49 protein-coding genes and 2 pseudogenes (1 of these 51 running past the window's edge) are annotated in these 57671 nt (G+C 59.0%); 14 read left to right on the forward strand and 37 right to left on the reverse strand.

What is annotated here, in order from left to right; translation table 11 throughout:
• Positions 1–138: 138 nt before the first annotated feature.
• The 3 genes from IPM54_41030 to IPM54_41040 all read right to left on the reverse strand — a co-directional run bounded on the left by IPM54_41030 (position 139) and on the right by IPM54_41040 (position 3845).
• On the reverse strand, positions 139–480 hold the full coding sequence (locus tag IPM54_41030) for a hypothetical protein (GenBank protein ID MBK9266160.1): 342 nt from the start codon (positions 478–480) through the stop codon (positions 139–141).
• 1317 nt (positions 481–1797) lie between these two features.
• Positions 1798–2877: a tetratricopeptide repeat protein gene (locus IPM54_41035; protein ID MBK9266161.1), complete on the reverse strand. Its 1080-nt coding sequence runs from the start codon at positions 2875–2877 to the stop codon at positions 1798–1800.
• Positions 2877–3845 (reverse strand): hypothetical protein, encoded by a 969-nt coding sequence (locus IPM54_41040; protein ID MBK9266162.1) that lies wholly within the window; start codon positions 3843–3845, stop codon positions 2877–2879. The genes IPM54_41035 and IPM54_41040 overlap by 1 nt, the downstream gene beginning before the upstream one ends.
• A gap of 169 nt (positions 3846–4014) precedes the next feature.
• Here IPM54_41040 and IPM54_41045 point away from each other — a divergent pair, with 169 nt between their 5' ends.
• A complete protein-coding gene (locus IPM54_41045) occupies positions 4015–4806 on the forward strand; it encodes a phosphodiester glycosidase family protein (GenBank protein MBK9266163.1) in 792 nt (263 codons plus the stop codon).
• Positions 4807–5066: 260 nt separating this feature from the next.
• On the opposite strand, the gene IPM54_41050 is transcribed toward IPM54_41045, so the two are convergent.
• The 5 genes from IPM54_41050 to IPM54_41070 form a co-directional block, all read right to left on the reverse strand.
• Positions 5067–5471, reverse strand: coding sequence for a hypothetical protein (locus IPM54_41050; GenBank protein MBK9266164.1), 405 nt, complete (start codon positions 5469–5471; stop codon positions 5067–5069).
• 241 nt (positions 5472–5712) lie between these two features.
• Positions 5713–6786: a trypsin-like peptidase domain-containing protein gene (locus tag IPM54_41055; protein MBK9266165.1), complete on the reverse strand. Its 1074-nt coding sequence runs from the start codon at positions 6784–6786 to the stop codon at positions 5713–5715.
• A gap of 285 nt (positions 6787–7071) precedes the next feature.
• The gene (locus tag IPM54_41060) at positions 7072–7803 is read right to left on the reverse strand and encodes a suppressor of fused domain protein (GenBank protein MBK9266166.1); all 732 of its coding nucleotides are present in this window, start codon (positions 7801–7803) and stop codon (positions 7072–7074) included.
• Between the two features lie 355 nt (positions 7804–8158).
• Positions 8159–9940 (reverse strand): hypothetical protein, encoded by a 1782-nt coding sequence (locus IPM54_41065; protein MBK9266167.1) that lies wholly within the window; start codon positions 9938–9940, stop codon positions 8159–8161.
• A 168-nt stretch (positions 9941–10108) separates the two neighbouring features.
• On the reverse strand, positions 10109–10345 hold the full coding sequence (locus IPM54_41070; GenBank protein ID MBK9266168.1) for a response regulator transcription factor: 237 nt from the start codon (positions 10343–10345) through the stop codon (positions 10109–10111).
• A 323-nt stretch (positions 10346–10668) separates the two neighbouring features.
• Here IPM54_41070 and IPM54_41075 point away from each other — a divergent pair, with 323 nt between their 5' ends.
• Together IPM54_41075 and IPM54_41080 are read left to right on the forward strand one after the other, a co-directional pair.
• Positions 10669–11280: a sigma-70 family RNA polymerase sigma factor gene (locus IPM54_41075; GenBank protein MBK9266169.1), complete on the forward strand. Its 612-nt coding sequence runs from the start codon at positions 10669–10671 to the stop codon at positions 11278–11280.
• Positions 11268–13577, forward strand: a complete 2310-nt coding sequence (locus tag IPM54_41080; GenBank protein ID MBK9266170.1) for a protein kinase — start codon at positions 11268–11270, stop codon at positions 13575–13577. Before IPM54_41075 ends, IPM54_41080 begins: the two co-directional genes overlap by 13 nt.
• A 206-nt stretch (positions 13578–13783) precedes the next feature.
• Here the strand turns inward: IPM54_41080 and IPM54_41085 are convergent, their stop codons facing one another.
• From IPM54_41085 to IPM54_41095, 3 genes are all read right to left on the reverse strand, one after another.
• A complete protein-coding gene (locus tag IPM54_41085; protein ID MBK9266171.1) occupies positions 13784–14800 on the reverse strand; it encodes a tetratricopeptide repeat protein in 1017 nt (338 codons plus the stop codon).
• A gap of 29 nt (positions 14801–14829) precedes the next feature.
• Entirely contained in the window at positions 14830–16344 is a 1515-nt protein-coding gene (locus tag IPM54_41090; GenBank protein ID MBK9266172.1) for a protein kinase, read from the reverse strand.
• 182 nt (positions 16345–16526) lie between these two features.
• Positions 16527–17240: a hypothetical protein gene (locus IPM54_41095; GenBank protein MBK9266173.1), complete on the reverse strand. Its 714-nt coding sequence runs from the start codon at positions 17238–17240 to the stop codon at positions 16527–16529.
• 348 nt (positions 17241–17588) lie between these two features.
• On the opposite strand from IPM54_41095, the gene IPM54_41100 reads away from it, so the two are divergent.
• The gene (locus IPM54_41100) at positions 17589–18584 is read left to right on the forward strand and encodes a hypothetical protein (protein MBK9266174.1); all 996 of its coding nucleotides are present in this window, start codon (positions 17589–17591) and stop codon (positions 18582–18584) included.
• A gap of 17 nt (positions 18585–18601) precedes the next feature.
• Here the strand turns inward: IPM54_41100 and IPM54_41105 are convergent, their stop codons facing one another.
• The 10 genes from IPM54_41105 to IPM54_41150 form a co-directional block, all read right to left on the reverse strand.
• Positions 18602–19348, reverse strand: coding sequence for a hypothetical protein (locus IPM54_41105; GenBank protein MBK9266175.1), 747 nt, complete (start codon positions 19346–19348; stop codon positions 18602–18604).
• A complete protein-coding gene (locus IPM54_41110; protein ID MBK9266176.1) occupies positions 19348–20340 on the reverse strand; it encodes a hypothetical protein in 993 nt (330 codons plus the stop codon). The genes IPM54_41105 and IPM54_41110 overlap by 1 nt, the downstream gene beginning before the upstream one ends.
• Positions 20333–20719 (reverse strand): hypothetical protein, encoded by a 387-nt coding sequence (locus IPM54_41115; GenBank protein MBK9266177.1) that lies wholly within the window; start codon positions 20717–20719, stop codon positions 20333–20335. The genes IPM54_41110 and IPM54_41115 overlap by 8 nt, the downstream gene beginning before the upstream one ends.
• A gap of 16 nt (positions 20720–20735) precedes the next feature.
• Positions 20736–21914 (reverse strand): hypothetical protein, encoded by a 1179-nt coding sequence (locus tag IPM54_41120; GenBank protein MBK9266178.1) that lies wholly within the window; start codon positions 21912–21914, stop codon positions 20736–20738.
• A 39-nt stretch (positions 21915–21953) separates the two neighbouring features.
• A complete protein-coding gene (locus IPM54_41125; protein ID MBK9266179.1) occupies positions 21954–22496 on the reverse strand; it encodes a hypothetical protein in 543 nt (180 codons plus the stop codon).
• Positions 22497–22509: 13 nt separating this feature from the next.
• Positions 22510–23232 (reverse strand): hypothetical protein, encoded by a 723-nt coding sequence (locus IPM54_41130; GenBank protein MBK9266180.1) that lies wholly within the window; start codon positions 23230–23232, stop codon positions 22510–22512.
• 262 nt (positions 23233–23494) lie between these two features.
• Positions 23495–26632 carry a hypothetical protein gene (locus IPM54_41135; GenBank protein ID MBK9266181.1) on the reverse strand — a complete coding sequence of 1046 codons (3138 nt, stop codon included), beginning with the start codon at positions 26630–26632 and terminating at the stop codon, positions 23495–23497.
• On the reverse strand, positions 26610–27380 hold the full coding sequence (locus IPM54_41140) for an AAA family ATPase (GenBank protein MBK9266182.1): 771 nt from the start codon (positions 27378–27380) through the stop codon (positions 26610–26612). The genes IPM54_41135 and IPM54_41140 overlap by 23 nt, the downstream gene beginning before the upstream one ends.
• Positions 27381–27410: 30 nt before the next feature.
• Positions 27411–27875, reverse strand: coding sequence for a transglutaminase domain-containing protein (locus tag IPM54_41145; GenBank protein MBK9266183.1), 465 nt, complete (start codon positions 27873–27875; stop codon positions 27411–27413).
• Complete coding sequence (locus IPM54_41150) at positions 27872–29242, reverse strand: hypothetical protein (protein MBK9266184.1); 1371 nt, start codon at positions 29240–29242, stop codon at positions 27872–27874. Before IPM54_41150 ends, IPM54_41145 begins: the two co-directional genes overlap by 4 nt.
• Before the next feature lie 571 nt (positions 29243–29813).
• Here IPM54_41150 and IPM54_41155 point away from each other — a divergent pair.
• Positions 29814–30146, forward strand: a complete 333-nt coding sequence (locus IPM54_41155; protein MBK9266185.1) for a hypothetical protein — start codon at positions 29814–29816, stop codon at positions 30144–30146.
• A gap of 297 nt (positions 30147–30443) precedes the next feature.
• On the opposite strand, the gene IPM54_41160 is transcribed toward IPM54_41155, so the two are convergent.
• Entirely contained in the window at positions 30444–30809 is a 366-nt protein-coding gene (locus IPM54_41160; GenBank protein MBK9266186.1) for a hypothetical protein, read from the reverse strand.
• Between the two features lie 199 nt (positions 30810–31008).
• Here IPM54_41160 and IPM54_41165 point away from each other — a divergent pair, with 199 nt between their 5' ends.
• The gene (locus IPM54_41165) at positions 31009–31218 is read left to right on the forward strand and encodes a hypothetical protein (GenBank protein MBK9266187.1); all 210 of its coding nucleotides are present in this window, start codon (positions 31009–31011) and stop codon (positions 31216–31218) included.
• Here IPM54_41165 and IPM54_41170 read toward each other — a convergent pair.
• The 9 genes from IPM54_41170 to IPM54_41210 all read right to left on the reverse strand — a co-directional run bounded on the left by IPM54_41170 (position 31211) and on the right by IPM54_41210 (position 43224).
• Positions 31211–31834 (reverse strand): hypothetical protein, encoded by a 624-nt coding sequence (locus tag IPM54_41170; protein MBK9266188.1) that lies wholly within the window; start codon positions 31832–31834, stop codon positions 31211–31213. The two genes, IPM54_41165 and IPM54_41170, sit on opposite strands and share 8 nt — an antisense overlap.
• The gene (locus IPM54_41175; protein ID MBK9266189.1) at positions 31815–35996 is read right to left on the reverse strand and encodes a hypothetical protein; all 4182 of its coding nucleotides are present in this window, start codon (positions 35994–35996) and stop codon (positions 31815–31817) included. The genes IPM54_41170 and IPM54_41175 overlap by 20 nt, the downstream gene beginning before the upstream one ends.
• A gap of 154 nt (positions 35997–36150) precedes the next feature.
• Positions 36151–36579, reverse strand: coding sequence for an IS200/IS605 family transposase (gene tnpA, locus IPM54_41180; protein MBK9266190.1), 429 nt, complete (start codon positions 36577–36579; stop codon positions 36151–36153).
• A gap of 50 nt (positions 36580–36629) precedes the next feature.
• A complete protein-coding gene (locus tag IPM54_41185; protein ID MBK9266191.1) occupies positions 36630–38945 on the reverse strand; it encodes a VCBS repeat-containing protein in 2316 nt (771 codons plus the stop codon).
• A gap of 341 nt (positions 38946–39286) precedes the next feature.
• Entirely contained in the window at positions 39287–39655 is a 369-nt protein-coding gene (locus IPM54_41190; GenBank protein ID MBK9266192.1) for a hypothetical protein, read from the reverse strand.
• A gap of 37 nt (positions 39656–39692) precedes the next feature.
• A complete protein-coding gene (locus IPM54_41195) occupies positions 39693–41336 on the reverse strand; it encodes a helix-turn-helix domain-containing protein (GenBank protein MBK9266193.1) in 1644 nt (547 codons plus the stop codon).
• An 806-nt stretch (positions 41337–42142) separates the two neighbouring features.
• A complete protein-coding gene (locus IPM54_41200) occupies positions 42143–42322 on the reverse strand; it encodes a hypothetical protein (protein ID MBK9266194.1) in 180 nt (59 codons plus the stop codon).
• A gap of 64 nt (positions 42323–42386) precedes the next feature.
• Positions 42387–42734, reverse strand: a complete 348-nt coding sequence (locus IPM54_41205; GenBank protein MBK9266195.1) for a site-specific integrase — start codon at positions 42732–42734, stop codon at positions 42387–42389.
• Between the two features lie 67 nt (positions 42735–42801).
• A complete protein-coding gene (locus tag IPM54_41210; protein MBK9266196.1) occupies positions 42802–43224 on the reverse strand; it encodes a hypothetical protein in 423 nt (140 codons plus the stop codon).
• A gap of 97 nt (positions 43225–43321) precedes the next feature.
• On the opposite strand from IPM54_41210, the gene IPM54_41215 reads away from it, so the two are divergent.
• Together IPM54_41215 and IPM54_41220 are read left to right on the forward strand one after the other, a co-directional pair.
• Complete coding sequence (locus tag IPM54_41215) at positions 43322–43744, forward strand: tetratricopeptide repeat protein (protein MBK9266197.1); 423 nt, start codon at positions 43322–43324, stop codon at positions 43742–43744.
• A gap of 339 nt (positions 43745–44083) precedes the next feature.
• The gene (locus IPM54_41220) at positions 44084–45463 is read left to right on the forward strand and encodes a hypothetical protein (GenBank protein ID MBK9266198.1); all 1380 of its coding nucleotides are present in this window, start codon (positions 44084–44086) and stop codon (positions 45461–45463) included.
• Between the two features lie 387 nt (positions 45464–45850).
• Here the strand turns inward: IPM54_41220 and IPM54_41225 are convergent, their stop codons facing one another.
• Both IPM54_41225 and IPM54_41230 read right to left on the reverse strand, forming a co-directional pair.
• On the reverse strand, positions 45851–46876 hold the full coding sequence (locus IPM54_41225; GenBank protein ID MBK9266199.1) for a YncE family protein: 1026 nt from the start codon (positions 46874–46876) through the stop codon (positions 45851–45853).
• A 21-nt stretch (positions 46877–46897) separates the two neighbouring features.
• Positions 46898–47326 (reverse strand): VOC family protein, encoded by a 429-nt coding sequence (locus IPM54_41230; protein ID MBK9266200.1) that lies wholly within the window; start codon positions 47324–47326, stop codon positions 46898–46900.
• Positions 47327–47586: 260 nt separating this feature from the next.
• Between IPM54_41230 and IPM54_41235 the strand changes: the two genes are divergently transcribed.
• The 3 genes and pseudogenes from IPM54_41235 to IPM54_41245 all read left to right on the forward strand — a co-directional run bounded on the left by IPM54_41235 (position 47587) and on the right by IPM54_41245 (position 53128).
• A complete protein-coding gene (locus IPM54_41235) occupies positions 47587–51240 on the forward strand; it encodes a S8 family serine peptidase (protein MBK9266201.1) in 3654 nt (1217 codons plus the stop codon).
• A gap of 419 nt (positions 51241–51659) precedes the next feature.
• A pseudogene (locus IPM54_41240) lies at positions 51660–51719 on the forward strand (hypothetical protein).
• A 92-nt stretch (positions 51720–51811) separates the two neighbouring features.
• Positions 51812–53128 (forward strand): right-handed parallel beta-helix repeat-containing protein, encoded by a 1317-nt coding sequence (locus IPM54_41245; protein MBK9266202.1) that lies wholly within the window; start codon positions 51812–51814, stop codon positions 53126–53128.
• On the opposite strand, the gene IPM54_41250 is transcribed toward IPM54_41245, so the two are convergent.
• The 3 genes from IPM54_41250 to IPM54_41260 all read right to left on the reverse strand — a co-directional run bounded on the left by IPM54_41250 (position 53112) and on the right by IPM54_41260 (position 54591).
• Positions 53112–53441: a hypothetical protein gene (locus IPM54_41250; GenBank protein MBK9266203.1), complete on the reverse strand. Its 330-nt coding sequence runs from the start codon at positions 53439–53441 to the stop codon at positions 53112–53114. The two genes, IPM54_41245 and IPM54_41250, sit on opposite strands and share 17 nt — an antisense overlap.
• Positions 53438–54094, reverse strand: a complete 657-nt coding sequence (locus IPM54_41255) for a hypothetical protein (protein MBK9266204.1) — start codon at positions 54092–54094, stop codon at positions 53438–53440. Before IPM54_41255 ends, IPM54_41250 begins: the two co-directional genes overlap by 4 nt.
• Positions 54095–54435: 341 nt before the next feature.
• Positions 54436–54591 (reverse strand): hypothetical protein, encoded by a 156-nt coding sequence (locus IPM54_41260; protein MBK9266205.1) that lies wholly within the window; start codon positions 54589–54591, stop codon positions 54436–54438.
• A gap of 160 nt (positions 54592–54751) precedes the next feature.
• Between IPM54_41260 and IPM54_41265 the strand changes: the two genes are divergently transcribed.
• Positions 54752–55216 (forward strand): hypothetical protein, encoded by a 465-nt coding sequence (locus tag IPM54_41265; GenBank protein MBK9266206.1) that lies wholly within the window; start codon positions 54752–54754, stop codon positions 55214–55216.
• Between the two features lie 154 nt (positions 55217–55370).
• On the opposite strand, the gene IPM54_41270 is transcribed toward IPM54_41265, so the two are convergent.
• Positions 55371–56033, reverse strand: coding sequence for a hypothetical protein (locus tag IPM54_41270; GenBank protein MBK9266207.1), 663 nt, complete (start codon positions 56031–56033; stop codon positions 55371–55373).
• 537 nt (positions 56034–56570) lie between these two features.
• Here IPM54_41270 and IPM54_41275 point away from each other — a divergent pair.
• Together IPM54_41275 and IPM54_41280 are read left to right on the forward strand one after the other, a co-directional pair.
• Positions 56571–57353, forward strand: coding sequence for a hypothetical protein (locus IPM54_41275; GenBank protein ID MBK9266208.1), 783 nt, complete (start codon positions 56571–56573; stop codon positions 57351–57353).
• A gap of 30 nt (positions 57354–57383) precedes the next feature.
• Positions 57384–57671: pseudogene (locus IPM54_41280) on the forward strand (DUF2891 domain-containing protein); it runs 567 nt beyond the window's last position.

Genomic DNA, 57671 nt, shown 5'->3' on the forward strand with positions numbered 1-57671 from the left:
GCGATACGTCGGCGGGCGTGTGACCTCGACGCATCAGGGTAGCCAGCGCGAGATACTCCGCACCGACGCGTACTGCCAGAACCTCCGAGGCTCTTTCGACGGCTCCGAAGATCCCGCAGCCCGTGCGCTGTCCCAAACTTATCCCGATTCGGAAAAGACGAGACACTTTCTCGAGGTGGCGCCGATTTTCGCCATTCTCGCGAATGGGCTGTTGTGAAAGTACGGAAGCTGGTCGCGCATTTCCTGGAAGCAGTCCGGCCGGGGATGATCAGGCGCTTCCGAGCATGTTCCAGCCTTCGAGGTAGAGCATTGCGGCGGCGATACCGAGAGCATCATTAATGGATATGCCAGCGCAATCTCGCCGAATGCCATCGTGGCTTCAGGCCAGCGCTCCGCGTGCAACAGCTCGATATCTGCGAACGCGTGCCCCGCTGCGTCTTCCGGGTACCAGGCGCGCAGCCAGCATTTCTGGTTGGCCATGGCGAAAGACAGTTTTCTTTGACGAACTCGGCAGCATGTCCATGTCGGTCCCGTCGGGAAGCGGTTGATTGGTGCATTCCAGGGAATGCTGCAGGCGCAACAACGGAGAGGCGAAAGACGATGTCAGACGCGACAGGACCTCATCATGGACGGGCATGGGCGATGGAGGCGCGGACTTGCACGCCGGGCCGACGAGCCATGGAACGACGGCATGGTGAGGCGAACGCACGAAAACGTTCGTCACGCGTGTGCGGCCCTGCTGGAAAGCCGCCCGATCATATTGTTCAAGGGCGCTCAGCAGGGCAAAACCGCAAAGCAAAATGGAAGTGGGTAGAGATGGCATCATGTTTGATTACATGAGCACTACATCAGGGGCTTCGATTTGGCACGCGCCCGCGGAACGAACCGTGGCGCATCGTCAGGAACGGAATCGAACGACGCCAAATTTCTCATCGCTGCGCTCACGCGTGCCTCAGTTCGCTGGACGAGGGCATCGAAAGCAGAGCAAAACGCTGGATGCTCCATGCAGCCATTTGAGGCAAAAACTCGAACCGATGTTGCTCGCGGGCCAGGCCGCCTGAAAGCGTTTTCTCGATTAGCAGCGGCACGTCGCCAGGACAAAAAAAAAAATTGCAGTGACTCCTCGGATAGCCATCGCGGGTATCGCGGCAATTGGCATATTAGGGGCGGCATCCGTTCCCGCGATAAAGGTATTTCACTTGCTGCCTGATTGGCTATCGTGAATGCTGCGGCGTTCGACGGGCTCACCGTATTGCTCGATGGAAAACCGGTTGCCGAGCGCCTGCCGCAAACATTTCGAAAACGACGACGGGTTTGTCGTAGTGCGTGTCCCCTGGGGCGAACACGAGCTCGTTGCGCAAGATGGATCCGGGCGCGAGATCGACCGGCGGCGATTCGTCTTGAGCGCGGACCCTTACAAGGGCTGCTTTATTCGCCCGCCCGCCCGGAGTCGAACGTGTGTTTTCTACCACGAGCGTGTTACCTTTCGCCCTAAGACATCGCTGCAAGATTACGACCTCGTCGGGCTCGGCGGAACAAATCAGCTGCACCTTTTCGAGATGCAAATCGAACACTTTGGTTCCGCCCTGCTCGACGGAGTCGCTTCGCTCGAATGGGCAGCGGGTCACTGTCGGCATTTTCAATTAACGCGCATTGCCGTGCGATATGAAGCGAGGCGGTAGTGGTGGGGAGAACTACGACGTGATGGATGCAGCCAAACGACCGTCCTCCACCATACTTCTTGAATGTCCGCGCAGGCAGGCGTTTTTCCGGTATGGCGCAAGGCGCTCAAATCACTTACGAACATTTCGCTTTCGCCAATTCCTCGACATGAGCAACCTTGTCCCGGTGCAAGCCATGAATCTCGAGGTGTACGCGCAAAGCTTCACAAATGAGCAGCGGCTTCCTCGTGCGTTCGCCAATGAGCCGAGTCACGATGGCGCGGTTGATTTGTGTCAAAGCCCATTGCATCGGCACTCGTTCCCGAGTGTATTCAATGAGCGCGCGATCATAAGCGTCGGCTGCTTCGTCGAGGTATTTGGTGCCCTGCGCACGCGTCGCCAAACGGACGAGCCCATTGCCCAAATTGTTTTGCATCATCGCCCATTGGAGTGGCCCGTGCTCACGCTTGAATTCGGCGAGCGTTTCTCGATGAAGATCAACCGCTCGTTCAATGAGCTCGATATCATTCTCCCGCTCGCCCAAAGCCTGCAACGCGAGTCCCAGGCTATTCTGTAGGGTGGCCCATTGCCCCGGTGCACGCTCACGCGTCCTCACGAGCAACGCTTGCTCGAAAGCTTCCACAGCCTGCTTCAATCGCTCTGTACCCTTTTCCTGCTCACCAAGGCGGTAAAGCGCAATACCTAGATTGCCCTGCGCGCCGGACCATTCGAAAGGGTCGTCTTCACGGGTGAAAACGAGCAATGCGTCCTCCAAAGCTGCGACGGCATTTTCAAAATGCTTCGTGCCACCGGCTCGTTCGCCTAGCCGAAGGTGCGCAAGTCCCAGGTTGCTGTGCGTTTCAGCCCAGTCGCGGGGATTCCGCTCGCGGGTGCGCTCGAGCAATGCTTGCCCATAAGCTTCGACGGCCTCTTCCAATCGCTCGGGCCCCGCTTCTCGCTCACCCAGCAAAATCAAACCATTGCCAAGATTGTTCCAGGTCCGGGCCCAATCAAGCGGCGCTTGGTCACGGGTGTACACCAAGTGAGCCGCACGAAATGCCTGAATGGCTGCTTCGATTCGCGTCGTGCTGTTTTCACGCGTCCCGAGCATTTGCAAGGCGGTACCAAGATTGTGCTGCGTCTCGGCCCAGTATTGCGGTGTCCGTTCAGGCGCCCTTTCCAGAAGCGCCTGTTCGAACGCGGCAACCGATTGCATCAATCGTTCCGTCCCGCGTTCCCGCTCGCCGCGCCGGGCCAGTGCAATACCCAAGGTGCTCCACGTCGCAGCCCATTGCAATGGCGCCGCTTTGCGTGGCAACGCGTCGAGAATCGATCGCACACCGACGCCCGATTGAGGCGCAAGCGTGCACGAATAACTTCGTTCGATGAAGCAAACTCATTCTCGGCGCGCTCGAAACTGTCGAGCGCTCGTTCGATGATCGCCCGATTGCCCATTTGCTCCCCGGTCCCCCATTGCGCAAATCCCAATACCCAAAAGAGGTCGGCTTTCTTGGGCCACCGCGCGAGAAAGTCTTCCTTCGTCGACAACGCTTCGACCTTGAACAAATACGGCTTCAACGTCCAGGCAATGTAACGGTCGTGCCGAACCTCGTACGCGCCGTATTCGGTGCCCACGACGAGAGCGAGCACCGGTTGCAGCTCGGCTTCCGGCACGACCGGCAGCGTCGTTTCCGGCAATGTATAGCGACCTCCGTGATGATCGTCGATCGAGGTGACATGCAACGTCAATCGATGCTCGCCGCCGACGGACGTCACTTTGCCCCGGATGAGCATGTTTGCGTTGGTTTGTCGGAGCCATTGTCGGGCGTTCTCGTGACCGCGATGCACGTCTTTGTCGAACCATTCCGCAGATGTCTGCGATTTGTCCAGCCGGACGAGCTGCAGCCCGCGTCCTTGATGAGCGGCTTTCGACGGCTTGGTGAATTCCTGCAAGTCGAGCATCACGCGCTCGACGGCATCTCCCACACCGTTTCGATTGCGGTCTTCGTCGCCATCGAACGCCGCGACGACCACGGAGAATCGGCCAGGTTCGAGCAACGGAGGCGGCGGCGATGTCGTACGTTCCGCTCTCTGCGCGCCGCCACAGCCAGAAAGCGCAATGCCGAGAATCGCCAGTCCCCACGAGCGTAGGGTTTGTCCTAATGAACCAAGCGACCTATGCATGTTTCATCTCGCACCGACGTTCGTCACAATCTGGGCATGATGACCTGTTTGGACACCAACGTTCAAGAAGATTCGGCACGCCTCGTCACGTTTTCGCTGCGGTTTCGTGCTACCGTGGTCGTCCAGCCATGATCACGACTCGGCACAAGCGCGTGACGGACTTTTATTGATGCCCTCTGCTCGCACGTACTTTCTCCTCGCGGCATTGCTGATTGGTTGCGAAAGCCGCTCGGCACCCGTCCCACGTGCCACGAATGCCCCCGCTGCATCAGCAGCCCAGAAAGCTGGCGCGATTCGCACGGTGCGCCATGCTGCGTCGGAATGGGTGACCTTCGATCTCGACCTCGATGCCGTCGAGCTATCGCTCGTGGGTCAGCGCCCGAACGAGCCTTCGACGCTGCCCGCGCTCGGCCCGTATCTCGCCCAGCGCAAGCGTGAGCTTGTCGTCGCCACCAATGCCGGTATTTTCAGTCCCACACGCCGACCGATGGGCCTGCACATTCAGAATGGGCAGGAGCTCGCGCCAATCTCGACCGCCGATGGAGACGGAAACTTTTTCCTCAAACCCAACGGCGTGTTTTGGCTCGATGAACGTGGGCCGCACGTAGCATCCACCGAAAACTACGCGCCTCGAGGCAAGGTCGAGCTGGCAACGCAATCGGGCCCATTGCTCGTGGCGGGCGGGCGTATTCATCCCGCGTTCAAGGAGTCCTCGACCAGTTTGCGTATACGGAGCGGCGTGGGCGTCGACGGGCGCGGACACGTCTTCATTGTGCTTTCGCGCGAACGCGTGACGTTTCATGCCATGGCGACGCTTTTTCGAGACGTGCTCGGATGCCCCGATGCCCTGTACCTCGATGGCGAGATTTCTGCCATTGCCGCGCCCGGCTTTCCCACGCCGTCGATTCATGAATATGGGGGCTTGCTCGTTGCGACAAGGCGCGAGATGCCGGAACGCTAGAGAGGAAATGCTTACTCCTCCCAAGTCAGGACGTTGATCCATGATTGCGGTGAAGTCGACGCCCATGACGTCTATTCGGTCTCTTCTCTGCAAGGCATCGCTTCAAAGTCGAACCAGCGTGCTTCGTCTGCTTCTCGAATCGACGGCAAGGGGAACCACTACGGGGGCCATTCGCAGGGGCGGGTTCATGAGTCGCTCACGCAGCCACGCTCGTCGCGTGTTCTTGAAAAATGCACGCGCGGACCACGATCAATTCAGCGTCACTGCCACGGATGCGACAAGAGCACGACCACCAACGCAATCACCACCAAGATCGCATCGACGATAACTACGGGTAGCCACGCGTTGAAAGGACGGCTGGCCTGCTCTTCTTGGATTGCTGGCGCATTTTGCATCAGACGAAACGCTTTGCCGAGCGCGACGAAGGATGATGAAGGCATGAGCGCGATGGCTACGACGACGAGTGGTCCAAGCCACGGCAACGGTCCAGTCAAACGCGGAAAATAGGCCACCACGAGTAACGTACCGAGCGGAATGACGGTCAGGGCACGAAGTGCACCGGCGTATACACCGATACGAAATCGTTCGCGCTTGCTCGCGTGGAGCGCGCGTATGCTGAGGCTGGCGCTGCTTATGAGTAACCCGAGCCAAAAATATAAACCCACGCTGCGTTGCTCCGTGCCGCAAAGTATACCCCAATGCCACTTACAGCAACAAGGATTTGGCGCGGATGTGGTGGTCGGTGCCGTTGACGTGGCGAGAACTATAGATGCATCGTCGGGCGTAGAGGTCGACGACGCATTGTTGCAGTACCTGTCACGAACATCGAGCATCTCGATCGTAGATCGAGGGTGTTTCGCGCGCGGGCTCAGGGTGCTCGAATCGCATTCGGTCGCTTGGTACGGGTCAAGGTGTTTCCCTTGCACCTGCGCCGAGCGACTCCAATAACGTGCGCAACGCCTTTGCTTGCTCCTCCGGGTCTGCAAGTTTCAACGTCGTCGTGCGACCACCCAAGAGCATTCCGCGTGGACTGGCGCAAGCCTCGGAAAGTTTCCCCTCGAGCGCCATTGCGGCACCCAAATACAAATGCGCGCAAGGCGTGAAGTTCCCATCGACACATAGATATTTCGTCACATCGATCGTCTCGCGGCTGGTCGTATCGATGAAGGTTCGATCGGCTTTCGAGCAGCCCTTCAGGACTTCAGGAGGCACGGGGGGTGTTGGCGGCGAAACTGGTTCGTTGTCCAGCTCGGACAGCTCGATATCCGGCGTCGCGGTTTGTTTTGCAAATTCGGCAACGGGAATGGGTACAGGCGATGTCATCGCGTAATTCAGCACGAAGCGCAGATGTTCGATCGGAATCGCGAACGTGACGTGTGGCGCCTCGAGGATCATCGCCTGCATGATTCCGATGACGCGACCACGATTATCCATCAATGGCCCTCCGGACGCGCCGGAAGCCATGGGCACGGTGGTCTGCAATTGCAAAGATTGTCGTCGTTGATTCGACGGCCGCTGAGGATCCCCGTCGCCACGGTTGATGTAAATCCGAGCGGGTGGCCAATTGCGACGACGGAATCGCCCACGGCGGAAACATGCCCATTGGCCAGTGGCAATGCAGTCGTCAACCCAGAGACGCGCAAAATCGCCAGATCGAGCGCCTTGTGGTATGCAATGACGTGCGAAATCTGCTCCTTGTATCCATCGTTCAGTACGACCGAGATCTCGGATTGACCTTCGATGACATGGTAGTTGGTCACGATGAACCCACGGTTCGTCACTGCGAATCCCGTCCCGAAGCCGCGTCCCGTGAGTATCGTGACGATTGCGGGCATGCTTCGGTGCACGATGCTCGAAATGGACAGGGGTGCGAGCGACACGTCGAGGACTCGGACGTTGGGTGAATCGATCGTTGCGACTTTCCCCAGTTGTACGGGATAGTTGGGGCCGGTGACCTGCTCGCGCTGAAGCTGCTTGCAATATCGCCGCCTCAGCCGATCCCCATCATCATCAGCACAATACGAAATGCATTTCTCATTGCCGCGGCATTGATCGATCACCGATTGCGGTACGCCCAGATGTCGACAGCCGGTGAAAAGCAGGGCTGCCATGGCCAATCGAAGTTGCGACATAAACAATGGCAATAAAGCGTAGCAGGTGGGTGGGTGTCAAGTGGAATGCGTTGGCACCCAGATTTGCATAGATCCGTGCCTGAATGCCCGCATCGATGCATCCGGAGCATCGTCCCGAAACGTTGTCGTTCGCTCAGAACAAACCGAACAATTTCTTTCGTACCGCCGGTGGGCGATCAATTTGCAATACTTCGCTCACGCCAGCCGCATCCAACGCTTCGATCAGAGCTTCCCCGCCCTTGTTCAGCTTGAGGCTCACCTCTTCGCGGTGGAGGGCGAGCAAACAATAAATGTTCACGACGCGTCCGTCTTTCAGCGTGATTGTTTGATCAGCCTCGTCCACACCCACGGGTGGCAGCAAAAGCCAGCAGCAAAGGTTGGTTTCGGGCGAAAAAGGTTTCGGCGGATCGCCATTGGGGATCGTATGCAACGCTCCGAGCCACGTGTTGTACTCGTGCGGCAGTCTTGCGAGCTGCTTGAGCCATCGAAGGGGCCAATACCAGCGCTCTACGTCGCTCCCGACCTCCCAAGACGCCGGGAGCATCAACATCAGCTCGGCAAAGGCGAATTGCTCGGCACCTTCGATGTGCTTGGGCACGTTCATCGGCAAATCGCTCATGCCCGTCGTGAAAAGTGTCCAATGGTCACGCACGGGACGCGGCGGGATGATGTGCACGTCGATATGCACGATGTCCGACACGATCTCGTGAAAGACGCTCTGGGGTTCCCCGAACACGCGGGCGAAGTGCTGTTCGATCTCTTCGGTGCCGGTGGACGCCGCGGGCGGCTCGAATTCACGCGCCCGTGCTTCGTGGCGCAAGATGTCGCTGCCCCCGGGCGATCGGCTGGGTTTGTCGTCGCTCATGGAGCCGTTCATAGTCGGAGCGTTGCCCCATGTCCAACATGTCGGCGTTTCTTCGAAGGTCAACCGTACGTTCAAGACGCCGGGCTTACTTCATCGACCTTGGACTGCATGCCCTGACCCCAACGATTGCCCGTCTGGGTACGTGAATCTGTACGGCGAGTGCGTCGTGGCCACACCGAAAACACGTGGCACGGACGCCGCGACCGGCATCAAGTATGGGAGCGCCGTGTCTTGATCCGTAACGGCGGGTCCACTAGCAGTGTAACGAACTGGTCGATGCGGCCTTATTTGGCCAGAGCCTCGGAGTTGTCGCGGTCATCGGCATGTCCGCATGACGGGTGGTACGCGCGGCGGGCTACCGCGTCACTTTGAGCAAATCCAAGTCGGCGACTCCGTTGGCGGTGCTGAGGCCGTAGCGCACTCGAAGGCTCGTGGTTCCCGAGGGGGCGGTCGCGACAAGCTGAGCATCCGCATTGTATACCCAAGCATCCGTGGCCCACGTGCGGCTGGCGAAACCGATTTCGCTCCCGGCGCTGTTGTAGAAGATGAGAGACACCGAGCCCGACTGGGTATGGTTGCGGCTCATGTTGTCGACCCGATACGTCGTCCCCGCCGTGGCGGCAATTGCGGGGCTGCGCGCATACGCTCCTGGATACTGGCAGCCGGACGTGAAGCCTGTCGTCTGCATGCGCAGCGCGTACGCACCGCCACCGGGAGCCGGTTTGTCGCTCGCTGTGTAGTAGCGGAAAACGTTATTCGCGGGGGTCCACGACGTAGCAGCACAGTTATGCCAAATCAGCCAGCCCGATAAATCGGCACTGCTCTCGAAGCTATTTGAATACACAGTGATTGCTGGCGGAGGCGGCTCGGCTCTCCACCCCGAGACGACGGGCATACTGCTCTCCAGCCATGACTCCATGTCCCGCTGTCCCGCGACCCCGAGAGGAATCCCTTGGTAGTACTGATCAGGATTGGACCAGCGATTGAGCCGCACGCAAGAAGCGGGAAGGCCATTGAATTGACAGTCGATGTACCCACCCATGATGGTCATCCAAGTGTCGTTGGCCGCAACGACCGGACGAGCAATTCCCCCATTGGGGTCATTCTCGTGTTTGCCTCCGAAGACATGACCAATTTCGTGAAGCGCTGTCAAGTCGCCCAGCGCGTAGTCGTCCGTGGAAAGAGCGAATGGGTTGGCTTTATCATAATTATATGCCACCCCACCCACACGACCGTAACCCGGCATCTCGCCAACCGCCACAGTCGAGTCCTCCTGCACCAGCAAGAATGCAATGTCCGCATAGGTGCTGGCCATGCTGGCGTCGATATTGGTGAAGGGTGCGGCGCGACTGCCCATCGCGTTACGAATCGCCAACCTGGTCATCCCAGCAAAACTGCTCGCGACCTGCTGGACGCCCGCGATTGTAATCTTGTTGTTCGACGAAACGGCGCTCGAGCTGAGCGAATTATTGAACGCCGAAACGATATTGGAAACCAGTGAATTTGCGTACGGGACATTGTTTGCGTACAGGAACAATACCCGTACGTTGCCACCCACGACGAGCGATGTCGAGGGAGGGAGACTCGGAGCTTCCAATGCATCATCATGCTCCATCGACGGCTCGCTCCGGGGCACCATGGTCCGATCCACGCTGCGAAGCATGTGCAGCTTCGACCCGCTATGCGGCCGCACGAGCCATGCGTGTGTCCCTTGCCGGATGGAACCCACCAGCTTGCCGTCTTCGATGGAGAACGTGAAGTCGGAGAATTCATCGTCCGCTACGTGTCCAGAGAAGGTCGTGATCCCAGGCAACAGTTCTTGCACTGTATTGATGACCAGCACCGCATGACCGCCTTCGGGTAGCGCGAACTCGATCTGCGCCCCCGGCATGAGCTGGTTGCGCATCGTTTCGACGTCGATGGTTGCCAGCCGCGCCGCTTTTACGGCATCGTTGAACCCATGACGGGAAATTTCATAGTCGCTAGCTCCCAGCTGCTCGTCCCATATTTCGATCAACGGTGCGTGACCCTCTTCGGACGTGACGGAATGTGAACAACCAAGCCCGAGTGACGCCATCAGGGCAGTAACGGTTGAAGCCTCGAGGAACGTCCTCGCAAAGTTTTTCTTGAACGTCATTTTTTTGGACCTCCTGCTGAATGTGGATTGGCTTTTATGGCATTCCGCATGGCGACGTCCATGCAGTGATGCCGCAACCTGGCGTTGAGTCAAAATCCAAGTACGCCCCCCAAGTAATGGCACGGCAGAACATTTCAATACGCAGATGTGCGTAGGCGAAGGAGCGCACTATGACGTTGGCGAGATGTCTGCCGAGTCCTGTAACATCGCAATCATGAGCTCGGCTCGTGATTGCACGCCCAGTCGGCGATAGATATTTTCCGCGTGTTTACGCATCGTCCCTTCGCGGATTTCGAGGCGCGCGGCAACCTCCTTGTAGGAAAGCCCCGTTCGAGAAAGCAAGTACGCGACTTCTCGTTGCCTGTGCGTGAGTTTCGGTGATACATGCGCTTGATTTCGTGACACGTTTGCCTCGGATGCCTTCGAAACGAGCCGCGCAACGCTCATACGAGATGCAAGCGTCGACATTGCGCTGACGTATCGAAGTAGGTTGGCACGAACAACCGTGAGGACCGCCTCGAGATGCGGGCAAATACCTACCCGTGGCCAGCAGCGCCGGTCCTTCGTGGTTGAACTGCTCTATTGTATGGGCCAGGCTCGAGGTTTCTGACATGACCGTGTCGATTTTTTCGAGAGCACCTCAGCCTGGCTTTCCCCGCCTCCGGTACGGAAATTTTCGTAGAATGGGTCTGGACACGGTAATGACAAACCGTGTATCCGTAGACTGAATGTCTCGTCCGAATAGGCCGAAGATTACGAAGGAGCTCCTCGAGCGGACGATCGCTGGTGAATTCCAAGCGGCGCGTGAGTGCTATGCCATCCTCCAGGCGATCTTCCGCTTCAGGGTCGTGAAGGTGCTCGCTGGGAACTGTTCGCCAGAAACTGTTGAGGATCTTAGTCACGAAACTTTCGTCGCCCTGCTGGACGACGATGGTCGTCTCATACGAGCATGGGATCCTGAACGAGCGTCGTTCGAGACCTACTCCGGGCTCATCGCAGAGCAGCGGGCCGTCGAGTATGCGCGCAAGAAGAAGGAAGAGCTTTTTCTGGGCAACCAGGCTTCGAAGCTGCAGGAAGCTGCCATCGATAGCAGTCGGTGGCCGGACCGTATCGCCGCGTCGAACGAGTTGCGGCAAAAGGTCTTTACAGTTCTGTGGGAAGAACTCGACAAGCAAGGGCGGCGAGTATTCGAGCTTCTCTACAATGAACGCCGTAACGTCAAAGAAATCTGCGCGCTGATGAACATGAATGAGCCCGCCGTGTATGCTTGGCGAAGCCGGTTTGGACGTCGCATCGAAGAGATCGCCGCGATGATTGGAGGTGAAGGGTGGGAACGCTGACCGCGAACCGTCGCACGAAGGCCTCCCCGACGTCATCGGCTGATGATGTTGTTCTCGACGATCCTCGTTGGGAAGCGCTTGCCGCCGGCGAAGCCACGCCTGAGGATGTCGCGCAATTGCGAGCATGGTCGGAGCGGTCGGTGACCGCCAAAGCGGCGTGGGAAGCACTTCAACCAGTCACGAAGACTCGCCTCGATGAGCTCACGACCCGGGCCCTGCGTGAGGTAGAGGCGCGCAAACAGAGCAGAGCGGAGGGCCATGGCAGCGAGATCCTGGGCGGCAAATACAGATTGCTCGAGCGTCATAGTCAGGGCGTTTGGGAGAGCATCTGGGAGGCCGAGAACATCATCTCAGGGCGACCTGTAGTCATCAAAAGCGCGCATGGCGAAGAGCTGATCCGGCAAATGCAGCAAGAAACGCGCTATTTGCAACGGATTTCTCACCCCAACGTCCTTACGTTACTCGACAGTGGCGAAACGTCGGAGGGCTCGTTCTACATTGTAACGGAACGCCTCGACGGTGAAAATCTCCGCGAAATTTTGAAAGAAAAGAGGCGACTCGACCTTGCGCAAGCGCTGCGAATCACCCGGCAGGTGGCATCGGCGCTCGAGGCCGTACATGCGGCGGGACTCATCCACCGCGACATCAGTTCTTCGACTATTTTTCTTCATCGAACAGAATCTGGCTTCGTGGCGAAATTGATGGGTTTCGCACGCTGCAAAGATATGCGGTCGTCAAGTCACTTGGAAGATCGCTTCACCTTCAAGGCATTCAGGTACCCGAGCCCCGAACAGTTGAAGGACCCGCGGCGCGTAACTGAGCTAACCGATATTTGGTCATTAGGTATTTTGATCTATGAAATGCTGACTGGTGAAAGGCCATTTCGAGCACCTGATGTTGCTGAGGTGATGCGCCAGATCATGACGAAATCCGTGCCGCCACCGTCGTTGATCCGCCCCACTCTGCCGACTTCATGGGACGAATTGGTCCTGCGGTGCACGGCGAGAGCACCTGAAGAGCGATTCCAAACGGTTGGAAATGTCTTAGCGATGCTATCGACCATTGAATCCGAGCTTTGTGAGCGGACGACAGCGGCCAGAGCTTTTCCACCTGAATCAGTACCGCCGCAAAATGCCGAACCGTTGCAATACGACGACGCAATCATTGAGAACACATCCCCTCTTCCTTCTCACCCGTATCGACGTGCCAGAACGCAACCAATGATCGAGGCACTTCAACCGACCGTCGAGCCGCCCAACCAAGAGGCGCAGCTACCGCCGAAGGTCGAGGATGTGCCCAAGAAACCAGATGTCTTGCGTCGAAACTCTTTCATTATCGCGAACATAGCCGTCTTCGTCGTCGTCGTTGTTACGCTCGTGGCTCTGGAATCAGCGCCATCGCAATTGCAGACGTACGCATTGGTCGTCGAATCCATTTTGCTGATGTGCATGGCAATTGGTACCGAGCGACTCTATCGTCGTTTGCGCAAAACGGAAGCGGCCTTGACGGAGACTCGAGGAAAACTTCAACCCACGCTTCATCGAATACAATCGCTCGAAGCCGACAACAAGCGCCGGATCGGATGGCTCGACACCACGGACCAAGAGCTGAATTGGTATCGGAACGAATTGCAAAAACGGCCGATCCTCGAACGAAAGACTTACCGCATCCTCACCATCGGGGTGAAAGGAACGGGAAAGACCTCCCTGACGCTCAAGTGGGTCAATCCGCTCGTTGACCTCGGCACGATCGAGGGAACGATGGTCGAACGATATGAACGCACAGTGAGTCAAGTGCGCACACGTGATAGGCTGGTGGAACACGTATTCGAAGTGTACGATTGGCCTGGCGCACATATCGTCGATGCGCAACAAGAGCTCCTCACGGTGGAGATCCACGGCATCTTGATGGTCGTGGATTTGGGCGGGAAGGACGCACGCCAAATCGACCAACACCGCATCGTGGAGCAACTCGACGAATTCAACCCGCAAACGCTGAAATTTTTCTTGAGCGCGCAGACGATTACATCATGTAAAACCGTCGTGCTCTTCATTAACAAAAGCGACTTGTTTCCTGGATCACTCGATGATGCCGAGGCGCACGCGAAGGCGCTCTACGCGCCGCTCATTGAAAGTCTCATGCAATACGAAACGCAACTCGATGTGAAAGTCTTCGTCGGCTCGGCGAGAAATGGCCATTCTCTGCACCACCTTTTTGGCCATCTTGTCGAGCAGATTCTACCTACATCGGCGTATGATGCACAATTGCTACAACGCCTCGAGGGATCCGAACGCTGACGAGTGGTTACGTTCACTTGACTTCGATGGGTTCGCATGAGAGGACATGCGAGGGGTGCGGAGGGTAACATGGATGGGGGGAGGTGGGAGGGGAATTGAACAGGGCCACGAGCCGGCCGGGCGTCTCCGCAGAATATCCTGAGTTGGCATACTAACCAGTCAGGATCATTTACCGCAGAAGGTCACAGGGGTAGTTGTTATGTAAATCACCACTGTCCTCGGATGCCGACGCCGCTCGGCCCAATCCAGAGACCCGCTCGTGCTTTTGCCTCTTGGCCTTTTCCCGGCGAAGGAGACGCCGTCACGAGAATTACGCCGCCGGCTGTGGCCAAGCCTCCCACAATGAACAAAGCGGTGGACGCATTTCCCATCGTTCGAGCCTCGGTCCGGAGATCAAAGCCGATCTGATCGCAGACATTGTTCGGTTTGCAATGACCGTCATCGCTGTCATTGTTTTTGGACACCGCCAAACCCCCCAGTATCGCGCCCACGCCGACGCCCACAACACCGATGCCAATTCCCACAAATCCAGCAGTACGTAGCCGCGAACTTCGCTGAACGATGGGGGGAGCTGGATTCGTGCGTGGGTCGCTGGACTTGTCATTCTCAACTGTTTTGGGAGGTGGCCCGGCAGGGACGCTCCACGGCGGCGTAATATCGATTGTCACGGCCTGGCCGATCTGGATCTCGGCAGAAGTCTGCCACGGGGCTTTATCCAAAGCGGTCACTTTGATATGGTATGTCCCCGGATTCACCGGTACCGCCTCACCCCATTGCGTTACGGGTATCGGAACACCATTACGCACAATCGAAAACCCTGACAATGCGGCTACGTTTCGAGAAACGGCAAGCGTCAGCCTCGGCACTCGCGAAGCAAGCGTCGCGAGCTTGCTGTCGATTTCCGCGACCTTGTCCAATTTCCCCTCTGCAGATGCAAGGATTCTAGCATCTTCGAACACAATCAGCGCCGTCGCGGGTTGCCCCAATTTATCGTAACACTCAGCCAATGTCATGGCCGTGCGAACATGGCCCGGCATGATCTCGCGCGCTGCGTCGAGCTTCGGACATGCGCGCCGATACTGGCCCTGGTCCATGTCCTTTGCGGCATCTTGGTAAAGCTTCTGTGCTTCTTGCCTTGCCGCCTCCTTTTCCTCAGCATGGGCAATGGGTGACATGAGCATGAGCGCGACTGTGAAGAAGGCGAAGTGGATTCGTCGATTCATGGATTTGCTGCTGCCTCACGAGAAGTTAGTCAATCGTTGAAATCCGCAACGGAGCTCTTCCTGCTGGAGGTGCTTGCTGGTTTGCTTGGCCCTGCAGCTTTGGCGGGCTTTGATTGCGATGGCTCGTGTTCCTGAGCGGTCGGCGCTGTTGGCTCCGTCTTCGGTGCCGTGGGCTCCGCAGTGGGCACAGTTGTAGGCTCCGCGATTGCTTGGGGTGGTGATTCCTGCGCACTGGCTGTCGGCGCTGGATCGGGTTCGTTGTTCGGCGCGGGCGTAGCCTGCGACGCTGTACCCATTGGCGCTACAGTCGAAGTCGGAATCTTGATTGGCTCGGCTTTGCTTGCAGAAGCTGGCGTACTCGACCTCGTCGCGATGAATGCCACGCCGAGCAGTGCGGCGAGGCCAAGCCCTGCCACCGCCAGTGCCAGCATCAATTTGTCTTTTCTGCGCTCCGTTGCTTTGTTCGTTGTGCCCCATGCTCCACCAGTTAGGCTAGAGTGTGTTGGCGCGACGATCAGCCCGGCAGGATTTGATGCCCCTCCGGAATTGGATTCCGAAATAGATGGATTCGTTTCCACATCTGGCGCAGCCGCCAGCACCACTGTCGTCGGCATCGACGCCATTTCAGGACGAGGAGGCGCCATTGGTAGAGCCGCTGCTGCCAATACTTGCGGTGCGCTTGCGCTCGCGTACGGTAGCAACTGGCCCATCAATTCGTGCACGGATTGAAAGCGGTGCTCGGGGCGTTTTTCGAGGCACTTGAGCACGATTGCATCGAACGCTTGGGGTATGTCCGGACGAACTTGGCTCGGAGGCAGCGGCTCCGTTGCAAGAACTTTCGTCACGAGCTCCGTTACGGCTTGGGCAGTGAATGGTAGTTTGCCCGTGGTGAGCTCGTATAGAATGACGCCAAGCCCCCAGATGTCGGAACGCATGTCCGTGGCCTTGATGTTCGCCATCTGCTCGGGCGACATGTACAGAGGGGACCCCATGAATGCGCCGGTTTTCGTCAAATCCGAGCCTACGGTGTTGTTCGGGTCGAGCTCTTTGGAGATGCCAAAGTCGAGGACCTTGACGCAGGGCGTGCCGTTGGGTCGTCGAATGAGAAACAGGTTGGCGGGCTTCAAGTCCCGATGTACGACGCCGTTGGCATGGGCTTCGGCTACGGCTTCGCACGCTTGGTACACGTAGAGTGCTGCTTCCTCGAGTGGCAAGCCGCCGCGGCTCTTCACAATCTGCTTGAGGTCATTGCCTGCCAGATGCTCCATCACCATGTACGGCGCGCCGTCCTCGAGAATCCCAACGTCGTGGACGCGAGCGACGTGTTCCCCCTTGAGCTTTGCGGCAGCGCGCGCTTCACGCAGAAATCGTTCAACGGCGTCTGGGTGTGAAAGCCCGGAGGGAAGCAACATCTTGATGGCAAAGAGCTCCCCAAGGTGCACGTGGCGTGCTGCGACGACGACGCCCATGCCACCCTGTCCGAGCACTCGCTCGACTCGGTACTTGCCCAGCAAAATTTCGCCCGAATGCACAGTGTGCTGCATTGCGTTTGCCCTCAGGAACCGTCGTGATTGGTGACCAACTGCAAGCGCGACACATCGTATCAGCTTGTTCGGGCAAATTGCAAGCTCGAGGTTGGTCCTTGCGTAACCTCCTGTTTTACCTCTGAAACAAGCCGCGGTTTGCTGCGGGCAGCATGGACAAACCGTAGTCAAAGCGCGTGACATCACGACGGCTGTTGTGCAACACGGAGATCCTCGTGTACTGTCCCGTAGGCAAATGGATCACGTGCAAGGAGGCATGCCATGGCCGGTCGAACGGAAAGAAAGGCCACAACTGACGACGTGGGAAGCGTGGCGCTACGCCTGAGGGTCACAGGCCTTGGAGCGGTCTTCGTGCTTGGCGCGTGCGTGCAGATCGTGGGCATTGAAGAGCCCATTTTGGGCGAAGGTGGCGAAGGCGGCGCACCCACCTGGGCCAGCGGTGCCGGAGGCGAAATGTCGTCGAGCACCGCATCATCTTCCTCAAATTCTAGCGCGGCGTCGTCATCGTCATCATCAAGCTCTTCCGCGTCATCATCATCATCATCATCGAGTTCTAGTGCTTCGTCCTCGAGCTCGAGCGCGGGCGGTTCATGCAGCGAATCGCCATGCAAACTCGTGGCGCCGCAATGCGGTTGTGCGGCAGGCGAAGTGTGCACGCTCGATGCATCACTCACGGGCATGCGCGAGTGCGTTGCTGCGGGCAGTGTACCGATCGGTGGACAATGCACGGGCAACGACTGCGCGGCCGGAAGCTGGTGCACCAATACCACAGCGGCAATCTCGACGTGCATGAGGTACTGCGCGGCGGACTCAGACTGCGTCGGACCAGGCGGGTTGTGCGTGGTCACGCTGAATAACGGCTCGAGCGGCTCGGTTCCGGGCGTCACCTTATGCACGGAAAATTGCGATCCGTCGACGAACGTGGGTTGTCCAGCCGCCGGTACGTCGTGCCAAATAGCGAAAGAATCGACGGGGCAAATGAGGCTGATGACTCGTTGCGAGGCTTCGGGTATGGGCGCGCAGGGTGCAACATGTACCAATAATGATGATTGCGCGCCCACTTATGGTTGCTTCAACGCCGGCACAAAGCAGTGCCTGAAGTATTGCAAAGTCGGCGCGGGCGCATGCCCCGGCGGAGTCTGCAACTCAATCGGTACGATTGGAAGCACCGAATACGGCGGGTGCCTCTGAGACACGCTCCAAGACGGACGCACACCCATAATGCAATAGCAAACAGGATCAACATGAACGGCACGATAATTGGGAGAACGCGGACGTCGCTCGTAGGACTTTGCGTAGTGCTTGCACTTGGCGCGTGCGTGCAAATCGCGGGTATCGAGAAACCCATCTTGGGCGAAGAACCCATCTTGGGCGAAGAGGGTGGAGGCCCCATCGTAGAAAAGTGCCAGAGCCCTGCGGATTGTCCACCAACGGGTAGCGAGTGCGTGATTGCAGCGTGCGGCCTTGACGACGTGTGCGGCACAGCGAACACCCCGGCTGGGGTTCCCCTCCCGGCTCAAGTTGCCGGTGACTGCGTACTAATTCAATGCGACGGCCAGGGCGGGGAAAAAGTCGTCAGTGACGACAACGATGTTCCTTTCATCGACTGCCAATTCACGTCATGCATGAATGGATCACCCGTGAGCACGCCCGCGCCACAAGGAACGGCGTGTACGACGGGCGGCGGGAATTCGTGCGATGGCGAAGGCAACTGCGTCGAATGCAACACGAATGCCGATTGTGGTCCCATGGGGATTTTCTGCGATCCGAAGTCGAATACCTGCTTTCGGTGCGACGACAACATCCAGAATGGCGACGAATCTGACGTCGATTGCGGTGGAGACCGTTGCAGCGATTGCATCCAAGGCCAGAAGTGCAACGTTATCCAGGATTGCGCGACCGCGCTTTTCTGTGCTGACGGAATCTGCTGCAGCAGTACATGCGATAGTGCATGTGAAGCGTGCAACCTCCCTAACAGTGTCGGGACGTGCGATTTCATCCCGAAATACGGCGAGGATCCGAATTACGGTAACGGAATGTCCTGCCTGTACGCCAATTTGCTCGCCTGCACCGGCCTCGGGGGCTGCAAAGGTGCGCTCGGCGCACCTTGCGCGAGTCCCACGGATTGCGCCAGCGCCAAGTGCAGCGCGGGCAAGGTCTGCGTTAAGAATACGGGGGACCCTTGCACCCAACCCACCGAGTGTTTTAGCGGTATTTGCACAAGCAACATCTGCGGTTGACCAGCGGTCTCGCGTCCTCACCCCACCGCCCACACCACCCCCGCCGCCACCAACGCCAACCCCAGCCCCGCCCCGCTCCCCTTCGCCTCCTGCGCCGGCACCTGCGCCTGCCCCGTCAACGCCGGCCCCATATGCGCCGCCGCGAGCGCCGGGAGCGCCCATTCGTGCTGGTCCACCTGCGCCTTCGGATCGTTCTTCGCGCTCGCGTACGAATACACCCACAACTGCCCCGATTGCGTAATGCGCGGCGCCTCGAGCGGCCCGGCCTCGTCCAAATTGAACCCCGTTGCCAATCGCAGCACCCGTAACGTCGAGGCAAACCGTTTCGCCGGCGGCAGCTCCTCCACATACGTTTGCAGCGTGTGCGATGCGACGAGCACGGATTGCCCCGATTGTGCTTCGGCCGCCGCTTGCTGAAGCCACGCAATTTCCGAATGCTCCGGCGGCAGCGACGCGTGCGTCCCGTCCACGAGCAAGTACGCATGCGCGCGAATGCCCTCGTCACGGTACAGCGAGCGAATGCGCTGACATCCCGCGGAAAACCCAATCAGCCCGAGCCGCGGAATGACCTCGATGCCCGCTTGGGAAAACGCCATTTCAAATGCTTGCCATAACGTCGATCCCGTGTCGGAATCGTCCATGATGATACACGGCCCCGGCCCGAATGCACTACGCAAACGCGCATCGACGCTCGGAAACACCATGTAGCCCACCACGAGCGGCCGCGATTTGCCCTGCCCCACTTGCACCATTCGTAATGCCATCAGAATCCCTCCTTCAAAATCAATCCCAGCGCCGTCAAAACGATCGCTCCCACCGGGCTCGACAACGCCTTCATGGGATCCGCTTTTTCCGTGGGCGCTTCGAGCTTCCTCACGTCAATGTCGTCCCCATAGAAAAACCGCAATATCGACATGTGATGATACCCATTCGCCGCAAGCCACGCGGCGCCATTCTGGCTCATGCACCCACGATTCCCTGGATGCGTGCGCAGCGACAAACCCGTCGGACGCACGTCATTGCCGCGCTTTCCTGCATTGTACGTCACCCAGCGCTCGGTCGACGTCGGATCGTTTCCTGGTAATCCCCCCTGCGTCCAGAGTGCTCCCGCCACGTAATTCGCGAGAATGAGCCGCCCCTGATATAGAATGACCTTGCCTCGCGTGCGCTCCGTCGCGTCACGAAAAGCCTCACCAGCCGATTTTGCCATCACCTGAAAACGCGGCCCCGTCGGAATCGGCGAGATTCTGCCAAGCGCCGGGTGGTCGCGCATCGCTCGCGCCACATACGTTCGCGCCGCGATCGCTTGCGCCGCGATCGCTTCGGGATGCGCATCGGCCGCCATTTCACCCGTGCATACTCGCGCAACGTACTCCTCGAGCGGCATCCAGCCATCTCGCGTGAACACTTCCTCCGGCAATCGCGCCAATTCCGGACGCGTCGGCGGCAACCAAATCGGCTCGTCTCGACGTTTCGCCGCTTTCGCTTTCTCTTCCCACAAAGCGTCCGGCCAAACAGATATCGGCGGCCCCCATCTTCGCCAACGCACAGCCTCGACCGTCGCTTCCTCGTCACCCCACCGTAATGCATTCGCACTCACGCGATCGAGATAAATCGAACGGAGCACTCCCCACCATAACACCGCGGGAATCCTCGCAACGAGCGCTTCGCCCGTTTGAAGCTCCGCAATGCCAAATCGATCCGAACGCGTGACGCTCGCAAGCGTCGTGACATATCGCCAACGCCGCTCATCCATGAGGCACCTCGAAAATCCCGCACTCGGATGCGACCGAAGTGCCGGGAAAGAGCCATACTTTCGCTTTCGCCCGCACGTTGTCGCTCTCGAAACGAAACTTCCACCGCGCGACCGGCATCGGTATTTTTGCAATGGCCACGATTTGCCGGGTGTGCACGAGCGGCGGGATCGTAATGAATGGCAAATCGGCTTCAATGCGCGTTGCCGTCGGCACATCGTGAATGAGCAAGGTCGCGGAGATTCGCCAGCGAGGCGCCGGCACATCGAGTTCGATCGGCCCCTGCTCCATGATCACCACGCAATGGTTGGTGTAGAAGCTCGGGGTCTCGACGATTTCGTTTGCCTTGGCTTCGCTGTCGATCTCCGCGCCTTGTTTCATGGCTCGCTCCCTCGTTTCACGCCGCAGATGGCGTTTGCCGCTTGGCGTTCTCGAAGCTCACCCCATTCAGCGAAAGCTGTATGTACAAGCCGATTTCGAGCGGCTTCGTGGCCATGCCCTCGCCAATGTCGATGCACGCAACGGGGAAAGCAATGTCTTCGTGCAATTGGATCATTGCCGAAAATGCGCCCTCGTCGCTTCGCTCCGGGTTATCCGTGAAAATGTACCCATCCGGCATCGGAAGCACCGGCGCGCCACCCGATGTGCGCGCAAGGCTCTTGACCTTCGTATCGGGCACGTTGCGCAAATGGTCGATGAGCACCTGACGAACCGTGCCATTACCACCCACACGCCGTTTGTCCCAATTGAAGAACAATACGCCCGAGCGCCGCAGTGCCCGGTAAAGCAAATTCTCGCCAGTGAAGTCGTGGAAGATTTCGCCCGGCAAAAACAGCTTTGCGTCGTCCCAGAGCCATGCCCGCCCCGAAAGCACTTGCGCCGCCGCGCCGCCAATCTTATCGACGGTGGCTTGGTCGTATTTCACGCGCAAACCGGCTTCCTGCATCGTGATGTTTCGAATGAGGAAGTCTTGCTCGTTGTAGGTGTTTTTCGACGGCCGTTGCAGATTCGTCAAGTTCGTCGTCACCTTCGTGGGATTGCCGAGCAGCGAGGAATCGTCGCCCACTGTCAGCTCGAAAAACTTGTACGTACCCGCAGGAATACGCACCCACGCGCGCTGCGGCGTTCCTTCGACAGTGCAACGAACTTCGGTCACCGAATAAAAATGCCCCTCGTTGCGCATGACGAACGGCTCGCCTTTGCGCGTCCACTTGTCGACGAGCTGCTTTACGCCCGCATTGGGAGGGATCATGTTTTTCGGCAATTGGACCGTGCTTGCTGTCGAACGCCGCACGACCGCCGCTTTTTTCTTCCCCACCACCTGCCCGCGCTTGCGCGCTCGAGCTTGCAGCGTGCGCGCTTCTTGTAACGTGATTTTCGTTTTTCCCCGGCGCTGCAATGCCTTGATGTCGCCCGTGTCGCCTTCGTCCGCATCGAGCTCCGCGCCGGCCACGTCTTCGTCTTCGGTGTCCAGCCCAGCCGTGTCGTCGTCGTCATTGTCATCGGGCAACGCCGTTTCGCCCTCGGCATCCGTTTGATTCAAGAGGTCTTCGACCCCAGTGGTATCGGTCGCCATGTTTTCGATCCTCGTTCTTTCTTCGAATGGGTTGTCGTTTTACGCGGCCGCATTCACCGGCCGCTGCGCATTGAAACCACCTTTGCGATAACCAGCCGCGGGCATGGGAATCCGCACCATTTGCCCATCCGGCGTCTGAACCCAGGCATACCGGAAGCCATTCCCGGGCAAACCCGGTATCGCTCCGACGTCGGGCAAAGCAGTCATGTACGGACCTTGCACGTCGGGAGCAAATTGCTGCGGAGCGGGCGGCGGCGGTGGAGCCTTGGCCGCGGCGTTTTTCGAATGAAGTTGGTACGCAATCGCAAAAAGCGCTCCGCCCACCGCGAGCACCGCCGTGCCATACGGATTGCCACGCTTTCGCAACATGTAACCAATGGCCAGCACCCCGAGCGGCAAGAGCCACCAATGACTCTTGACCGATTCGGAATTCTTCAAATCGTCGAGGTTCGCGAGCAGCGCGACGATCGCACCTGCTCCCGCAATGAGCAGCACACCTTTCGTGCCCACTTCTCGATTGAAGTACCTGCGCCGGTGCCTGCGTTTTCCCTCGCGAGGAACCGCGACCAAATTTCGGTCCACGCGGACCATTCTTTCACGCGCCATGTCGTTTACCTCCGTTGTGCTGGATGAGAAAGAATGCGATCAAACCAATGATCGCAATCGGCAAAAAGGATGTCGAAGCTGCCGTCGTGGCTTGCACGAATTCCGTGGCGCCTCGAAATGGCGACGGCAAAGGCCTTCCCTGCATCGTCGCCAGCGTGCGCTGCTGCTCCTCGAGCGCCCTGAGCAGCGAGATTTCCGCTTCGTCGAAGGGGAGTTCGTGCCCCACCAAACGCTCGCGTTCGACGTGCAGCGCCATGATTTCCAGCGCTCGCGCATGAATGGCAAGCAGCCGTTTCGTCACGTTGTTATCGAAATTCGCTACGACGATCGCCGACGCAATCGAACTGCCCACGAACGCCGCCGCAAGCGCTGCGAGCGTCCCCAGAACCACGACGGCCACCGGCGGCAAACCCACTTCGATTTGCCCCGTCGCGTGATTCGCCCCGTCCGTCACGATGTCCCGCGTTGCACGAAATGCCACAGGCGGTGCAAGCAATACGACCGTGCGTGCAAGTGCCGACGCCGCGGCATTTCGCTCGGCAGTCGAATACATGCGTCCATCGAGGTACCCGAGCTGCTCGGGCTCGTACGGGGACAACGTCGCGGCGCGCAATGACGCGAGCAATAGCGCGCGAACCTGCCGGACGAGCTCGCCCTTTGAAAGTGTTCGCCAAGCGCCTCGTTTGGCAGTTTCGATGGCTCGAAGCCTCACTGCTCGAAAATCGCGTTCGCGGTGCGTCCATCGAAATGAACGTGATGGCAGCGGCTTCGTCGGAGCGGAGGGCGCCCCATTTGGCAAAGAACCGCCAGGCAATGATGGAACACGGCCTTGCTGCTCCAGCCACTTTTTGTATAGGTAAACCACCCATGGAATCATGGGGCCCCCTCCATTCCTTCGACAAACCGCGAACTACGCCATCAAATGAAACGCGCCAAGAATGCCCAACAGCGGCAGCACGTCGCTCGATCCGCCCTCACTTGCAGGCTGCGGCGCGGGCGCGGGCATATTCGGCATTGGTAACGGCGCCGGAGGATACTCGGGGCCGCTGTACGGAAAATTCCGCAATGCGGCCGCCCGATCTGCCAACGCTTTCGCCGTGAGCGGATATCCTTGCTGCGCGAACGATTGCGCCATGTAATCGACGGTATCCGCGTCGCGAGCGTTTTTCATGGTGTAGTCGACCAACTCGCGAGCGTCCGCGGGCAAATTCGCATCGAGCGTGTACGACGGGAGCGGCGGCATTTTTGTCGCGCGAATGTTGTTCGCGGCTGCGCGTAATGCTGCTGCGGCCAGCGGATACCCCATTCCCTCGTAAAACGCTGCGGCCATATCGAGGTGCCCCGGATCCTCGGTCGTCTGCATCATATTGCGCACGGTCTGTTTGTCCTGCTCGGACATGTGCGCATCGAGCGGGTATTGTAGCGGATCCACCGGTGCGGCCGGTTGCTCTGGCGGAGCCGGCGCGGGCGCTCGAGCTGCCGGCGGCGGGGGAATGTTTTCCGGCAGCGGGATATTGTCGATGGTCCCAAATACGGGCACATCGACCGCAACGGTGCCCGGCGTCGAACCTGCACGAATGGGAATTTCGCGTTTCCCAATGATAGGAGCATCGACGATCACTGTTCCAGGTTTCGATCCCGGCTCGACGTTGACTTCGACCGGGCCAAACCCTGGCACATCGACCTTGACCTTCGTTTGCTTGTTGTTTGCGGGCGGCTGCGGAGCCGGCTGGGGCGCCGGCTGTGGAGCAGGTTGCGGCCACGGAAGTGGAAATGACGGCCATGACGGTGCTGGTTGCGGGGCTGGTTGCGGCGCGGGCTGCGGAGCCGGTTGCGACCACGGAAGTGGAAATGACGGCCATGACGGCGCGGGCTGCGAAGGCCGACGGCGCTGGTTGGGGCATCGGTTGTGGAATCGGGAATTGCGGAGGCGTCGGTTGGGTCGATCCCGACACGGTCACATTGTCCACGCGTCCGAGCCCCGGCACGGTAATCGCCACCGTGCCCGGTTTCGTCCCGGGTTCGGCGGGCAATTCAATGGCCCCCGCGGGCGTCAAAACACTTACCGTACCCGGCCTGCTCCCAGGCGAAACGGGAAACGGAAATGCCGATCCATCGATACCTCGCGGCGCTTGTGGAGCAGGCTGCGGCGCCGGTTGCGGCGCAGGCTGCGGCGCCGGTTGTGGTGCCGGCTGGAACGTTCCCGAAACGGGGACATTATCGAGCTGCCCATAACCCGGCACGAGAATCGATACCGTTCCAGGTTTCGTGCCCGGCTTCGCGGGGAGTTCGAGTTGTCCAATGGGGCTCGTGACAATGACCATTCCCGGTTTTCCAGCCGCCACCGGCCACGGCAATGGCGACGCTTGAGGAGCGGGCTGCGGAACCGGTTGCGGAGCCGGCTGCGGCGCGGGTTGTGGAGCTGGCTGTGGCACGGGCTGCGGCGGTTGGCCTCCGTACGCCGGAACCTGCGAAAAGACCGCTTCTTTCAATGCATTTTGCGTGGCAGCATCGATGGTTCCATCCGTACGCAGCGCCCGCGTGGGATTCCATTTGTTCCACCAAAGTTGGAACGACACGAGCGCCCTTTGCGTGCGTGCATCCACGAGCCCCGAAAAGTCCGACGGCTGCAATCCAAAATCGAGCGGATCGCACACCGAATACTTCCGCGCCCACGCCGCCACGAGAATCTGCGTATTCGCGACGACCCCTATATCCATTGTTGAATTCTGCGCTGGTCCAGGAAATCCGGGCACCGGCGGCGCCGTCGGATTCACCGGTTTCGCTAGCGGATGTTCCGGCCATTCATCCGGAATACCGATTTCCTCGTTTGGATACAGTGACGTCCAATTGCCATTCGTCACCGTCTTGTGCGGGTTTGCCGCTCGGAGCTCGGCCCACCATTTCGGGCGCGAGAACGCTCCCATCATTTGCGCAATCTTGTACGGCGTATCGTCTTTCTTCACGATGTACGAGCGTTTTGTAATGACCGCTCCCGTATCGCGGTCGTACATCAACCACCCCGGCGGAATGTTCCATGCGAGAATCCCAGGCTGATGTGCCGGGTTTGCCGCAAGTAATTCGGCTGTGCGTTCATGTTGTCCGGTCAATTTCTTCGTAATGCCTTGCGCCGTTTCTCCGGGTACGGCAATGTATTGCCCCGTCGTCGCATCGACCCCAGAAACGTCGCGTGCACCCGGCGTTGCGCCTGTGGCCATACGCAAAAATCGCGCGTCGAGCGAGTTCAAAATCGGCAAATCCGCCTTGATTTTTTGCAACACGGCGTCGGGAATCGGCACGACCGATAGATGCCGCCGCGGCGTCGGCCGAGCTTCAGGAGCTGCCGTATCGTTGTATTCGCGCTCTTCGTCTCGAGCAAGCGCCACTTCGGCTTCCGATGGTCCGATGCCCGAAAACGGGCCAAATGGAATCGGAAACGCCTGCGTCGGTGGCAAAACGTACGTCTTCGGCGCCGTTTCCGTAGGAGTTTGCTCCGCACGCTCTCGAGCTGCCTCGACCTCCTCCTTGGAAAACTGAAATCGCGGCCGCGGTGGTGCTACCGGCGCAGCTTCGGGCGGCGAAGTGGGTCGCTCCAATGCCGGCGGTGGAGTCGATGACGTCCGAGCTCTCCGCGCAGCCGCGGAAAGTTGCGTGGGGAGTTTGCCCGCGTTACGCCGTTTGCGATATTCCACGGGATTGTACACGCGCAGTCGCGCTTCTTCGGCGTACGCTTTGTCCCCTGTTCGTTGTGTAGCCGCTGCGCCATCCGCCAAGATCTTCCGCTCTCGCCGATTGAGCTGCTTGGTGCGCTTCGGTTTCGGCTTGGTCGCATTGCGAATCAGGCTTTCTGCCAAATTGCCCCCTGCTTTTCCGAGAGCGCCACCGATTGCGGTTCCAGCAGGCCCGCCAATGGCCGTTCCGATTGCAGCACCGCCCAGACTTCCCAAGGTTTGGCCGAGACTTCCGTCCCCCGCAGCACCTTGCCCGCCGAAAAACGAAGCGAGAGAGCCGAAAAAGTCCCCCGTTTCTTCGTTCGGTGCGTCCGGAGCGACCATTGCGGTTTCGTTTTCGTTCGACATACCCAATTCGTCATTCATCACTAGAGCTTTCATGAGCTTCTTCCTTTCCTCCCGTTTCACCCGGTCGCTTGACGCCGCGTGGACAACGGCTCCACCTGCATTTCGTGACGTCGACGCGTTTTTCCGAGACGATGACCGTCGCGTCGACGTCGTATTCATTGCCCACCGGCCCAGCGAATCGGCCGGCCTTGTTGAAATGCGAAATCACGATCGATGTTGGTCGCACGTTGACGAGCGCCTCGAGCAATGCGGTTTGCTCGCGATATTGCGGAGCCCAGCGCTGAAGCGAATCGATGACCACGAGCGCCGCATCATCGGGCACGCTCGCAAATGCTTCGCGCCATCCGGCGCCGTTCGTCTTGGATACGCGCACGATTCGATCGACCGACGAATTGGTCCGCGGGAACAATTCGCGCACGAGCTCCGTGTTTTGCTCGGCATCCAGCCAAAACGCGACGGCGTTGAGTTTTTCGGCCATTTCCGCGGCAAGCTCCGCGGCGAATGTCGACTTCCCCGCGCCTGGCCTTCCTCCAACGAGGATTTTCGACCCCAGCACGACACCTCCGAGCGCTTCCGATAGGATCGCCCGATATTGCCGCGGGCGTAACGACTGACCTCCTTCGAGCGTTTCGAATCGAATCCCAGGACGCGGTTGGAGCGGCTGTGGTTCCCATACCGATGCGCCGCACGTACAAAACCCGCCGCTCGCGGGCCGGCGATGCCGATGACATACGGCGCAGCGCAATTCTTTGGATAATAAAAGCGGTGCTGCTCTGGACATTTCCTTCCCCCTTCGTCCAATAGCTCTCGATTACCGATAGTTGGTCACGGCCATCGTTCCTGGCGGAATGCGACCGATTTCGGAATTCAAAATCGTCGGGTCCGCTCGATGCCACGCTCCACGCCAAAACACTTCCGCGAGCACGTGCGGAAAATCCGCTTCGGGCCTGACGGGATAACTTCGCGCGGGCACGTCGCACGCGAGGCACAAGGCAATGAACACTCTTGATTTTGCATCGCAATCTCCAAAACCTCGCTTCAACGTCACCGATGAATCTTCGAGCACTTCGCGTTTCGGATCGCGCACGTATTCGAGCGCGTATTGGCAAAATTTGAGTATGGCTGGCGCTCGGTCGTCGTACGGCAATTGGCGGAATACGCTGGCCCAACGTTGAACCGCATCGAGCACGACGTCTTCGGCGCTCGCGCGTTTCATGTATTGGGCTTTCGCCAATCCCGTAGGAAAATCGACGACTTGGACACGCAGCACGGTCATTCCTCCGCCCCTCGTAATTGCAGTGCGTTTTGCTGGACTAACTGAGCAAACGCACCTTGCGCTTCTGGCGGAACGAGCGACGACGCGAGCGATTGAAACTCGGGCTCGGCGAGCATTGCGCGCAATTCGTCGTCGAGCGGCACGTCGGGCGGAATCGTGAATGCGTCCCCTGCCGCTTGTTCGGGCGGCGGCGCCGCAACGGCCGAGGTCGCTGGAGCAGGTGCAGGGACCGCGGACGCCATCACGGGCGCCTGGACGGCCGCCTGAACGGGCGCAGGAACCGGCGGCGCCACGACGGGCGCTGGCGGCGTTGGCGCTGGCACAGGGGCCGACGTAGCGGCAAGGATGGACTGGAGCTTCGCGCGCGTCTCGGGATGGGCGAGCATGGCGCGTAGCCAGGCGTCGTCATCGGCTGGCCGAGGGGCGGGAGCTGGCGCAGGCATGGGGGCAGGTCGATATGCTGATGGGGCCGGATGGGCCGGCATTGCAATGGGAAAGGCGACCCACCCTTGCTGCGTAAACATCCACCCATAACCAGGCGGCGGCGCGCAGGGTGGAGCGAATGCATTTTGTTGCGGCGGCGCTGGGGCCGGAGATGGTGCAGCGGCAGGCGCGGGCGCTGGTGGCGCAGCGGGACGCACCGCTGTAATCATCTTGACCATGTTCATGATGTCGCCAATGTCGTCGCTATTCGATCGCGCCGGTGCGGAGGTAGCCGTGGTTTGGTTATTCTTGTAGAGCTCTCGCGCAAGCTCGATTCCCTGCATCAACGTGCGCGACGTTCGTTCGCCGCTGTTGATCATCGGCAGGATTTCTTTGACAATCTCCAGCGGATTCGGTGCTCGGTTTCCGCCATTCAAAAGCGCGGCTGCTTCCCGAAGCATTTCGACAGGGTTTGGCTGTGGGACTTCGCGCCTGTCCATGATCAACTTGAGCAGTGCGAGGTTCATCTGGACGAGCACGTCGCTCGAGGTGCTCTGCGGCTGATACTGGGGCGGTGATTCTTGTCGCGCCGAACCACCGATTGGGCCATTTCCAAATGGTTTGCGTGGAGGGCTCGCGAAAAACCATTTTTCCGACCACGCCGTATACCGGTGCGTCGTTCCACATTGGGCCGCAAGCTGGTAGCTGCAATCACCTCCGTATTCGTCGAGAATCTGCTGCCACGATCGCAGCTCGGATCCTTTCCACGTCCTCGGACAGATTTCTCTGGTTCCGTCGCGGTTGTACCGAATGATTTGGATCAGATCGAACTTGCGCGGGTCGCGGCCGGTCTCGGTATCCGGGCGAGGGAATAAAGGATGGCCTCCATGATCTTCAGCAGCGGCTTCGGAATCGGGGGCGGAATGCGTCGCGGAATCGAGCATGTCGCGACAATGGATCGCGCATTCGATTCTGCCAAGAGGCAATCGGCATCGACTACGGGGTTTTATACGTGTTATGAAATATGTATTGTGCGAGCACGTATTACGTATGCACGTGCGTACGTAATACGTATTATGGCCGAATATACCGATACCAGAGTCCATTGAGGTCCACTCTTCGAGCCACTTTTTGCGTCTTGTGAGCCACTTGAATCTGGCCACTCGTGTACCACGGCGTCATGTTGGAATCCATCGCACAGCATCACATCCGAGCGCCGCTCGCCGCGTCGATTTCTTGCTGCCGGAATAACTCACCACGTGCACAAAAGCTCCGGACTTGTCCACTGTCGAGCCACCCCGAGCCACTGCCGCCACCATGGAAGGCCACTGATCCCGCATAGGAGGGTCCGCTCCAAAAATTGTGGCCTGTTAGTGGACCTTGGCGCACGGCTTCGTTTATCGTGCGCCGGACACATGGCTCTTGCCAACGACTTCACTTCAACGCGGATACACGGAGGGGAACACGATGCAGGCGTGGATTAGAAGGCGATCGAAGGTACGCAAGGATGGACGCATGGTGTTCATTACGTCCGTGGTTTTCGACGCACACGTCTTCGACAAGCTGTGCAATTACGTCGACCAGGACAACGGGCAACGTAGCGCCATCGTCAACGAGGCGGTGCGGTATGCCTTGGCTACGCCGGGCTGGATTGAGAAAGCTATCGAGCGACTTTCAGGTGAGGAAGTGATTGCGGTAGACAGTCCGCGTCAGGTTCCATCGTCGAATAGCCGATTGCATGCGAAGAATGCAGTCGATGGGCCGGCAACGAGGCGCTCGTCGCCTGCAAGGCCACTTTCGCGGCCCGCTTCGTCATCGAAGCCGGGGACGAATTCGCTGCCGAAGTGAACGACCCACCACTATCGGTATTTTTCGACAACCCATTTTTGCGCACCGAACCGAGACGCCAGCGCTCGATGGTCGCGGCATGCCCTCGGGATCGACCTTCCCCATCCGCACTCGATCTCACGCCCGGTAATGTTTCCTTACCGGGCGCCATAAGATCGCGAGATTTCTAGCTGGCCCTAACCGCAGCTTGGTGAATTTTTCTACGTCCCCGACCGCCTCCCCGGATTGCCTTGCCCACGCCGACCCAAGACCTCCATTACGAGCGCTCGACAGAGCACCGCCTCGAGCTTTCGTGGGTCACGAATACGGCCCGAGGCCCGCGCGCTTGGCTGCCTTGTTCACGATGAGTGCGACTGCTCGGCTCGTCAGCCCGTTTGTCCCGGTACGACCCCACCGATCGATAGTTCGAATGGTTTGACCACCAACGATCTTCGTGGTGTCGAGCCATGTGCGCAACGCACGAACCGGACAGAGCACTCCTGGCGCTGCACGCACGGGCACGTTGGCACGTTCGCGGAGCTGATCCGTGGTGCTACGCGCTCGGTGGACGGTGATGCCTTCGCGATGCCACGCGATGTGCGCGACATCGAGCGCCACGAGCCTTGCGCGTCGAAACGCTGCCACGAATGCTACGAGCAAGCCCACCGGAAGCGCTTCGATCATCGCGTGAAGATCCGTCGGCTACAGCGCGCCGTCGCTCCGATTCGCGTCCGCGTCGTGCTCGATCCCCGCAAGAACGTCGCGTACCGCGGGATCGTTTGAGAACAAAGCAACTCGCGCAGCTCGGCGTCGATCGACAATCGCCTCCATCAACCCTTCATCAAGCGAGCTCCGCACAAGTCACTCCGCATCGAGATGCGCCATGTACATCGATGTGAGCACCGCACGACCGGTCGAGCCACCGCGTTTCACCAGGCCGTTGCTCATCGAGCCGCTGCCGCGAGGTATTCGAGGACCAAGGTTGACGTACGGATGTACGTGTGCGCGTGCCGTGACGTACATCGATAACGGGGATCATGCAAAGCACGGCTGCATCATCGAGCGCATTGGGGCACCCATCGTGTTCAGTTAAGTTCCAGGGAATCGAGATGTTGGACGAGGTGGTGCATTGGATTCGCCTTGCGAGCGAGGTCGGCCGAAAAGGTCTCCACAGCCTCGATTCCACCCAACAGCGCTAACCGCCTTCTTTCCCCGAGTGTACCATCGAGAAGAACGACAGCCGCTGCGTATCGATCGTCATCGCTGACCGAGTGAAGATTGTTCTGCTCGAGCACGATATCGAACGTATCGTCTGGATACTTGAACAGAACATACCGCCATGGACGAGCATCGATATCGAGATGCGTACCGCCAGCACTCTCGATCGAAAACTGCATATCCCAGTCACGTGGCAGTCGCGCGCTTTGGAACTCCCAACCCGCAATTCTCGGAGCCAGCTCAACAATGTGCTGAGTGACCGGAAGCCAGTCCTTCGAGCCATCGGGAGTTATGACCAGCGCATTCTCTTCCGTCTTACCAGGACCGAGCTCCCACAACACGTCTCCCAGTTCCGAAACGCGCTCGTCGAGCTCCACTAGCAGCCGCTCGTTTTCGAAGTTGGCGGCGAGATCATTGGCGATGGTTTGAAACCACCGCCAGAACTCAACGATTTTGGCGTCCGGAGCTGCTTTAGGGTGGATCGATGCCATGTACTTCCCACTTTCCCGGCCGGATCTCATTCCGCCGGTTATCGAGTTCGCCGACGCCGCCCTCTCGATTGATAGCTCGCTGCTCCGCTCGCCGGCCTGCGACGCTATCTGAGGCGTCATACTTATCTACTACCTGCGCTCCACTACGGTCTCGACCGTCTCGACCACCTCTCGCCTCGGGACTCGATTGCCTCGTGCGTCCAATGTATGGCTTTCCGCTCGCCGTTTTGCTGCCGTCGACACGATATACCTTCCCTTCAGCCGCCGTGCCAGGCGGCCCCCTCGTCGTTTTCGCCCCCTTCCCCACTCCCGCCCTCAACGTCACGACCGTCATCACGACGGTCACTCCGAGTCCTACCGTCGCTTGGCCGAGCCCTTCGAAGTCGCCACGGTCGTACGCATGGATACCGTCGACGACCTCAACGCCGGCCGCATAAAGCGGGTTGCCGCCATTGACGGCATCGATCACGCGTTCGCCAGCGCCATCGAGGTTCGCGCTGCCGGGCGGTGCAAGTGCCCCGGATGATGACGGTGTTGCATTGCTGAGGATGAGACCCCATGCGAGCTCTGGCACGATATCGACCGCTCGTTCACCCGCTCCAATGAGGAATTTCGCGACCGGCGACGGTGCGAACCCCTCGGGCTTCGATGTCTCTCGTGGCAGAGTGCTGCCGCCATTTCCCGTCGTATCCACGTCCGAAGTGGGCGCCGATGCCCCCACGCCGCCGGGCTCGATCTCGTGCGCGAGCAGCCGCTGCACCTGCTGACCAGCCCGAAAATCCTCGCTCGGCTCAATGTGATCGTCCGGCAATGGTATGTCCGGATATCCCGGCTGGCTGACGACCCCCTCACCAAAAAATCCCGTAGGATCCACGAATGCAAGCGGGTTATTGAGGACGTATGCGTATCGATTGAGGCTTTGCCCGTTCCAAATGTCCGCAATGACTGGATCCGTCGTCATGAACCTACCGACGCGCGGGTCGAAGATCCTGCCTTTCATGTTCACGAGGCCAAATTCCGCGTCTTCCTCGTGCCCCGTGTATCCGCGTGTCGTGCGGCTCGTGAATGCAATCGAAGGCCCTCCCCATATCGGATTTCTTCGGGCCCCAAACGCGTCGTGGCTTCGCCGCTCATCGACTGTGCCATTTTCCTTCGTAATGACGTCGACAGAGCCCAAGTGATCGACGTGCAAATAACGGGTTCCTGGCTCTGCTCCTCCACGTGTCACCACAGCGATCGCCCGCTCCGGCGAATGCACGTAATACCGACGTTCGACGACGCCGGCGGAGCTCGTGACCTGCTCGAAGATGTCGCCGAAGTAGAGCGTTTCCGCGGCCTGTGTCGTCTTGCGAATGCGTTGCTCGTCGCCATCGTACCCGAACAAGACCGTTTTCGCGCCTTGCGTGATGGTCTTCGGCAAATCGAAGGGCGTGTAGGTGATACTCACCCCACCAGGTCGTTTGATCTGATTACCAACATCGTCGTATTGATGAAATCCCCCCGCATTCGTGACCGCGTGCGGATGTTTTGGATCGGTATACGCCAATGCCCCCACGTCGGACTTCGCCGTCAAATTCCCATTTGGGGCATAATCATACGACGTGACGCACGGCGCATTCGAATTCTCGACCGCGCCGAAGTACGCACACGTCACGCGGTCGAGCTCGTCGTATTGGAACCGCTCCGTCTTGTTTTGCGGCTGAAGTGCATCCGTGCGGCTCTTCAGATGGAGCCGTGCATCCCAGTCGTACGTGAGCTTTTGGATGTTCGTGGGGCCAAGCGTCGTCGAGATGCTTTCGAGCACCTGTTTGCCGTTGTAATAGCTTCGCGTGGTCTCGACATCATTGCCGAACCGTTCCTTCTGGTATCGTCCCGCGTCGTCGACCTCTTTCAGTTCCCAGAACGGACTTTCTGTTTGTTTCTCGCGTACGCCAATGGAAAAACCATGTTCGTCATAATCATACATTATGCCGAACGGCTCTTCCCCGAGCGGCTGCGGGTAATCGATAGACTTCAAACGGCCGACTTCATCATACGACCGCTGCGCCGCGAATGACTCGCCGCCAACTATCAGCGCCATCCCCTCGAGCTGCCCGCGCTCCGTGTAGGTGAACGATTTTATGCCGTCAGGACTGGTCAATTTGCGCAGTTTTCCGATGCCGTTCGGCGCCTTGTCCCACTCCCACGTCGTCGTGAGGACTTGCGCCCCAAGTTTGTCCGTGCGCGTTTCGATGCGGCCGAGTGCATCGATGCCGAAGGTGATCTCGCGGCCGAGCGCATCGATCGACGTGAGCAGCTCGCCGAAGCCGTCGTGCACGAGCTGCGTCGTGCCGCGATCGGGGTCCTCGATGCTCCGCGGGCGTCCGAAAGCGTCGCGCGTCCATTTCGTCACGGCACCACCGGGATCCGTGACGGTGTGCAGCATGTCGAACGGGCCGTAGGTGTACCGGGTTTTGCCCTTCGCCGCGTCGGTAATGGTCGTCGGCCGCCCGAGCTCGTCGAGCTCCGTCACCGTGTGCCGCGGCGGAACCTGCGTCAGATCCGCCAAATCGACGACCAACCCGTCATAGGTTGTCGTGGTTACCGCTTGCCATGGCGTCGTGTGCCGAATCTCGCGACCAAGCGCGTCGAAGTCGTACTCGTCGAAAAGCAGTTGCGCGTCCGGCGTTCCTTCCGCAATCGGCACCGAGCGCTTCGCTACTTGACCGCTCAATCGGTCGTACGCGAGCACTTGCATGCGTCGTGGCGCCTTTTGACCACTGGGCTCGGGACCGTGCGAAAACGAGCGCATCGGCCTACCCAAGCCATCGAAGACGGTTTCGTCATCTGCGCCGCCCGTCGTGGTGATTCGCTGCTTCATGCGCCATTTGCCGTCAACCTTTTCGCGCGTCAATGACGTCTTCGTTTGCGACCCATCGGGGCGTTTTTCGAGCGTTTCACGACCAAGGCTGTCGTATTCCCATTCCGTTACCAGCTTGTTCGGATCGATTTGCTTTTTCAGCACGCCGAGAGCCGGATCATATTCATCCTGTATTTCGTGACCGAGCGCATTGATGTGCTTGACCGGGAAAATGCCTTCGCCATCGAAAATGGCCGTCGACGTGCGATGATGCCCGAATGCATCGTCCGCCGTTACACTTGTGATGTTGCCGAATTTGTCGCGCCCATAGACCAGGTTGAGCTTCGTATCCAGGATGTTTTCGTTGCTAGACGTCGATTCCTTTTCAACTTCGCCAAACTCGTTCGTGGTGCGCGAAAACAAGCGACACTGTTCTGGCAGGAGGCTCGTTTTGCTGCACTCCGTCTGCGATTGCACTTGCCCGAGAATCCATCGAGCAGTGTCATTCTTTACGGTGCGCGTGATGTGCAACGTCAGATCGACGTCGACGGTCGATACGTCGAGCTCGAGGACGTTACCAAATGGATCATAGTCTAGCACGTCAACAGTGGTGTCGCGGAGCATCGCCGCGTTTTCATTTTGCGCAACATTGGCCACCCACGTTTCGAGCACTCCCGATGAAAACGTTCCCTGCATGCGCCGCGTGCGGCGCTTCGTGGGCAGCGTGAAATACGTACGCCCGTCGCTCGTCGGTACGATGTCGACCGTGGAATCAGCAAATGCAAGCTCGACGCGGTTTTGCTTGGGCTCGTTCGGCAATGCTGGCGCCCAGCGCCATCGACGATGCGCCTGTCCGGCAAATGGATACACGTCACGCTCACCGACGTTGACGAGCGTCGCGTTATCGTAAAAGGTCGCCGTTGCTGCGCCCGTATCGAGGTCCGTTACGATTCGCTCGCCAAAGCCAAGAAAACCATGACCGCGGCGATCATACCGACCGTCTCGATACCGCACGCCAAACCGCCGCACGCCGCCTTGACCGTCGTTCATCGCGTATTCGCGAACGACGCGACGAGGCCCTACCGCGCATCGCCGCGGGTATTCGCAGCCGTTGCTCGCGTCGGTCTGCGATAAATACAAATACGATTCTTTTTTCGGATCATTCGCAAGCTCACCGTTCGTTTTCCACTCGTCAATCAAGTGGCCGTACGAAATCGAAACGCTCGGGACGAAGCTCGGATCTTCCGGCTCGTGCTCGTTCAGGCCATCGGAAATGGCGGTAAGCAGGTCGGGGTCCGACGCTCGATTCCGAAAAACGTGCATTTCATTTCCGAGAAACACCACGACGTCAGGCGCGCCGTCGCCACTAAGAATCCCCCGGCAAAGCCGGGGGGTTTTGGAGCGTGAGCCGCTCAAAGCGGCTGGTTTATGTGCCGCTCACGAGCGGCTTTGTGCCACCTGAAGGTGGCGCTCGATTCTACAGGAGCCGAAGTTGCTCAATCCGTCGGTCTTCTGCCTCCTGGTTCCGAATATATTCGCGAATCACGGCTTCGTCTCGTCCTACGGTCGAGACGAAGTATCCTCGTGCCCAGAAGTGCTGGCCCACAAAATTGCGCTTTCGCTCGAGGAACGTCCGAGCGATATGAATCGCGCTTTTGCCCTTCATGTAGCCCACCACCTGCGCTACCGAATACTTCGGCGGAATCGATAGCAGCATGTGCACATGGTCCGGCATCAGATGCCCCTCCTCAACCTCACTCTCCTTCTGCTTCGTAAGCTCCCGGAAAATTGGGCCGAGGTGGCGACGAAGCTCGCCGTAGAGCACCTTTCGCCGGCATTTCGGAATGAACACGACGTGGTACTTGCACTCCCACTTCGTATGGTTTAGACTTTGGTATTCGTCCATTGGTGTCCCTTTCGTGATGCTTTGAGCGGCTCACGAAGGGGATACCGCCTTCAGATTCCCGGAAATGTCAAACTTCGGCTGCCTCCCCGGCAAAGCCGGGGATTTCCTATATTATTAACGTCACCGATGCGAGGCCCGCGGGGGTCCGCGAGCGTAACGGCATCGCCAAGCACGGCTTCGAAAGGAACTCCTGCGTCGATGTGCTCGAAGGTGAACCCGTTAGCGCCACCGGTCGCGCGCAGAATCACCCACCTAGGGACATCGGGGCTCGTGCCGTCTATCATCGGCAGCAAGAGGTCCGTGCGACCATCGCCGTCCCAGTCGAGCGGCGCGGACAAATGGACATACGCGTCTTGCGGCAAGAAGCCGTCCCATTTCAGAGCGTCCGCGGGTTTTTCCACAAAACCCTTGCCCGTATTCGTCCACGTATGCAAACGACCGTCGGCAGCGCCAGAGCTCACAGCATCGGGCAATCCATCGCCATTGACGTCTGCGAAAATCACCCGCCCCGAATTCGGCGGAATGCGCAATTTCGTGTCCCACGCGTTCCACGTCCCGTCCGCGTTCCGCTCGAGCGCGCTGTACGTCGTCGTCTGCGTGGCTGGAGTGCCGCCGATGTTGATCATCCCCGGCAAAACGAGGTCGACCTTGCCGTTTCGATTCACGTCGACCGTCCGGAGTTCGACGCCACAACCGAAGCCTTCAAGCAGCTCGATGGGCACACCGTTGGGCGCGAAACCTCCCGGCCTCCAAGGGTGCAGCTTCCACACGGGCTGGCTCGGATTTCCATCGAGCGAGTCGCCGTGATCCTCGCATTGAATCAGGTCCCCGACTCCATCGCCGTCGACGTCGGCCAAATGCACCGAACCCCCAGCACCGCGGAGTTGCTTTGGTGCTGGCCCCAGCGGAAACGGTCTTTTGATATTCGTATCGAGCTCGTCGAATGTCCCGTCTGCCTTTGATAGCAGCACGATATGGTTGTTTTTGCTGCCATGGACGTCGTGCAGGAGCACGTCCATGCGCCCGTCCTGATCGAAGTCGCTCGCGGTACCGAGCTCAGGCTGGATTTGCGAAGGATCTGCCGGTCCTTGCGGGTCTTGCACGAACGACCATTCTTGCGAAAAGGCGACCTTGGGCGCAGCAAAACCATTTCCTTGGTTTCGCGCCATGCGCCATTCTGTGATCGGATTGTCCGGCGTCGAAACTGTCGTCGTATCCGGCGAAAGCAAATCATCGAGCCCGTCGCCGTTGAAGTCGGCGAGCATCGGGCTCGAAAGGCGCGACATCGGCGCCGCTATCTGCGTTTCGATATGCTCGAACCCCGTACGTAGATTTGCGTATTGAAACCACGTTGGAGGTTTGCATGCGCCGTCGGCGCCGCATTCTTGGGCCGACACGAGCCTCGTGCGGCCCGTCGTTTCGCTCTGTTCGAACCCGAATTCGTACCGCCTCACGAGTTCGTCACCGACGTGCATCTGCACTTCGTCGAGGCGTAACGCGCTTTGAAAGCGCATCCCCGCGGAGAAAATCTCGCGTACGTCGTCCGGGTCCTTCGTGCCGTACACGAAGGAAACCGCGCGTGTCGGCTGAATCCCCTCGAATCCTGAATACCAAATATCCAGAAGCGCGTATTCTGCGACATAGCCGTCATTTTCAGCGAAGCAATACCCGTACGTCATTGCGTTTCCGCGAGCATCGCGTGTCTCCGTCGCGAGCCATGCTCGTGGCAACCCATTACGTGCGAGCGGCCTCGTTCCCGCAGTCGTTCCGTACTCGACGACCCATCCTGATGGCAGAAAGGTTTCGAAGTACGATTCGTCGCTCGTCGCAAAGTGCTCGATGACCCTCACGTGTGTATCAGGCAACGTGCGGTACTCACGTGAATCCCCGTTCTGCGCGACGATGACCAAACGCTTGCCGTCGAGGCACCGTGCATCGTCGGAAGAGTAATCCACTTCGCGGATTTCGCCGTCTACGGCCATTGTGCGTGGGCATCGCGTGATCGCGGAAGCTCCGCTGATGGAGAATCCCCTGCCAAGCACGCCATCGCCGCCGTTACTGCTGTAGCGGACGGCCAGCGACGGCTCGACACCCGCCCGGCCGGGCGGAACGACCAAGGGCATGGAGGCCACTGCATCGCCCAAGTCGGTGACTGCGACTGAGACGGGAATCGTTCCGGGCACAATGGTTTTGGACTTCAAAGGCGGCGAGATGGCGCGGTTGTCGTATTGCGCTCGACAAGGGATGACTCGGCCAACTTGGGTTTGCCCCGCAGGCTCGCACGTGCACCCCTGGGCAAACACGCACACGAGAAGGAACCACAGCGGGAAAAGCGCCAGCCAAACCCCCCGAATCGCGCTGAGCATGGGAACCTCCCAGCACCGAGGATACGAGAAAACGAGTCGCGCGCGTCAGCCTGCAAAGACTGGTCGTCGTTCGCACATTCGTGAACTGCATCACCAGTTTTGCAAAAATCGACCGGCCCTCGAAAAAAGTTTCGGGTTTTGTCCTCCCATCGGCCCTTAGTAAATGGGGTTGGCGAGTAGGCCGCACGTGGGGCGGTGGATGCGTCAATACAGCGCCAGCGTGGGACGCCCTCCATGCTCATCGCGCTCGGCGCACGCGTGTTGTCTGGTAGACAGCATTACCGACAGCCTGATGATCGCGAGTTCCCCGGCTCGCCGCAAGCACAGTTCAGTAACAACCCCTACTTCACCGACCGCCTCCCTGGATTACCTTGCCCACGCCGAGCCAAGACCTCCATTACGAGCGCCCGACAGAGCACCGCCTCGAGCTTGCGTGGGTCACGAATGCGGCCCGATTCCACTGGCTCCGATACCCACGTCCGCAAACCACGCTCGCGCTGCGCATTCTCCCACGCTGCCGCTGCTTCGCGCAGACCCACCGGCGTGCGAGCTGCAATGGCAACGCGTCGCCACCGCACCGCGCGCCGACAAACCAGAATCTCCACGCCAAGATGGGGAATTTGAACGCGCATCAACCCCAATGAATCCCCCGTCGTCCGCTCGAGCGCAATCAATACCGGCTCGTTTGGCAATCGCGCACCATACTGCATCCGAAGTCGCAGAATGGTCGTCCTGGACCAACCTTTCCTATGCCGACTGCGCCACCACGATCGCCTGCGCGATCGATTCGCGATCCTCTCGCTCGACATGACCCCCTCCGTCTCGCGCAAATACTTCGATCGCCGCCTTGAACACCGCGTTTGTCTTGGCCGTTGACGAGGACAAACCCTTCCTCGCGACGATGGCGTTCACTTCATCAAGCACCCCAAGCACCCGCTCAGCATCACCACCTCGCTCACGCGCCAGGGCAAGCAGTTCGGTTGCCAACGACACGTGCGCACCAAACTCCGAAAGCGCCGAGCGCGCGGACAAACCCTCCAGAATGCGCCTCGTTTCTGCTGATATTTCAACACTGGCAGAAGAACGTTCCGATGGACGCGGCAATGCCAAGTGCTTGATCTGCCACGCGGGCGGGCGTTCCGGACCAGCCCATCGCCGCAGCGGTATCGTGGGTTTGTCCGGCACAACCTCACGCTTGCCCTCGCCCATCGTGCGACTCACGAGCGCTACGACTGGCGCCAATAGCCGCCTTGGCTCGGGTTTTGGCGCGTACTTCTCGAGTAACGCTTTCATCGCCTTGCGCACTCGATACGGCAAATCCATACGGAGCGCATTCATCGGATGACTCACTCGCCGCAAGAAGCCGTTGCCACCCGGCGTGTCGAACCACGTACGAAGCGCCTCGTTGGCGAGCATTTGTACCGGCTTTTCGTCGAATGCATCAACGTCCACGCCATGCTCATGCAAGCGTGCCTCGAACAGTCGTGAGAGCTCCGCGAGATGCGTCGCGAGCGTCTGCTCGTCGTCGCGCGACACATACTTGTTCGTCGGCCGAGCGTGATAGACGCGGCGGAAATGCGTGTCGTACGCGCTGTTTAGCGCTCGCCACGCGTCGAGTTTTGTTGGCGTGTTCAGTGCAGAAGGCAGCGGCGACTCGCTTTGAGGTGCAACGATCTCCCGATCCTCGCCATCGGCTTTCGAAGATGTGTGGGCAGCTTCCTCCCGATCCACTCCCACGTTTCTAGTAAGAAGAGCAGAATCCAGAAGATCGTCGGCCACTCTGTCCAGGGGACTGCAAGCCGGCGTTGTCCGAGGCTCTCCCTGGTCAACTTGGCCACTCGGCACCGCTTTTGTAGCGCCCGGATGTGGTTCGTCCGGGCCGGGTTCGTCTTGAGCAACCTCGCGCATCGTGCGCTTCGATCGAGGGCGCGGTACGGGCCGAAGTTCGATCGCTGGTCGTCCATCGACCAGCAACGTCAAGAGATCCGGAGCGCGCCCATCATCCGAGCGGTCCGGCAAAGGAAGCCCAAGGGCTGCTTGCGCGGCGTGAAGCGACTTGAACGTCATCGGCTCGGAGCGCAAATGGCCTGCCTTCACGAGCTCGGGAAGCAGGCGCCGAAGCGTGCGTTCACTGCATCCTGCGTGCTTCGCAAGCGTAGGTTGACCCCACCAAACGCGTCCGTGTGGGTCCGAAAGCCGCAATAGCGCCAGCAAAAGTCCGCGCTGTTTCAGCTCCAATCGAATCGACCACAAATGTTCGACATACGCGTGCTGCCAGCTCGATGGGACGCGTTTGTACGAGTCCCAAGTATTCGGTTTTGCAGGGAAAACGACACCATTCGCCCGATCCGCGCGAGAACTTCCCGCACAGACGACTCCGTGTGCTATCATTGTTTCTCCTTGCGCGTCGATCGCCCAGGGGTTGTCCAGTTCCGAGAGCGGTCGACGCGCGGGGTTCTTTTTTCAATCGACGTTCGCCGCGGTATCCAGCCCGCGACGATTACGAGTTTGCGTCATCGTGCAATCGCGATGCGCGATGCAATCAGCCTCCCCCTCCTCGCGTCCAACGGCGCGTAGTCATGCAAGTTCCCCGTTGCGCTCCGCGGCTCGAAGCCCCACTGAGCGGGACTACGCACCGAGGGCACTATCGAATTACAGGAGTTGCGGTACGTCTGCAATGGCATTTACCAAAAAAGCGCTGACGCGCATTGTGTGCTTACGTTAGGTAAGTAGGGGAAATGCTTAGCCTTGGGATATTCCGCGGCTTTTTTGAATAGCGCGATGCGTAATAGGGAGTTCGTCAGTACATTGATGTGACGTGCTCGCGCTTTGTATTGACATCGACTGTTTTGTGCCCTGACGAACCACACAGATGTACTGTGCACTGCCAAGCAGTAGTAGCGGGCCGTCGTTGGAGTTCGTATTTTTTCGCGTTTTCGCAATATGAGGTTTGTCGATCCGCTATCAGTCGCCCGTCCGCGCTGAGTCGTCGGCATCGAGGCCGCGGGCCCGTTGTCCGGGCGACACGTCGAAAATTGGACCACCAACGATCTTCGTGGCGTCGAGCCATGTGCGCAGCGCACGTACCGGACAGAGCACTCCTGGCGCTGCATGCACGGGCACGTCGGCGGGTTAACGGAGCGGATTCGTCGTGCTCCGCGCCACGTGGACGATGGTGCCTTCGCATGTGCGTCGCATCAAGCACATCGAAGCGCGGCCGCGAAGCCTACTAGCAAGAGCTTGCTCGACTGCCCGCAAGAGCGTCCGCGCCACGGAATCGTTTGAGGGCAAAGCGATTCGCGCAGCTCGATGACGATCGCCGCCATCGCCACATCGAGCGAGCTCGGCGCGAGTCGCTCCACGTCGAGGTGCGCCATGTGCGTCGCAACCTCGAGCGGCGGCGACAGAGCGCTCGCTCCATGCTCGAACGCGTACGCACTCCTACGTGCGCACTCGCACGCATGCGCTCGACGCGTATGAACCGCGCGAGCGTGCACAGCATGCGCTGCAGCCCGCGGGACGGTTGCGTACCGCGTCGTGCTCGAATCCCCGCAAAACGTCACGCACCACGGGATCGTTTGAGGGCAAAGCAACTCGTGCATCTCGATGACGATCGACGATCGCCGCCATCGCCACATCGAGCGAGCTCGGCGCGAGTCCCTCCGCGTCGAGATGCGCCATGTACGCCGCAACCACGAGCGGCGATGCCGGCAACGCGCTTGCTCCATGCTCGAACGCGTACGCTTCCCAGCGCTCCCACTCGCGCGCGTACGCTCGACGCGTGTTCACGGCGCGAGGGTGCATCGCATGCACCGCAGCTCGCGCGACGTCCTCGGCAAGACGAGCGGCGCCTGGCCTAGTCTGAATTCGGCCACGTCAATACGGCGTCGGTGGGATACGGCCCGAAACCTGAGATCAAGGACCAGGAATCGCCGTCGCCTTCGATGACCACGTGGACCCACGCCTCATGTGATGCCTCGAGGCGGGATCGATCGACGACGAGCGGGACGCCGACGCGCGCATCGCGAAGAACGGATTCGATGAACATCGCATCCTCTTCATCAATGCCGTGCATGGCTCCACTTCCGCAATATTTAGTCCCCGTGAAGTAATCACTGAGTTTTTCCCAGGTCTGCTCGGCGTCTATGGGGACGAAAACGCCTTCCATTTCGGGCTGATCGCAACAATTTCCACGAGTTTGGTTCGTGTAGATCACGCCGCTTGGATGACGAATGATGAGCCCAAGTTCGGCGTCCCAGAGTCTGATATGCGGCGTCATGCGATCAGGCTACTCGCGCGTTGCACCTGGATGCAATGCGTGTCGACGAGGATGGATCTCGCGCCGCAATCGCGTCAAAATATTCGAGGGCCTCGGCGTGGCGTTCGTAGATGTCGGCGATTTCGATGGTGCAGAAGCGGCGTTTCAACGCATGCGCGCGCTCACCGACATTTATTTCGATCCAGACGATTCACGGCGGGCCGAGCCACGCGAGCATCTTGCCGAGTTGGCCTTGCAACGCCGAGACTTCGCACACGCAGTGCAGTACGCCGAAGAAGCGCTTGCGATTGTCGTGGCGGAGTTTGGCTCGGACAGCGAGCTCCTCTGTTCGTCGCTCGACACGGCCGCCGAGGCGCATGTGGCGGAACGCAACCTCGAGCGCGCAAAGGAATTGTCGGAATGGGCGATCCGTGTTTTTCGTTTGCACCGCGACGATGACAGTGACGAACCGGAGCTGCTGGAGCGGTGCGAGCGTCGACTGGCGACGATCGAGGAGCAGCGAGGGCGCCGAAAGGGCTAGACGCGATCGTTGCTTCGTGCGTCTCGAATGGCGAGCCGCTTGACGTCCTGTGCGTCAACTTCGCCTGAACTTGCCAGCACCGAGTTTGTCGCCGCTGCGCCACGGACGGTCGTCGGTCAGGTTGGAGAGCTCGTCGACCTGACGCAGATGCGTGGCAAGCGCGAGCCCACGGGTGCTGGCTATCGGGACGGTGTAGCATTTGGGCCGCCAACCGTGATTTGTTCGCGATCCAAAGGGGCTGCTTGAGTTTGTCCGCGAGACGCGAGCACCGTCTCATTGGGCGGGCGGCCGCCTCGCCCATATGCTTGAGGATTTGCAGACATCAGGTAACATCATGTTGTGACCACGGTACCTTCCCATTGCACACCCTTCGCGGCGATCGTCCGCCAGTTCGCACCCTTGCTTGCGCGTGGACGGGATCTTTACGTCGCCCCCAACATCCCCGAAAAGAAGTTACAGGGAGCGCTCAAGAGCTACGGGGGAGGAGCTCGTCCCGAGACGGTGCTCGCGCTGCACGACGCGACCAAGCTCGGCAGCGCATCGGAGGGGTTTCTGATCACCACCGCCTCGCTGTACCTGCACCCCCGGAACGATGTGCCGCGCGCCGTTCGGTTTATTAGCATTACGTATCTATCGTGCGAACCACTCACGAATGCGAAAGGTGTGCAGACCGGCCAATGGGGTACGCGCGTCCACATGCAGAATAATACTGTCGATATCGCGCCCGATGAGATTCCGCCCGACGCACTCCAACCGTTCCTCGTTGAGGTACAAAGGGCCGTCCAGCAGGGTATCGTCGATAGCACGGACGGCCTTATTCCGGTACAAGACATGCCGGACGCAGCAAAGCTCGATTACGTGCTCGCGATTGTTTTGCTCGCCTTGCAGAACGACGGAATCATCGACCCCGTTGAAATGCAAGAGATCCAGCTCTTGATGAGCCGATTGCAGTTCTCTCCAAGCCTGCGTGCGGCTGTGCGGATATTCATGGGCGCGCCGACCAGTACCATCGAGCAGGTTCTCGACCGATTGGTTGCAGGTGTGCCGCGGGGGACCGAACGGGCTATCCAGTTCTCCTTGCTCAAAGACGTGATCCAGGTGTACCGGAGAACTCGTCCCAACAGCGATATGTACTCGGATCCATTTGTGCAATTTATTGCGTATCGCTTTGGCATTACGCATGATCAGGTAACGCTCATCGTCAATGCGTGTAACTTCGATGAAGATGTGCTCGGCGGCGAAGTTGCTGATGACGTGCTCATGGCGCGGGTAAAGCAGCTCGTAGCATGTGCGCCGGCCGTGGGTGTCCCACTGGCAGCCGTACACCTGAGCGGGAGCGTCGTGGGACTCAGCGCTGCAGGAATGACCTCAGGACTCGCGGCGCTCGGGTTCGGTGGAGTCTTGGGGTTCTCGTCAATGTTCACCGGAATCGGGGCTGCTGTGTTACTCGGCATCGGAGTGCACAAGGGCGTACAGCACCTAGCGAACCGAGGTGAAAACGAGAGCAGACGCGCACGTGAAGCGCTGAAGCAGGAAGTCCTTCGTGTGCATCAGACGACCATCAACAACCTGATCGACGACGTGAGCCAGATTGCGTCCGATATCGTGGATCTTCAGCTCCAGCCGGACATCGATCGGGCTCGATTGATGAAGCTCTCCAACGAGCTGAGCCTTTTCATTCGTGCGATGAAGGGCCTGCGCGACAAAGGAATATCGTAAAGGCAGTCAGACGGCGGATCATGCCCATTGCGTCGCAACAATGGGATGCACACGGATCGGGATATTTCAGCAATCTCGGTTGTGCGAAGATTGCAGGTCAATATCATGCTGGCCGGCGGTCGGAACTCGCACGGGCTCAACGACGTCGGCCGGCGGTCGGAACTCGCAGGGTGCTTACCATGTATAGGGCGTTGACGAGCAGGATTCCCGAAGAAAAAATTTTGAGAGCTGTCGATTTTGTTCTCACGTGGCCAATCAGGTGCATCGGCGTACACGATGACGTACGGACGTACGTAGCCGAAGGCTCAAATGGATTGCCCGCTTACCCACTGTGTGTGTCGCAAACGTATGCGACAAGCGAGCGCGAGCCCTTGGCCGAACCGACGGTCACGCCGCCGCATGTCGCTGGACCTTCGCCAAGTCCAAAATCGCGACGCTGCACGAGCCCTTTGCTACCGGCACCGACGTGATACCCGCGCCGCGGGCCTTCCGTGCAAGCGCTTCCCGTACGTCGATCACCGTCAATGCGTTTGGATTCGGGAACGTGTTCGACAGCCCCGTGTTCGTCCGAGTGAACGCGGACGCGTAGAGCTTCAACGTCGGCGGGTCAATCGCCAGTCCCCGCGGCCCGTTGCCTACCTCAATGCGGTGCTCGATCGTCATGCGAGCGACGTCGATGACGGCGATCTCGGACGTGTTCTCGATGGTCACGAACGCCATCGCGCCGTCCGGCGAAAACGTCACGGCGCGGGCGCCGGTCGAGCGCAGATTGATCTCGTGCTCGATGGTCTCGTTCTCGAGCTCGACGACCGCGAGCCGCTCGGATTGCGTATTCGCAACGAACAATCGTTTCCCGGATGGATGCAATGCGACGCTGTACGGGTGCGATCCATCGGCCATATAAATCTTGTTGACCTCGCGCAGCTTGCGGAAATTGCATTCCGGCGAGTCGCCGACGAGCGTGCGAGTGTCGAACTTGGCCACATAATGAGACCCCCAGATTGCAACATACGCCGCGCTGCCATCGGGCGTGATTGCCATGTGCCGCGGATCTCGTCCTGTCGCAATCTGACGGACTTCTTCGCGTCCGTTCAAGTCGACGATCGAAATGCTGTTTGCGCCTGAATTCGACACGAGCGCGAATTGATCGCCGGGGACGATGCCGATCCCTCGAGGCGCGGGGCCGACCTTGATCCGCGCCGTTTCTCGATGGTTCGCGAGGTCGATTTCCGAGATGGTATCTCCGCCGCAGTTCGAGACATAGCCGCGGCCGTACTTGGTGAATCGTACCGAGCCACGCGGCGCATTTCCCACCGTGATTTGCCCGAGCGCGACATGCGTCCCGTCGTCATTTCGTCGAATGACGGAAATCACGCCCGAGTCCGTATCTGTCGAATATATCTCAATGGCCATGTGAACCCTCCTTGTGAAGTGTCATGGAGCCACGACTTCGACCTTGATTCGGTCGGGATCTTCAAAAAACACGGCGTAATGGTCGGGGCCTCCGGCGTACGGATGCCGGTCGCGGTAGAGCACGTTGATTGCGCGGGCCTCGAGCGCGGCGGTCAAAGCATCGACGTGCTCGCGCGAGCGCGCGTAAAACGCGAGATGATTCAGGCCGGTGCGAGACCGATGGTAGGGCGGCTCGAGGTGACTCGGGGGCGTTTGAACGAAGACGAGATACGTCGAGCCGAGCTTCCAGCTCACGCCACCGCTCCATTCCTGGTACCGGCTGTACCCGAGCTCGGAGAGCAGCCAGTCCCAGAGCTGCCGCGAGCGCTCGAGGTTGGAGACGTTGATCTCGACGTGATGGAGGCATCCTGCACGGGGAGGCTCGAGGCTGTTGTCGCTTTCGCGTACCATGGGTCGGTTCTACCGTTTGTCGGGCAGGGAGCCAAGGGACGCATGAGCGGAGCGACGTATTGGCGACTCTGCTGTGGCGGTTCCGTGCGGGGCGGCTACTGCGACCACTTCACTGAGCATCGAAACACTTGCACTGCCCCCAACGGTACGAGTATCCTCCCGATCATGGGGTCACCCTGACGGCCCACACCTGCCAGCACTCACTTCCGGCATTAATCGGTACGAGGTGGGATCGAATCCGAGTGCGATGGAGGCTCAAGATGAGAACACGGTACTTCGCGCAAAATGCGTTACTCACGGCGATTGTTTCTGCTGGACTTGCGATCACGATGGGGTGCGCACCAACAAACGAGCAGCCTTCTACAAAACCCAACGTAACGGTTCCTGTTCCCGCGGACGATGACGACGTCATTCGAGACGAGTCGGGACGCATCGAATACATCGTCGACCTGGACGCGGCTGCTCCCGAAGCCTACGCGAAGGTGGCTCCGTCGGATCCTCGCTATACCGACTTTCACAAACCCGAAGTGCGAAACCTGATCTACGACCTGGAAAAGCGCTACGGATTCGAGAGCACGCAGATGACGAGCTGGGTGGGCATCAGCTACTCGGCATTTCTGACGGTGGAACAGGTCCATTCCATTGCGAAGGATCCTCGGGTGATCCGTATATCGCTGAACGGGCATGTCGACTTCAGCGCCGAGACGACGGCCGTTTGGAACGATGTGTCCGTTTCCCCAAATGAGATGCAATCCTGGGGCAAACAGGCAGTAAATGCGAGCCAAACGAGCTCCAATGGCAATGTGACGGTGTACGTGCTCGATGCCGGAGTCGGACGACATCCCGATCTCAATGTTGTGAAATGGATCAATGGGGTGAGCAAGTACGAAACGTCGAATCCGGATCTCGCGGATGGAAGACTCGTGGGGTGTTATGCGCACGCGACGCATGTGGCGGGCATTATCGGAGCGAAGGCTAACGGGGAGGGCATTCAAGGAATTTTTCCAGGCGTGCCCATTGTGTCTGTCTCGTTCCTTAAGGATTCGGGCACAATGCAGCCGGCCCCCAACGATTGCTTGTCAGGTGGACCAAACAAAATGGGCGTCGCCGCAGGATTGGATTCAATATACGCTGACGTTCTACAGGCAGGAAGGGTTGGCATATTAAATATGTCATTTAATGCGGGCGATGCAAAAGACGCAGAGACGTGGAATGCTGAAAATGGTACCATTGGCGAGAAAATCAGAACCGTCACAACGCCCACTCTCGGATACGCAGGAGTTTTCGCCGTCAACTCTGCGGGAAACCAATACGACGATGCATGCCTACACGCGTATCACAAGATCGGCCCCGATGGCCAAGGTTTATCCAATCCCGATGATGGCGTGATGGTTGTCAGCGCAATCAACAACCACGGACAGCCTGTGGTTCCCCTCAATGGAGTTCATGGTCTGCGAAATCGTCCCAGAGCGTGCAATGAGCCGGGAGTCAATTTCGGGGCATGCGTTGAAGCTTGGGCACCAGGACGCAATATCATGTCTGCCTGGGCCAATTTCCCGCAATCGGCTTCAACTGCAATTAACGGATACGATTACCTCTCGGGCACATCTATGGCAGCGCCCCATATCGCTGGACTTGCTGCATTGCTCGCCGCCACACAGCAACTTGGGACGCCAAAACAAATCGAACTAGCCGTTAGAAGCTCAACTTACGAATTGCAGAAGTTTCATCCAACACGTCCACTCGACGGAGGAAGCATAGCGTTGCCAAGCATGAATCCGTTGCCAGCTGAAGCTGCTTACAGCACTCCATACGCCGAAATTGTTGCAACTAACGCGCAGTCGATTCCACAATCCGATCCCGATCCCGAGAGGTGCTTCTCGCCCGCCGAAAACATCGTAAATCCGCTCATTGTGATTTATTCGGACGACGCAGATCAGGATTTCGCGATGCGCTTTGATTCCGTGGGCGAGGTCGACGCGGCTGGGTCGAAACAATATGCCTGCGATGTCTATCGCAACCGTTTGGACGTTCCGAGCACACCAGAGCTGCTATACAATGGCACGAACAACGAGTGGACTAGCCTGAGCTGGCAGACCGGAGTCTGGGAAGTCGGCTCAAACTTATGCCCATCACTTCATGCGACGGTGCGGTTTGAAAATGCGCCTCAGGTCCACTGGTATGTTGACGGTATCGATAAGTCAGACCAGACCCTTGACTGGATATTCAATAGCTCCGGAGTTGTCAGTTTCACCTCGAACGGGACAACACAATGCTCGCTCATAAAAACGCATAGTATCTTCGGGCCAAACGCGGGCACGCCGATCTGCTCCGATCTCGACCCACTGAATCCATGCTCAAGCAACTTTGGAGCGACCACGAATACAAACGTTGGGCTTCCAGGCAACGAACCGGGATACTACAGATTCATAGCTGTCTGCCAAAATGATTTTGGCCGTAGCGCATCTAGCGAAATTACGTTTCACGTCATACCGCCACCAAATGACGCGCAATTCATCTCCCAAATCGTCCCGACGCAGGCAACCGCTGGACAACCCTTTCCGGTCAGCTTGACGTTCAAAAATGCCGGCTCCGCAACATGGACCGCTGCCGACAACTTCAAACTTGGCGCACAGAATCCCGAGAACAACGCGATCTGGGGAATGAGCCGGCAGTACCTCGCACCAGGCGACTCAATTGGCACGGGCGAGACCAAAACCTTCACCTTCAATGCCATTGCTCCTTCGACGCCAGGTTCCTACCCGTTCCAATGGCGAATGCTGAAAGAGGGCGTCGAGTGGTTTGGTGACTTTTCTCCAAACGTCACGATTTCAGTCGTCCCCGCAGCCCCCCCCGTCATTCATGCGGCCCAGTTCGTTTCCCAAAACGTGCCCACACAGGCGACCGCTGGCCAAGCCTTTCCGGTCAGCTTGACGTTCAAAAACACCGGCTCCGCAACATGGAAAGCTTCCGACAACTTCAAACTTGGCGCGCAAAATCCCCAGGACAACACGAAATGGGGAATGAGCCGACAGTTCCTCGCGCCAGGCGACGCAATTGGTCCGGGCGAAACCAAAACCTTCACTTTCAACGCTATTGCCCCTTCGACACCAGGCTCCTATCCATTCCAATGGCGAATGCTCAAGGAAGCCGTCGAGTGGTTCGGCGATTTCTCCCCCAACGTCACGATATCAGCCGTTCCCGCCGCACCCCCAGCCATTCAACCAATTTCCGGCTCGTGGTACAACCCTGCACGCGTTGGTTGGGGCCTGCACGTATCGCGTAACATCAATGATCTCGTGCTCCTGACATGGTTCACGTATCGCCCCGATGGCACACCAATCTGGTATCTCGCAGAGAGCAAAGAGGTCAACGGAAAATTCACGGCGCCCTTGTACACGGCACAATGGATCAACAATCAGGCCGTAAAAACGGTTCATGGCGAAATGACGCTCAGCACGACTTCACCAACCACTGGTACGCTTTCTTGGGTGCTCGATGGCGTTGCCGGCAGTGAACCAATCGAATACCTCCTTTTCGACAATGCTGGCGCCGCGCCAAACATCACCGGTTCGTGGTACCCTCCAACTCAGCCTGGTTGGGGCGTCGTACTCGACATGCAGGGCGATACGCTCGTACCACAAGTCACTCTCTACGATGCTAGCGGGCAACCGATGTGGTTGCAGTTCAATGGAGGCCCCTGGAATGGATTCATCACGCTTACGCAGGTGACCGGCGTGAATCTCTGCCCCGGCTGTGTCGGACCGACATCGTACACGGGTGTGAACGTTGGATCGATGCAGATCAAGAACATCAACGGGACGCTCGACGGCGCGACGCTCGATCTGCTGCTCAACGGCAACCTGTCCCAATGGAACCGAACTGACCTCCCCATCGCGCGGTTGACCTTCTGATGTAGAACGACCGACCCCGCTCCCGCCTCGCGTCATTCCACCTGAAGCCATCGCTTGCGGGCAAGTGGGTCAACACGGTCGGTGACGCGTCCGCCGCCGTTCGAGCCCGATGCTCGTCGATAACCTCCGGACCAACCAGCGCCGATCATCTCTCGACCCACGCGGTCATCGGCATCGACGATGAGCCTGACATGTCTTGGCTCGCCGAGTGCGTCCCGTCGTCATTTCATCGAATGACGGAAATCACGCCCGAGTCCGTATCCGTGGAATAATGGCCACGTGAACCTTCCTTGTGAGGTGTCGCCAATTATCGCGACTACAAAGCCAAGTCAACTGGGTTGCCACGCTGGCGGCCTGCGGCGCTGAGCACTACTTACAAAGTAGCGAATTACAGGGGGGCGTCGGTATGCTGATACTACGGCACGCAGGGCCAATCACGTCGAATCGAAGCGATCAAAGTATGGGGCGTAGCCAGATAGCGCCGAATGAAATTTCGCAAAGCACTTCAATGCAATGGCAAGCCGGGAGGCATCCTTCGGTGTTTCCCACCGCAAACGAAAGTTGGAAACCCGTGAAACGACATCTGATAAGTTTTCTGCTGATTTCTCTCGCTTCCGCTGTTACTACCGAAGCCGCCGCTCAGCAGTTCAGCATTTCGGATAAATGCTATCTTCCGGGCATCTACTCATCCAACCGATGCTCCGTTCGTTACGGGTGGTCGAGTAATACGAGCAATGCCAAACTGTGCTTGTGGGATGGTAACAACCTCAGTACGTGCGAGGGCTATACGAACCATGGCGGCAGCTTCGACTGGATTGATGCTCAGGGAAAGACCCTGGAATTCCGACGACATGCCGTCTGGCCGACGCAAGATCCTGCTTGGCCGAACGCGGCCGTGGTGCGCCGTAAGGGCACGCTTCTATACTCGAAGTACGTATCGGGAGTTACGAGCGCAGTCCCGCTTGGCTCCTGTACGGCGACTTTGTCACCCGGCCAGAGCGTCAAGACGGCCGTATTGGCAGCCTCAGTCAACGCGGTCATCTGTTTGAACCCAGGATTATATCTCGACTCTGGCATCGAGCTCAAGACAGGTCAGGTCCTCCGAGGAACGGATACACAAAACCGCCCAGTTATCCGCAATGTCAGCGGCCGAGCATCGAGGACGATCGTTATGAGTCAGCCGGGGGCGACCGTTCGTGACCTTATCGTCGAAGGACAACCAAGAAACCGCTCCCAATACGGCATTCTGGTTTACGCCACCAGTGGATCGCGGATCTATAACGTAGATTCCAATTACGCCATCATCGGAATCGGTGTCAACGCGGGTACGGACATCGATATTCGAGAGTCAAAAGTCTCCTATGCAGGAGATGGGCGTGCCTGCTCGGGCTGTGCTCAGCCGTCCATCTGGATCACCGACAGTAGCAACGTTCGGGTGGTCAACGTGCACATGCTAAACAATGGAATCGGCCCCGAAGGTGATGGCGAACTATCATGCTACAATACTCCCGATTTGCTCGTTCAGGGCAGCTCCGTCACGAAGAGCGGAGCGGGCGGGATGTACATCGTGAACTGCGATCGCGCCATTCTGGCGGGAAACGTGATCAGCGAGGCCCAGGAGTGGGGACTCGATATCGTGAATACAGGTTACACCTCGGGCTCGGACTATGGTCTGTTTTTGAGGAATAACATCAGCGGGTCGCGTCACGGCGGTGTGGTACTCAAGAACACGATCCACGCGGCATTTCGCGAGAACACGTACACCAATAACAGGGTCGGGCCGAACGCTTCTGGTAGGTGCAACGGGGTCAATAAGAGAGGGACCACTACCGGGTTCTCGCAGTTTGGCGACAATGCAAACCGGGGATCCGTCAGTTGCAACGATTGATGCCGTCTGATATGGTCGGGGTTCTTTTCACCTGCGCTAGCGTAATTCCCCCCGCGCCGATGATGAGCACCTTCAGCGAGCCCGTCTCGCGCCATTCCGACAGCGTCTTGCGATACCCGTTGTCCTTAAGCCATCGCCTGACGACCGCTTCGGGGAGGTGCGTCAACACGGTCGGTGACGCGTCGGCCGCAGTTCGAGCGCGGTGTTCGTCGATGACCTCCGGACCAACCAACGAGCCGATCATCTCTCGACCCACGCGGTCGTCGGCGTCGACGATGAGCCCGACATGTCCCGGCTCGTCGAGCGAATTCATGATGACCAAAAGCGCCGCGACCCCCGCCAATACGGCTCGATGAAAATCCACTTCCTCAACGCATTGCCCGGACCGTACGGCTGCGTCTTCCAATGCGACGACACCCACGTCCCGGTTGCCGGCGAGCGAGAATCACCGCGGCAGTAGGCACTCACCGCTTGCCGCAAATCCGCCTCGGTTCTGCGCCCGACGTGAAAGACGTTCCCTCGAACCTTCACCACGTCGCTGTTCGTCATCGCCAAACACGTATTGACGATCAGCCGTCCGAGCATCGTGGCCGTACGCGCGTCGATGTCCGTGATTTCCATCGGAAACGATGCAGCCTCGTTGGCGATGCTTTCGGCGAGAGCTGCCGGAAGCAGCCCCGCGGCATCCACGCCGAACCGCCACAGCGTCAGCGCTCGTTTCGTCGGGGCCACGTACGCCCATGCGCCCGCGGGATGGTCTCGATGCTCGTGCCGAAAAACCAGCACGCGAGCGATGAAGTCGGCGCCGGCCGGATGCTCGACGGGCAGGAGCTCGGCCGGCAGCTCGAGCAAAAACGCCGGAGCCGGCGGCGACAGGTTTGCCAGGATGGCGGTGGAACCGTCGCACAGAGCGCCGCGGCGTACGTTGCCGGCATGACCACGGTGCGAAAGCCGTGCTGCGCCCATCGCGCGAGGCCGAGCGTGCTGCACTCGATGTCGCTCGTGATCATCGCGAGCTGAAGGGCTTCGACGAGCGACCAATTGCGCCGCGCCGGTCCGTTGAACGGGAGCCCCTCGGGCCGCGCGTGCTCGATGGCTCGCAAGATGTCGACGTCGGATTCTACAGGCGCCCGATGATGCCGAAGGATGTCCCAAAGGACGTCGGCAAGCGTGCGCAGCGACGGCGTCGATATCATACGGGCTCACTTCTCTCGAAAAAGCTCCGCCACGTCGATTTTCAAAGCGGCAGCAATCTTCAGCAGCATGGTCACCTTCATTTATTCGATATTTTCCCCTATGCTTCGGTGCTACGTCGATTCATGAAAGCTCCACTTGCCCACGGTATTTCCGTTGGAGTCTTTGATGACGTTCCCAGCACCTGCACGCATAGCCATCTGTGACGTTCCTGTAATGCGCGTGCAAACCTCGTGGAGCGCATTGACGATGTCATTGCTCGTTCTCATTGCCGCATTGCCGAGCTCGATTCTCCAATGTGAACTTCATGTGCCCCCTACGTTCCAGCCGCTCGAGCGGCCACGAGCCCAACGCCCGCTGGTTCGTCTCGCGCGTCGAAGTGACGTGCGAGGAAGGTAACACGTCAGTTCTGACGCGCCACAGTCTGCGTTGAACTTTTGGCTTGCTTTTGCAGCCGAACACAGCCTCGGCTTGCCATGGATGAGCTCGTTCGAACAGCCGGACAAACGCGTCACTATTGACGCGCGCAATCCAGCGTGCTACGGATTTTCGAGAACTTGTTATGAGCAAGCCCAAAACGGTGCAGGGTACCGAGCGCGTGCTGGTGGAGGTCCCCAACCTCAAGCACAACACGATAAAAGCCCGCGCCGCGCCTTGGGAATGAGCATCAAGGCCTACATCCTGCACGTGGTTGACCAATTCGCTGCGCAAGCGAAGCAGGAACTTGCCGCTGACCCATCCAGAAAGCCCTTCGAGGGCAGCCGCCGGCAAAAACGGATTTCAATCGACATACCACCTGAAAATGCCAGGCAGATCAGAGAAGCGGCAGCAGAGTTCAAGACCGTCCGTGAATTCATATTGCGTTGCGTTGAGATCGAGATGCGCGGACAATGAGACGGTCGTCGAATCGCCGACTGACTGCGCGAGCGAGGCGGTGTTCGTTGCACCGCTGACCCTTCATTATACCATCGCGCGCTCAAAGCTAGCCTGGGGGGAGTCACGCCACGAATCCGCCATGGTCATTTGTTCTTGCGTCGTTGGTTGCGTCTCACGACTCTTCGTCGCCAGAGCCTGTGATGGGACAGTTGCCCGTCACCGTCGAGAGGCCACTTGGCCACCACGGATCGATCGTATAAATAATGTCTTTCGCGTCCGACAAGGTACACACCAGCTCGGTTCGAAGGTATTTGATCGCGTCGATGCGACGTTTGTCTTTGAGAATCGCCAGCACAACCTGCTGCACTGGCAGCGCCAGGAGTTTCAACACTTCATTGCGTCGTCGCTCGATTTGCCGCCGTAATCGTCGCTCGAGGTCTCGCGGGTCCTCGGGTGATCCGGGCGCTGCAATGCAGCGCACGACAGTGCACTGTGCTTCGTGGTGAACCAGCCCGATGATCGGTGCGGTTACTCCGATCAAGGTGACGTCGGAGCCAAAATCTACCACATGTTGAATGTTCTCGAATTCTTCACGTGCAGCCAGGATCGCTTGCAGGCCGCCGCCGTGCGCCGATTCACCTATAACATAGACGTCTCCCCTGATAGCGTCGACCATCCGCTTGATCTGCGAGACATCTTCGGCATCGAAGCGCGCCCATTCCGGCGTGGTACCGCACATACGAATCGCTTCGGCCATCCGATCAGGGTCCAGAAAAGCCCTGTGATCGAGCGCTTCGTGCGCGTCCGGCAGGAGGTACCGGGCTCGGGCGAGCACGGAAAAGTAGTCGACGAATTGTGGATGTGGCTTTGCCATTGGATCTTTGGGTCAAACTCTTGCGGCATGCGGCTTGAATGAATTGTTACATGCTGCCCGACTCTCCGGACGACACCAACTCTAGCTCTGACCGACGAACATCCGCTAGCCATCGCGTTTCACCAGCCGGACCAACGCACTCCACGGTAAAGGTTGGCTCTTGGCCCGGCTGGGTGGGGTGGGCGAGGACAATAGCGCCGATGTCTCCGACTCGAGGCTGGGCAGCGCTTCCGAAGCTCCGGTCAACGCGGTCAGCCGGAACTGCCTTAACAACCCGAACGACGTCGTATTCTTTGAACTGCATTGCGGCACCTATCGGCTTGCGGTTGAGCAGCCTGCTCTCCGCGGCTAGACGGCGTACTCTCCGACAGCCTACCGTATCGGCGTTCAGCCAAAACCGCCAGAGGGAGCGAGCGTAACCACTGTCGCGAGACTGTCTTGGGCTTGTGCAGCCTCGCAGGTTGCATTTTTGCCACAATGATCGTACTCGACAATCCGATGGCACTTTTCGAATTCGAGCTCGCGAACGTGGAGGACATCGTTCCTTGGGAAACCTCGGACGGCCCGAGCTTGAACTGGTTCGCCTTGACGGACGGTCGGTTCTGGATGCCCGTCGGCGATCAAGTTCTGTCTGAATACTCGGACGAGATCATGGCGCACTGGATGACCACCGTCCGCACAGCCGACTATCAGATCGCAGCGTTCGCTCGGAGGATGCTCGGAAGTGCCGCTGCAGGTGCCGCGCGTTTGCCCGAACGGCTCGAACGGCTCGCATCGAACTGGAAGCGCCTATGCGAATTGCGGGAAGAATCGGACACTGCAGACGACGATGAAGCAAGCGACCTTGGCTACACCGCATGGAACTGGCTCGGTGAGCGCTCGCCATGGGCGTCGTATCTGGTCGCCAATCCGCGCTTTCACTTTGTTCGGGTTGGCGACGAGCTGCGCATTCACTGGGACAATCGCGATCGGGTGGTCGACGGCTTCCCAGTGTGGACCGCGCAATTCGGGGTTTACGCGATGCCTGTCGAATCGTTCGTGGATGAATGCAGGGACTTTGCGAGGCGCCTATTGCGCGAGATGGACGCGCGAATCGAGGCGATCGAAGCTGGCGCTGTGAACGCTCGAGCAGCGCTGGATGCGCATGCGCTACGGCAGCAGCATGAAACGTGGCTGACCGAGTTTGCTTCGTATTTCAACGAGTACCAACCCGACATCCCGTGGTATGACGCTGAACGCGCCCTCGAGGCCATAGCGAAGAAGCGAGGCCTGACGTTCTAGCGGCGACTCTCGGAATTTCGGTATCGATCTATGCACTCGTTTTCCGCTTTTGAGCTCACCTCGGACCTCGGCGCCAAGTTTGCCCGTTTGGCGCTCGGCCACGTCGAGAGACCCTATCCCTACAAGCTCGACCATGTCATGGCCGGCGACGAGGACGTTTGCCGCCCAGGGTATTGCATCCATCTTCCATGGCAGTTTCGACTGGCATTCTTGTGTGCACGGGTATTGGTTATTGGCGCGCCTGTTGCGACGATTTCCGGCGATGGCCCCGCACCGGACATCCGCGCCCTATTCGACCGCATGCTGAGGCCGGAAAAG

Source organism: Polyangiaceae bacterium, assembly GCA_016715885.1.
Lineage (GTDB): Bacteria > Myxococcota_A > Polyangia > Polyangiales > Polyangiaceae > Polyangium.

Coding starts and splice junctions, on each gene's coding strand:
- IPM54_41140 (MBK9266182.1), bottom strand. CDS start 27,380: ATGTCCAGAGCAGCACCGCTTTTATTATCCAAAGAATTGCGCTGCGCC.
- IPM54_41195 (MBK9266193.1), bottom strand. CDS start 41,336: ATGATAGCACACGGAGTCGTCTGTGCGGGAAGTTCTCGCGCGGATCGG.
- IPM54_41060 (MBK9266166.1), bottom strand. CDS start 7,803: ATGAGCGACGACAAACCCAGCCGATCGCCCGGGGGCAGCGACATCTTG.
- tnpA (MBK9266190.1), bottom strand. CDS start 36,579: ATGGACGAATACCAAAGTCTAAACCATACGAAGTGGGAGTGCAAGTAC.
- IPM54_41085 (MBK9266171.1), bottom strand. CDS start 14,800: ATGAATCGACGAATCCACTTCGCCTTCTTCACAGTCGCGCTCATGCTC.
- IPM54_41120 (MBK9266178.1), bottom strand. CDS start 21,914: ATGGCGACCGATACCACTGGGGTCGAAGACCTCTTGAATCAAACGGAT.
- IPM54_41200 (MBK9266194.1), bottom strand. CDS start 42,322: ATGGCGCACCTCGACGTGGAGCGACTCGCGCCGAGCTCGCTCGATGTG.
- IPM54_41225 (MBK9266199.1), bottom strand. CDS start 46,876: ATGGCCATTGAGATATATTCGACAGATACGGACTCGGGCGTGATTTCC.
- IPM54_41250 (MBK9266203.1), bottom strand. CDS start 53,441: ATGAATTCGCTCGACGAGCCGGGACATGTCGGGCTCATCGTCGACGCC.
- IPM54_41135 (MBK9266181.1), bottom strand. CDS start 26,632: ATGAAAGCTCTAGTGATGAATGACGAATTGGGTATGTCGAACGAAAAC.
- IPM54_41100 (MBK9266174.1), top strand. CDS start 17,589: ATGAACGGCACGATAATTGGGAGAACGCGGACGTCGCTCGTAGGACTT.
- IPM54_41260 (MBK9266205.1), bottom strand. CDS start 54,591: ATGAGAACGAGCAATGACATCGTCAATGCGCTCCACGAGGTTTGCACG.
- IPM54_41155 (MBK9266185.1), top strand. CDS start 29,814: ATGGTGTTCATTACGTCCGTGGTTTTCGACGCACACGTCTTCGACAAG.
- IPM54_41035 (MBK9266161.1), bottom strand. CDS start 2,877: ATGCAATCGGTTGCCGCGTTCGAACAGGCGCTTCTGGAAAGGGCGCCT.
- IPM54_41030 (MBK9266160.1), bottom strand. CDS start 480: ATGGCCAACCAGAAATGCTGGCTGCGCGCCTGGTACCCGGAAGACGCA.
- IPM54_41185 (MBK9266191.1), bottom strand. CDS start 38,945: ATGCTCAGCGCGATTCGGGGGGTTTGGCTGGCGCTTTTCCCGCTGTGG.
- IPM54_41275 (MBK9266208.1), top strand. CDS start 56,571: ATGGCACTTTTCGAATTCGAGCTCGCGAACGTGGAGGACATCGTTCCT.
- IPM54_41150 (MBK9266184.1), bottom strand. CDS start 29,242: ATGCTCGATTCCGCGACGCATTCCGCCCCCGATTCCGAAGCCGCTGCT.
- IPM54_41175 (MBK9266189.1), bottom strand. CDS start 35,996: ATGCACGTTTTTCGGAATCGAGCGTCGGACCCCGACCTGCTTACCGCC.
- IPM54_41235 (MBK9266201.1), top strand. CDS start 47,587: ATGAGAACACGGTACTTCGCGCAAAATGCGTTACTCACGGCGATTGTT.
- IPM54_41045 (MBK9266163.1), top strand. CDS start 4,015: ATGCCCTCTGCTCGCACGTACTTTCTCCTCGCGGCATTGCTGATTGGT.
- IPM54_41075 (MBK9266169.1), top strand. CDS start 10,669: ATGTCTCGTCCGAATAGGCCGAAGATTACGAAGGAGCTCCTCGAGCGG.
- IPM54_41040 (MBK9266162.1), bottom strand. CDS start 3,845: ATGCATAGGTCGCTTGGTTCATTAGGACAAACCCTACGCTCGTGGGGA.
- IPM54_41160 (MBK9266186.1), bottom strand. CDS start 30,809: ATGATCGAAGCGCTTCCGGTGGGCTTGCTCGTAGCATTCGTGGCAGCG.
- IPM54_41105 (MBK9266175.1), bottom strand. CDS start 19,348: ATGGCATTACGAATGGTGCAAGTGGGGCAGGGCAAATCGCGGCCGCTC.
- IPM54_41255 (MBK9266204.1), bottom strand. CDS start 54,094: ATGGGCGCAGCACGGCTTTCGCACCGTGGTCATGCCGGCAACGTACGC.
- IPM54_41145 (MBK9266183.1), bottom strand. CDS start 27,875: ATGACCGTGCTGCGTGTCCAAGTCGTCGATTTTCCTACGGGATTGGCG.
- IPM54_41065 (MBK9266167.1), bottom strand. CDS start 9,940: ATGACGTTCAAGAAAAACTTTGCGAGGACGTTCCTCGAGGCTTCAACC.
- IPM54_41210 (MBK9266196.1), bottom strand. CDS start 43,224: ATGACGCCGCATATCAGACTCTGGGACGCCGAACTTGGGCTCATCATT.
- IPM54_41165 (MBK9266187.1), top strand. CDS start 31,009: ATGTACATCGATGTGAGCACCGCACGACCGGTCGAGCCACCGCGTTTC.
- IPM54_41115 (MBK9266177.1), bottom strand. CDS start 20,719: ATGAAACAAGGCGCGGAGATCGACAGCGAAGCCAAGGCAAACGAAATC.
- IPM54_41170 (MBK9266188.1), bottom strand. CDS start 31,834: ATGGCATCGATCCACCCTAAAGCAGCTCCGGACGCCAAAATCGTTGAG.
- IPM54_41230 (MBK9266200.1), bottom strand. CDS start 47,326: ATGGTACGCGAAAGCGACAACAGCCTCGAGCCTCCCCGTGCAGGATGC.
- IPM54_41110 (MBK9266176.1), bottom strand. CDS start 20,340: ATGGATGAGCGGCGTTGGCGATATGTCACGACGCTTGCGAGCGTCACG.
- IPM54_41090 (MBK9266172.1), bottom strand. CDS start 16,344: ATGCAGCACACTGTGCATTCGGGCGAAATTTTGCTGGGCAAGTACCGA.
- IPM54_41190 (MBK9266192.1), bottom strand. CDS start 39,655: ATGCAGTATGGTGCGCGATTGCCAAACGAGCCGGTATTGATTGCGCTC.